The organism is Marinobacter halodurans (assembly GCF_004327985.1).
In the GTDB taxonomy this organism is placed as follows: Bacteria; Pseudomonadota; Gammaproteobacteria; order Pseudomonadales; family Oleiphilaceae; genus Marinobacter_A; species Marinobacter_A halodurans.
Window position 1 is genome coordinate 1 of the sequence record NZ_SJDL01000013.1, and the last position, 57,671, is coordinate 57,671.

A 57,671-nucleotide genomic window follows, 5' to 3' on the forward strand; every position below is an offset into this window, starting at 1 on the left:
CGGCTAGTAGTTCCCCTTACCGGGCCCACAGGGGACTTGCACCCCCAAGTCATCCGGCCAGCACCACCTGTACCAGAACAGCGCCCGTCAAGGCGCTACGCGCCATGCCTGGCGCACCAAAAAAAAACCGGCCCTAAAGGCCAGTCGAAGTGGAGACAAGCTATGAATTGAAAAGAAACTTAACGCTGGGCGCCCTGCTGAAGAAACGACGCCATCCAATGGGCCACCTGCAGTGAGTCGGTGTGGGCGGACTCGTCATTCAGCCCCACCAGCGCCTCGTCAGCCGCAGTCGGCGGGATCGGGTCGTCGCGACGCGACAACAGCAACTGGGTTTCAAACTCGACGTTGAATTCCGGATGCGCCTGCAACGTCAGGATGCGGTTGTCGTACTGCAGCGCCGCAAATGGGCAGAAGGACGAATAGGCGATCACCTCGGCTTGTTTCGGCTTGCTGAGCACCTGGTCCTGATGCACGGCACTCAATGTGAATTGCCCGCCAAGACCGTCCAGCTCCGGCACGTCTTTTTCGAGCTGATAGGTGTGCAGACCGACTCCCCAACCGTCCGGATACGGGTTCACGTCGGCGCCAAACGCTTCCGCCACAATCTGATGACCGAAGCAGATGCCGACCATCGGACGGCCGGTATCGTAAATCTCGAGGATCAGGTCTTTCAGGCGCATCATCCACGGTGTTTTTTCGTACACGTTGGATTTGGAACCGGTAATGATCCAGGCGTCGTGCGCATCCGCGGCGCCCGGGAAAATGTCGTCCCGGACATCGTAGGTGGTGAAGGTAAAATCGTAGCCGGCCTGACCGAACAGTTTTACGAACATGTCGGCGTAGGAGCCGTGCTTTTCGAGCAGGTCATCCGGGGTGATGCCCGTGGCTAGGATGCCGATTCTCAGACTCATTGGGTACTCCTGGCGTGCGGATCAGGCGCACGCGGTGTCTGGATAAAAAATTCAGAGCAGGCCCAGGTAGGCCTCGTACTCCACATCGGAAATGCGTTCGTTCAAGCGACGACGCTCCTGGCGCTTGGCTTCCGCGTAAACGCGGACAAATTCCTCGCCGAGGTATTCCCGCAGGATCTCGCTCTGGTCGAAACGATTGGTCGCGTCCTGCCATTCACAGGGCAGCGGGTATTCCGGGTTCTCTTCGGCGTAGGCGTCGCCTTCGACCGGTGCGTTAGGCTCGAGCTTATTGTCCATGCCGTAAAGTGCGCCTGCCAGCACGGAGGCCAGCACCAGATACGGGTTGGCATCGGCACCCGACACGCGGTGTTCGATCCGCCGCGCGACGTTGGGGCTTTCCGGTACACGTATCGCGACGGTCCGGTTCTCGTAGCCCCAACTGGCATGGGTCGGGGCATAGGCGCCGGGCATGAAGCGGCGATAGGAATTCAGGTGTGGCGCAAATACCAGCATGCTTTCAGGCATCAGTTGCATGAGGCCGGCGACAGCGTGGCGCAGCAGTTCGCTGCCCGCGTCCGTGCCGTTGTCGAAGACGTTGTTGCCGTCCTCGTCCAGCAGGCTGAAATGCACGTGGAAACCGTTGCCGCTTTCCTCGGCATAGGGCTTCGCCATGAAGGTGGCGGAATAGCCATGGCGACGGGACACACCGCGCACCAGGCGCTTGAACAGGATCGCCTGATCGCCGGCGTTCAACGGATCGGCCACGTGGTTGAGGTTCACCTCGAACTGGCCGGGGCCCATTTCGGCAATGATGGTGTCCGCGCCAATGCCCTGTGCCTGGCAGGCTGCCCGGACATCAGCGAAGAACGCCTCAAACCCGTCCATCTCCTCAACGGCGTAGCCCTCGGTATTGGCCAGACGCCGGCCTTTGCCATCCGCCAGGGCCGGTGGGATCGGGCGTTGGGTGCTTTCGGACTCCGCGTCCATCAGATAGAACTCGAGTTCGGTGGCCATGACCGGGGTCAGCCCTTTTTCCGCAAAGCGATCCACCATGCGCTTGAGCACCTGACGGGGATCGGCCTCGAACGGTGAGCCGTCCGGGTTGAACATCATCGCCAGCATCTGGTCGCGCGGCGCTTCCGACCAGGGCACCGGGATCGGGTCTTCGGTGACCGGCATGCAGACGCCATCGCTGTCACCGGTTTCAAACACCAGACCATTTTCCAGGACATCGGCCCCCCAGAAATCAAAGCCCACCACCGACCGCGGCAGTTTCAGACCTTCCTTGCGGGCCTTTTTCAGGCCACTGGCGGGCATGCGCTTGCCGCGCAGATTCCCGTTCAGATCCGTGATGAAGAGGTCCAGATCGCGGTTCCTGTCCTGATTCTTGTTTGTCGTCATACGCATCACTCTTGAATGCTTCTCTAAAGTCAGGATTCCACGATATCCCATCCCCAGTGGCGTGTATCTATCACCCGGGGGGTATCTTGGGCCCGTCATGGCCGTTCCCGACCCGGATCGAACATATACCCGCAGGGGTATATCTCCCCGCCGTCGACATTCCCTATGGTTAACCTGGAACCCGACCCCGCTGCGTCCAGACCGGCGCAGCTGGCCCCATAACCCTCAGGAGGCTGTGATGCCCGACACAACAACAACGCCCACTCCCGGAAACGCCATACGCGACATGGACGCCCGCCACCACCTGCATCCTTTTAGCGATACCCGGGCCCTGAACCAGAGAGGAGCCCGGGTGATTGCGCGCGCGGAAGGTGTCTATGTCTGGGATGCGGACGACAACCAACTGATTGATGGCATGGCCGGTCTCTGGTGCGTCAACATCGGCTATGGGCGCCAGGAACTGATCGACGCCGCCGTAGGGCAGATGCAGACGCTGCCCTACTACAACACCTTCTTCCAGAGCACCCACGCCCCGGTCACCCGACTGGCGAAGGCCATCGCCGGGATCACGCCCGGCGACCTGGACCGGGTGTTCTTCGCCAATTCCGGGTCGGAGGCCATCGATACGGTGATCCGGATGGTTCGCCACTACTGGACGCTGAAGGGCAAGCCCTACCGCAAGCTGCTGATTGCCCGCGAGAACGCCTATCACGGCAGCACGCTGGCCGGCGCCAGTCTGGGAGGGATGGGACACATGCACCGCCAGTGCGATCCCATGCTGCCGGGCATCCATCGCATTGGTCAGCCCTACTGGTATGGTGAGGCCGACGGCCTGTCCGAGGAGGAATTCGGTCTGCAACGGGCCCGGGAACTGGAAGAGAAGATCCTGGAAGTGGGGCCGGATAACGTTGCGGCGTTTATCGGCGAGCCCATACAGGGTGCCGGCGGGGTGATCGTGCCGCCACGGACCTACTGGCCGGAGATCCAGCGCATCTGCCGCAAGTACGATGTGTTACTGGTGGCCGACGAAGTGATCTGCGGGTTTGGGCGTACCGGGCAATGGTTCGGATGTCAGACGTTCGATTTCCAGCCGGACATCCTCTCCATGGCCAAGGGGTTGTCGTCCGGCTACCTGCCCATCTCGGCAGTTGCCGTGGGCGACCGAATTGCGGACACCCTGACCGAGCACTGTGGCGACTTCAACCACGGTTTCACCTATTCCGGCCACCCGGCCGCCGCGGCGGTGGCGCTGGAGAACATCCGGCTGCTGCGGGACGAGGGCGTGATCGAGTCCGTCGCCACGGACACCGGCCCCTACCTGCAGTCACGCCTGCGGGGGGTCATTGGTGAGCATCCGCTTTGCGGTCATATCGAAGGTATCGGCCTGATCGCGGGCCTTGCGCTGGTGAAGGACCGCCAGAGTCGCACTTTCTTCGATGGAGATGTGGGCACCGTCTGCCGAGACGAATGCACCGCCGCCGGCCTGATCGCCCGGGCCTGCGGCAACCGCATTGTCCTGTCCCCCCCGTTGGTCATCAGCCGGGAGGAGATTGATGCCATGGTTGATCGCCTGCGCATCGCGCTGGACCGGACCTACGCCCGGGTCAGCGGACTGTCCGACGCATGACCCGGGAGGCGGACCGGACTGGTGCCGGTTCGCCAACTGGCTTAGCCTTAAGGGACCGGCTGATGCGCCCCAACCATGATTCGTGGCCGCCGTGAGCCCCATTTGAGCGGGCCATGCCGGCGCTTTCAATAGAATAACAAGGGCTGTGATGAGAGATCGCGTCAATCAGATACAGGCCAATGAGAGCTGGCAGAAAAACCTGGCGGTTCTCATCGAGCATCAACGCCTGCGCAGCTTCCCGCCGATGCTGGAGGCCTTCCTGTCGACCCTGTGTTTCTTCGACACGATCCTGCTCCTGACCTACAAGAAATCGCTACGGCCGATCCTGGTCCATCCTTCCGACCCGGAGGAACAGAGCGACACCCTGCGCCAGTACATCAACCATGCCTACGTGCTCGATCCCCTGTTCCATGCCATCAAGAACGGCGCGGCGCCGGGCATCGTGCGACTGGCCGAGATCATGCCGGATTCCTTCAAGAGCACGGAGTATTACCAGACCTGCTACCAGAATTTTGGATTGGTGGATGAGATCAATCTGCTGATCCGGTTGGATGACAAGGTGACCTGTGCGATCACCCTGGGGCGTAAGGCGTCGCTGGAGAGCATTTCCCGCACCGAACTGAATGCCCTGCATGAGTTCTATCCCATTATCAGCGCCCTGGTGCGTCAGTTCTGGCAGGCACAGTCCGGGGAATTCCTGCAGTACGGCCGCTCCGACGGGCCCATGAAACGGGCCCTGCGCACCTTTGCCAGCGGTGTCCTGACCCAGCGGGAACGGGAGATTACAGACCTGATCCTGCGGGGCTTTTCATCCCAGGCCATAGCCGATCGCCTGACCATCAGCGTCGGCACCGTGAAGGTGCATCGCAAGAACATCCATGCGCGATTGAACACCTCCACCCAGGCGGAAATCTTCACGCAGTTCATCAATCACCTGAGCCACCTCGAAGAAAACCCATAGACGCTACCGGTCCACCGCAACCGGCCGTCCGGATCAAAGGTTGATCCAGACGGTCTTGATATCGGTGTACTTCTCGAGGGAATGCAGGGACTTGTCCCGACCGTAGCCGGATGCTTTCATGCCGCCAAACGGCATAGTGCTGTCGCCACCGCCCCAGCCATTGACCCAGATCATGCCGCTCTGGATTTTCCGGCTCACACGGTGAGCCCGCGACAGGTTGCCGGTCCAGACCGAAGCGCCCAGCCCATAGCGGTTATCGTTGGCCAGGCGGATCGCCTCGGCCTCGTCGCTGAATTCACCGACGGCCAGCACCGGGCCGAAGATTTCCTCCTGGACGAAGCGCATACTGTTGCGGGCATCGCCAATGATGGTGGGTTCAACGAAATACCCCTGCCCGGCCACCGCCTCCGGGACGCCACCAGCCAACACCCGGCCGCCCTCATCGATGGCGGACTGGATGTAACGGGCCACGGTCTCCAGTTGGGTTTTATCGACCAGGGCGCCCATCCGGGTTTCCGGGTCAAGCGGATCCTGCGGCTGGTAGGTTTTGGCGGCTTCCAGCAGGGCCCCGGTGAAGCGCTCGCGGATGGACGACTGGACATAGAGCCGGGAACAGGCAATGCAGACTTCGCCCTGGTTGGAAAAGATAGCCGCCGCGGCGGTCGACGCCGCCTTTTCGATGTCCTCGCAGTCCTCGAAAACCAGCATCGGCGATTTACCGCCGGCTTCGATCCACACCCGCTTGAGGTTGGACTGCCCGGCGTATTCCATCAGCAGCCCGCCCACCCGGCTGGAGCCGGTAAACGCCAGGACACTCACCTCATTGTGCAGCGCCAACGCCTTGCCGGCGGTATGACCAAAGCCCGGCAGCACGTTAAAGACGCCATCGGGGATTCCCGCCTCTTTGGCCAGTCCTGCCAGTCGGAGAGCGCTCAGGGCACTTTTCTCGGACGGTTTGAGAACGACCGAGTTGCCCGCGGCCAGGGCGGGCGCGATTTTCCAGGTGGCCATCATCAGCGGGTAGTTCCAGGGCGTAATGGCGGCGACCACACCGACCGGTTCATGACGGATCAACCCCAGGGTGTCATGTCCGGTGGGCGCGATCTCGCCATACAGCTTGTCGATGGACTCCGCGGTCCAGCGCAGGCAGTCGATAGAGTCCGGCACATCGATGCTGACCATCTCGGCAATCGGCTTGCCCATATCCAGGCTGTCCAGCACGGCCAGCTCGTCAGCGTGCCTTTCAACCAGATCCGCCAGCCGCAGCAGCGCCCGTTTGCGATCGCCCGGCGACAGGTCCGACCATACGCCCGAGGCAAAGGCCTCCCGGGCGGCCTCAACGGCAAGATCCACGTCGGCCGCGTCACAGCTGGCGATATCCGCCAGTTTGGCTGCCGTGGCCGGATTGATCGCTGGAAAGGTCTCGCCGGATACGGCATCCTGGAATTGGCCCTTGATAAAGGCCTGCCCCTGCAAGGCTACCGACTCACTCAGGGCCTTCCATTCCGCACTGGTTTTCATGGTCTTCTCCCGACGTTGATTGACTTTGACTCAAGCCTAACCGGCCGGGCTGTCGGGGCTCTATATCCCCCAGTGGGTATACGGATCAGAGCCAGCCTTTCTTCTTGAAATACAGGTATGGGGCAATGCCCGCCATCACCATGAGGCCCAGCGCCCAGGGGTAGCCTCCAATCCAGTGCAGTTCAGGCATGACGTCGAAGTTCATGCCATAGATACTGGCCACCAGCGTCGGTGGCAGGAACACCACCGCGGCGATGGAGAAGATCTTGATGATCTGGTTCTGTTCAATGTTGATAAAGCCCTGGGTGGAGTCCATCAGGAAGTTGATCTTGTCGAACAGGAAGGTGGTGTGGGACATCAGGGTTTCGATGTCGCGCATGATCTCCCGCAGGGTGTCGGCGTGCTCCGAGGCGCTGCGCAGGTGGCGCAGCAGGAAAGAGATATCCCGCTGGGAATCCATCAGGCATAGGCGGATCTTGCCGTTGCTGTCTTCCAGGCGTGCCAGCTTGCCAATGGCCTCGTCCAGTTCCGCCTCCTCGTCCTCGAGCACCATATAGGACACGTCTTCCAATTGCCGGTGAAGATCTTCCAGGCTGTCGGCGTGGTTCTCCATTTTCTGTTCGAACAGCGTGACCAGCAGCTCGGCGGGCGAATTCGCCTCCACCTGACCGCGACGGGCCCGCATCCGGATGAGCCGGAAGTCGGCAACATCGTCCTCCCGGATCGTGATCAGCCGCCGGCTCTGGAGAATACAGGCCACTGAGATCGTGTCGTGGCGACCTTCGGTCTGGGTCAGGAACAGGGAATGCACATGGATGCCGGCCTGATCCACAAAACAGCGGGCGGAAGCCTCGATTTCCTCGACTTCGTCGAACTCGGGCACATCGGTGTGAAGGAGCTCCTGCAACAGCAGGCGCTCATCCTCATCCGGTGTATGCACGTCGATCCAGTCCGCATTTTCCAGCGCTGAATCCGTATCGGACGATTCCACGTCCATCTCCCGGATCAACCCGTTATCAATCCTGAAAAACCTCAGCATTCGACAGCTACCTCTCTGATGTTCCATTGGCGTCGAATTGAACGCGCCCGCATTTTCCCTGTCCGGTATCTTAGGACAAATCGCTAATAACCCAAGCACGGGATGCCGTGTAGGATGACTTTCAAAGGCTCGAAACAATGTATTAGCAAAGCCCCGGGAACCCATCACACATGACTTACGCTCGTATCACTGGCACCGGATCCTATCTGCCGGACAATGTTGTTACCAACAAAGACCTGGAACAGAAGGTCGACACCAGTGACCAGTGGATTCGTGAACGGACCGGCATCGAGCAGCGTCATATCGCGCCGGACCACCAGACCACGGTGGACCTGGCAGAGCAGGCATCGCTGCGTGCGATCGAAGCGGCGGCTATCGATCCCCAGGACATTGACCTGATCGTTTTTGCCACTTCCACCCCGGACAAGATCTTCCCCAGCAGCGCCTGTATCCTGCAGGCCCGCCTCGGCATCCAGGGCTGCCCGGCCTTCGATATCCAGGCGGTATGCAGCGGTTTCGTCTATGCCCTGGCCACCGCGGACAAGTTCATCAAAACCGGCGCCAGCAAGAAGGCACTGGTCATCGGTGCCGAAATCTTCTCCCGTATTATCGACTGGGATGATCGGGCCACCTGCGTGCTTTTCGGTGACGGTGCCGGTGCCGTGGTGCTCGAAGCAAGCGAAGAGACGGGCATTCTTTCCACGCACATCCATGCCGACGGCCGTTACGAGGAACTGCTGCACGTGCCCTGCGGCATTGCCTCCGACTTCGAACGGGTCAAGGCCGGCCGCGCCTTCGTCGAGATGAAGGGCAACGAAGTCTTCAAGATGGCAGTCAACACTCTCGGCAAGATCGTCGATGAGACGCTGGAAGCCAACCAGATGGAAAAATCGGACATTGACTGGCTGGTCCCCCATCAGGCCAACCTGCGAATCATCGCCGCCACCGCCAAGAAGCTGAACATGTCCATGGATCAGGTCGTGGTGACCGTCAATGAACATGGCAATACCTCCGCCGCGTCGATTCCGCTGGCGCTGGATGTGGCTGTCCGCGATGGCCGGATCAAGAAGAACGAAGTGGTTCTGCTGGAAGCCTTCGGCGGCGGATTTACCTGGGGCGCGGCACTCCTCCGGTTCTGACGATCACGTCACCCACACCGTTCTCCCCGGCTGGCAACACCTTCCGGACACAGAAAAGGGGCGCAACGATCGCGCCCCTTTATTGTCAGCGTCGCGGCCCGGAATGCATTCCGGCAACGTCGCCAACCGCAACGGGCGTCCCTGCCCGACCTCCAAGGCGAGGTTTAATGGGAATGGGACGGCACCTTGGCGCCGCGCCGCCCGACAAGAAAATCAAAGTCACAGCCTTCGTCCGCCTGCAGGACGTGGTCGATGTAGAGCTGCAGGTAGCCACCGTCGCTGGCCAGGACCCTGGATGTGCCGGGCCGGATGTCTTTCATGCGCTCCGCCAGCTCAGTTTCGCTGACATCCAGATGCAGGCGCCCTGATTCGCAATCCAGCTCGATCCAGTCACCCTCGCGTACGGCGGCCAACGGCCCGCCGTCAGCGGCTTCCGGCGCCACATGCAGTACCACCGTGCCATAGGCGGTACCGCTCATGCGCGCATCGGAGATACGCACCATGTCGGTGATGCCCTGCTCCAGCAGCTTGGCGGGCAGCCCCATGTTGCCAACCTCCGCCATGCCCGGATATCCCTTGGGGCCGCAGTTGCGCATCACCAGCACGCTGTTGGCATCCACCTCCAGCTCCGGATCGTTGATCCGCGCTTTGTAGTGATCGAAGTTGTCGAACACCACCGCCCGGCCCCGATGTTTCATCAACTCCGGCGTCGCCGCCGAGGGTTTCAGGACCGCCCCGCGGGGCGCCAGGTTTCCGCGCAGGACGCAGATACCCCCGTCCTCGCATAGCGGGCTATCCAGCGGGCGAATCACCTCATCGTTGTACAGGGGGGCGTCCTGGACGTTCTCCCACAGCGTTTTACCATTGGCCGTCAGTGCGTTCGGGTGCGGCAGGCGGTTGGCCTCGCCGAGTCGGCGCAGCACCGCCGGCAGGCCTCCGGCGTAATAGAACTCTTCCATCAGGAAACGTCCGGAGGGCTGCAAATCCACGATGGTCGGGGTGCCCCGGCCGATCCGGGTCCAGTCCTCCATCGAGAGATCGACGCCGATCCGGCCGGCAATGGCCTTGAGGTGCACCACCGCGTTGGTAGAGCCGCCAATGGCCGCCGTTACGCGGATGGCATTCTCGAAGGCTTCGCGGGTCAGGATCTTCGACAGCCGCAGGTCCTCGTTGACCATGTCCACGATCCGGTTTCCGGAGAGCTGGGCCAGGACATAGCGCCGGGAATCCACCGCTGGAATCGCCGCGTTGTGAGGCAACGAGGTGCCCAGGGACTCGGCGATGCTGGCCATGGTGGAGGCCGTCCCCATGGTGTTGCAGGTGCCGGCGGACCGGGACATGTCCGCCTCGGCCGACATGAAATCGTGGATCGAGATCCGGCCGGCCTTGACCTGCTCGGACAATTGCCAGACGGCGGTTCCGGACCCGATGTCCCGGCCCTTGTGTTTACCATTCAGCATCGGGCCGCCGCTGACGACGATGGTCGGCAGATCACAGCTGGCTGCCCCCATCAGCAGGGCCGGGGTCGTCTTGTCACAGCCCACCAGCAGCACCACGCCGTCTACCGGGTTGCCGCGCAGGGATTCTTCCACATCCATGCTGGCCAGGTTCCGGGTCAGCATGGCCGTCGGCCGCAGGTTGGACTCGCCGTTGGAGAACACCGGGAACTCCACCGGAAAGCCTCCGGCCTCCAGGATGCCCTGGCGCACCTTGTCGGCGATGCGACGGAAATGGGCATTGCAGGGGGTCAGTTCGGACCAGGTGTTGCAGATGCCGATCACCGGTCGGCCATCGAACATGTGCCCGGGAAAACCCTGGTTCTTCATCCAGCTTCGATACATGAAGCCGTTCTTGTCGGCCGTGCCGAACCACGCTTCCGAGCGGAGCGGGCGTTTCTTGTCGGACATCGGATAGTGCTCCTGAGTACAGATTCGGACCCCGTTAAGGACGTCAGTTTCGGATCAGACCCGGCTGCGGCGGGTCTGTTTCCAACGGTCGAACAGCACGGCCAGCAGCAGGATCGCGCCGCGGACCAGATATTGGTAGAACGTGGGTACGTTGAGCAGCCCCATGGCATTCTGCACGCTGCCCATGATCAGGACGCCAACCAGCACACCGGTAATGGATGCCACGCCGCCGGACAGGGACACACCACCCAATACACAGGCCGAGATCACCGCCAGCTCCAGTCCGATGGAGGTATTGGGATCGCCCAGTCCCATACGCGAGGTCAGCAGGACACCGGCGACGCCGGCCACCACGCCCTGCAGGGCGAACACGGTGATTTTCAGGCGGCGCACGTTAACGCCGGCCAGGTTGGCCGCCTCGGCGTTGCCGCCGGTGGCCAGCACGTTGCGGCCGAATGCGGTCATGTTCAGCAGCACGCCAAAGATGATGAAGCAGAAGATCATGGTCCAGACCGGCACCGTCAGCCCCAGGAACGAGGCACTGCCCAGGTCGAAGAAGGACGGGACGGTGATCATCACCGCGTCGCCGCCGGAAGTGATGTAGGCCAGGCCCCGTACGAACTCCATCGCCGCCAGGGTGGCAATCAGGGAGTTGACGCCGAACTGGGCCACCACGAAACCGTTGAAGGCGCCAACGGCGGCACCGGCCGCAACACCGGACATCACCCCGATAAAGACGCTACCGGAGGTGGAGGTCATGACCGCCGCCACCACGCCGGTAAACGCCACGATGGAGGCCACGGACAGGTCCACTTCGCCCAGTGCCAGTACCATCATCATGGTGGTTGCGATCGTGCCGATCAGGGTGACCGACAGCAGCAGGCCGACGATGTTCCGGCCGGTGAGAAAATCGGGCACCATAATGGACAGCCCGATAAAGAGCAGGATAAAGACGGCAATCAGTCCTGACGTGTCGAGCAGGTTGCGCACGATCCGGGACAGCCCGCCGCGGCTGGCCGAAAAGTCCGGAGCGGACTGTGCCTGAGCCAGTTTTTCCGTAGACATGGTTATTCTCTCTTCACTGTTGGGAATCAGGCTGGCAAAGCCAGGCCGAGCAAACGTTCAGGCGTGGCCTGATCGCGATGCACCACGTCGATCACGCGGCCATCCCGCATCACACCGATGCGATCGCAGATCGAACTGACCTCAGCCAGGTCACTGGAGATCACCACCACGCTCTTGCCCTGCTCGGCCAGGTCATACAGCAGCGAATAGATATCCCGCCGCGCCCCCACGTCGATGCCGCGGGTGGGTTCGTCCATGACGAACACATCGATGTCTTCCGCCAGCCAGCGGGCCAGGATGGTCTTCTGCTGGTTACCGCCGGACAGCGTTCCGATGCGGGTTTCCGGCCCGGGGGTCTTGATGCGCAGGCGCCGGATGTAATCCCGGGCATTACGGGTTTCCCGGGCGGTGTTGCGGAACAGCTTCCAGCGGGAGAAGAAGCGCCGGCAACTGATGTTGATGTTGTCGCCAACGCTGGCGATGGCAAAGATCCCCTGCGTCTTCCGGTCTTCCGGGCACATCGCAATGCCGGACTGGATCGCCTCCCGGGGGCTTGTAAAGAGGCCGTCACGCCCCTTGAAGCGCACCGAGCCGGCCTCGGCCTTCTCAGCACCGCACACCAGGCGCAGCAGTTCGCTGCGACCGGCCCCGACCAGCCCGAACAGGCCGAAGACCTCGCCCTGGCGCACGTCAAAACTGGCGGGTTCGGCAATCCCCGGTCCTTTCAGACCTTTCACTTCCAGTTGGACGGGACCATGCTGGCGCTCGCGATAGCCGTAGACATCCTCGATTTCGCGACCGACCATCTCGCTGACCAGCACATCGTGGTCGATATGCTCCAGCGTGGGATGGGTGCTGATGTGCTGGCCGTCCCGGAAGACGGTAATGGCGTCGCACATTTCAAAGACCTCATCCATCCGGTGGGTCACATAGAGCACCACCTTGCCCTCGTCCCGCAGGCGTTTAACGATGCGCTTGAGATTGCGAATCTCCTGGACAGACAGACTGCTGGTCGGCTCGTCGAAGGCAATGATCCGGGCATTGCGCAGCAGCGCGCGGCCAATCTCAATCATCTGCTGCTGGCCGATGGACAGGTCCCGCACCCGCGTGGCCGGGTCGATGCCCTCCTCACCCAGATCGCGCAATACACCGAGCGCGGTCTCCCTGAGGGCCCGGCGGTCGACAAACCCTTTGCGGACGGGAAGCTGGCCGAGCAGCAGGTTTTCCGCCACCGACAGGTTGGGCGACAGTGTCAGTTCCTGGTAGATGATGGCGATGCCCTGGTCCAGCGCTTCCCGTTCGTTGGCAAAGACATGGCGCTCGCCATCGATCCAGAGTGCGCCGGAGGTGACCCGGTTGACGCCGCTGAGTACCTTGAGCAGGGTCGATTTACCCGCCCCGTTCTCCCCCATCAACGCGTGGACCTCGCCGGCGTTGGCGCCGAAGGACACATGGTCGAGCGCCCGTACGCCGGGAAATTCCACGGAAATGTCGTCGAACCGGAGGTATGGATCAGACATGATTGAACTCCCGAAAGCCCTGAACGGCCGGGTGCCCCGATTGCATCGGACACCCGGCGCCCCTACCTACAGACCGAGCTCGTCGCGGACCTGTTGCCAGTTGTCCCGCGTCATCAGCTTGCCCGTCGTCTGGGTATCCGCCGGCGGCTTCTCGCCTTCGGTGACCCAGTTGTAGAGGTTCAGGGCACTCTGTCGGCCATGCATGGTGGAACTGACCGCGATGGTGCCGTAGAAGCCCGTCGGCTTTTCCCGTGAGAATTCGGCGAATGCGGCGCCGGAGCCGTTGATGCCCACGCCAATCACGTCATCGGCGGTCAGGCCATACTGCTCGCTGGCGCGAACCCCACCCAGCACGCTCTCCTCGTTCAGCGCGTAGATGACCCAGTGCTTGAACTTGCTTTGCTTGGAAAACACCGGCGAAGCGGCGGCGAAAGCGCTGCTGGTGTCCGTGTTCTGCTGGGGTGCGTCGAAGATGTTGTCCTTGTTGAAACCGGCTTTGACCAGGGCATCCGTCGCGCCATCCGTGCGCTCCTTGGCGGTGGGCAGCTCATAGTTGCTGATGCGCAACGCCGCCACGTCGTCCATGTCCCACCCGCGGGCCTTGATCTGTTCGGCTATGGTGTTGCCGACCTGCTGGCCGATCTTGTAGCCGGACATACCCAGGTGGGGAACGCCCTTCATCGGATCGCCGTCCGAATTGACGAAGCGGTCATCGACGGTGACCACCTTCATGTCGTACTGGTCCGCGCGACGCTTGATCACCGGCCCCAGGCGCACATCCGGCGGACAGATGACGAAGCCCTGGGCGCCCTGGGAGTGGAGGTTATCGATGGCGGAAAGGACTTCCTGGCCGTCGACACCCGACAGCTTCACCACTTCGAATCCGTCTTTCTTGCCGAGCTCGGTGGCCGCACGCTGTTCATTGATGAACCAGGCCTGTTCCGGCTTCTTGACGATAAATCCCAGGGTGATGTCCTCTTTCGCCGCGTGGGCGGACATCAGCGGGAGGCAGGCGACACTGGCACCAATAACCAGTGTCCGGAGCTTACTAAGAGATAGCATGAACGTCTCCTGAGTGCCTCTTGGGCACGGTTTGTTGTTGTTACGCACACGTCCTGTGTCCTGAAGACAGTCCCACCTTAGGGCGGCCAGGGATATCCTACAAATCCCAATTTTAGCCATTCTTGATATGCTTTTTGATATCAATACTTGCTTGACCGAAGTCGTTCTCAAGCCAGCGCCAACAGAGGCCGCATACAAAAAGGCCACCGACGGCCTGGTGCCGACGATGGCCTGAAACGGGTCTCGACGATCAACGCGCGGAGAAGGTATACACCGTGCGTGAGTGATAGGTATCGCCCGGTTCAAGGATGGTGGAAGGGAAGCCGTCCTGATTCGGCGAGTCCGGGAAGTGCTGGGTCTCCAATGCGAAACCGGTGCGATGCCCGTAAGCCCGGCCGGATTTTCCGGTCAGCGTGCCGTCCAGGAAATTCCCCGAATAGAACTGGATGCCCGGTTCTGTCGTGGCGATTTCCAGGATCCGGCCACTGTCCGGTTCGGTCACCCTTGCCGCCTGGACCAGTTCGCCTTTACTCCCGTCCGGGCGATTCAACACGAAATTGTGATCGTAGCCCGGACCGTATTCCAACTGGGTATTGTCCTCGTCAATCCGCTTACCAATCGCGGTGGCTTGACGAAAATCAAACGGCGTTCCCTCCACCGAACGGATTTCGCCGGTTGGGATCAAGGTGTCGTCCACCGGCGTGAACGCATCCGCATTGATCATCAGTCGATGGTCGAGGATGCTGCCGCTGCCCTCGCCTTCCAGGTTGAAATAGGAGTGTTGTGTGAGGTTAACCGGCGTTGCCTTCGTGGTCGTCGCGTTATACTCGACGGACAGCGTGTCCTGGTCACCCAACGTGTAGGTCACGGTGACATCCAGCTTGCCAGGGTAACCTTCCTCTCCGTCCGCACTGACGTACTTCAGGATAACCCCCGCCCCTTTATCGTTGGAGAAAGGCTTCGCGTTCCATAACACCTGGTTGAACCCCTTGTTCCCCCCGTGGAGGTGGTTGGGGCCGTTGTTCTTCGCGAGATTGTAGGTCTGGCCGTCGAGGGTGAACTGGCCGCCGGCAATCCGGTTGCCGTAGCGGCCGATCAGCGCGCCGAAATACGGATTCGATTTCCGGTAGGCATCGGACAGGTAGCCCTCCAGGGAGTCGAAGCCCAGCACAATGTCATCGACATCGCCGCTGCTGTCCGGCGTGCGTAGCGAGACGATGATACCGCCGTAATCGGTCACGGCCATCTCGATACCGTGCGCGTTGGAGAATCGATACAGCCTGGCCTGGCGGCCATCCGGCAGCGTCCCGAAGACTGACGTTGTGACGGCGCCTGTCGATGCCTTGGCGTTATCGGCGGCTGCGGCCTGGCCACTGACGGCGAGGGCCAGGACCAGGGGTGCGGACAGGGTTATCCATTTCATGGTTGTGCTCCTGCTTTTGGGTTTGTTGTTGTTTGAAGAAGTGGACGCGATGGCCCGATGTCACGTTAGACTAGGGTTTGATACACGACTAATACCGTTTTTCAGGAAAACCAATAACAAAATCAATATCCCCAAATACAGGACACGCCTATGGCCGCACTCGCCAGCGATTGGTTCCTCCGTGCACGACTGAAACTGCGCCACCTACAACTGTTCCTGGCGCTGGACGAACACCGCAACCTGCACCGGGCGGCGGAAAGCCTGTCCATGAACCAGCCCGCCGCATCGAAACTTCTCAATGACCTGGAAGAACAGCTCGGAGTGGTGTTGTTCGACCGGCATCCCCGCGGGATGACCCCCAACTGGTACGGCGAGATCATGATCCGCCACGCCCGCAGCATCGTCTCCCAGCTCACCCATACCGGCGAGGAAATCAACGCCATGCGGGAAGGCAACGCGGGTATGGTCGCCGTCGGCGCCGTCATGGCTCCGGCGGTCACCATCCTGACCAGTGCGGTGGAGCGGGTTCACCGGGCACTGCCCGGCCTCAAGGTCAGAATCGATGTGGATGTCAGCAAACGGCTGGTGCCACGGCTGATCGAAGGCGAATTCGATTTCGTCGTCAGCCGCATACCGGAAGGTTTCACGGCGGAACACTTCATCTTCGAGGAAATCGGGGAGGAGGATATCTGCATCGTCTGCCGCGAAGGGCACCCGGCAATGGGTGAGGCACCGGTTTCGCTGGAGGCGTTGACCGACTACCCCTGGTCCCTGCAACCACCGGGCGCCCTGCTCCGCCAGCGGGTCGACAACCTGTTCCTGCACTACGGCGTGCAACCCCCGAAATACATTGTCGACTCGCCGGACTTCCTGGTGTCCCTGGCCCTGGTGGACAAGTCCGATACGCTGACCGTAACCACCCGCCAAGTGGCTGAGATGCTGTGCGCTCCCCAGCGGTTCAGCATCCTGCCCTTTGGCGAGCCCATACGGGTCCAGCCCTACGGCCTAGTCAGCCTGCGGGACAAACGCCTGTCACCGGGGGCGTCGGCCCTGATGAAGACACTGCGTGACATCATTCGCGAGAAAGCCTGAGTCCCCTGTGGCTGGCCGAGTCAGTCCCGTTGCCAGTGAAACGGATCTACGATGACACGACGCCCCAGGAGGAAGGCATCGGCCACGTGCCGGAGGGGGCTGGCATCCACGTCATGCTCACCACGGCCGATCAGTTCGGCAAAGCGCTGGTAAAGCCCCGGATATTCCTGCTCCGGCGCCTCCAACTGGAGTTCACCGTCGACAAGGAGCTGGCTGCCCCCCTTGGACAGGGTCAGCTTCCCGCCATCCGTTTCGATATGGATATCCCAGATCTGGGGCCCTTGCTGGCGGAAGTCGAAAGCCGCGTTGACCGGGTAGCCGGCGGCACTGGCAAAGCCCAGGTCGGCGGCGATTGGCGCCTGCCGGTTATCCGGCACGGCCAGGACGCCCTCGCGGAAGAAAAACGGCTCGTCCAGAATTGCCGTGGCGATCGACAGCGCGTTGATCCCGGGGTCAAACACGCCCATCCCACCCGGTTCCCAGATCCAGTCCTGGCCGGGATGCCAGACGCAGACATCCTCTTTCCATTCGATATCGACGCCGATAATACGGCGCGACTTAAGCCACTCCCTTGCCGGCGCTACGGCCGGGGCATGACGGGAATGCCACGAGGCAAACAGCGTCCGGTCCGCAACGCGAGCCTGCCGCTCAAGCTCACCGACCTCTGCCAGGGTCGCCCCGGGCGGTTTTTCCAGCAGGACATGACAGCCCCGCGCCAGCGCCTCGCTGGCCAGTCCATAGCGCACCGCCGGCGGCACGCAGAGGGCCACGGCGTCCATCTCCGGCACCGCATCCAGCATGGCCGTCATGGAAGTATAGTGTGGCAGGGAGTCCGGCACCCTGGAGGGGCTGGCCACCGCCACCAACTCGTAGGCCGGGTTGTCATTGAGAGCGGGCAGGTGCTGATCGCGCGCAATCTTGCCGAAGCCCACGATTCCAATCCTGATAGCGGACATAGTGTTCTCATCTGATCGTTGAAAGACTGATGCCCTCACCTTAACGGGACTGACGAATATCTTCTAATAGCGATTCCCACCGGTTTCGATATGCATTCTGGTATAGCGGCCATCCTCAGCCCACAGGCTGCTTGAAGTATGGCAGCAGCCTTTTCTTCCAGAGGCGCTGCGGGACCTGGATCCAGCGCGGCTTCTGCTGGTAGAGGCGTCGAATAAGAAAGTCAGGATCAGACTACGCTGGCCGTAGGATTCAAGGACGTCTGGCGCTCACTCCGTAGCCGTTTTCTAGTCAGGAAAAACCGAGGTTATTCGCCTGTGTAATTCAGTTAACTGTTGTCATGCGGCTGCAACAGGTATCCTAGGGCACTTTAAAGCCGGCAACGCCCCAGGCCGGCAAACCAAATTCCTTACGATCCGGTAACTGCCTGACTGTACTGCTCCATGCCGAAATCATCTTTCCTTACCAGACGCTCCCGCCACGTCCTGCTGGCCATCGCGGTCATCTGCATTACGATCGGCCTGCTGTGGCAGTCCGAGCCTTCCAGCGCGGTTTCGATCCCCATCAAGCAGGTGGATCTGCCTGCCGGCAAGACCTCCGCTGCGCCGGAACCGGATGCGGCGGAAGAAGCCAAAGCCGCTGCCCAGGCGTCGACACAGGAGCCGGACGGCCCGTTGAGCGCTGCGACCGAACCCCAGCCAGTGGTTTACGAGATCCAACCGGGGGACACCCTGAGCGAAATCTTCGACGCTCACGGTATTTCCGCCAATACCCTGCACAAGCTGCTGGAAGCGGATGCCGAGTTCCTGTCGCTGGAGACCATCCAGCCCGGCACCACACTGACCTTCACGCTGGATGGAAAGAACCAGCCACAGAAGGTTGATTTACAACTGGATGTTGCCCGGACCGTCTCCTATTCCCGTACCGAAGACGGCGGCTTCGAACATCAGGAAATCACCAAGCCGCTCCACTGGGACCGCCAGCAGGTCAGCGGCGAAATCCACGGCAGCTTCTATGCCTCGGGGCTCAAGGCCGGACTGGACAAGGCACAGGTGGCCAAGGTGGGCCAACTGCTCAAGAGCAAGCTCAACTTCCGCCGGGACCTGCGTGCAGGCGATACCTTCTCGGTCATCGTCGGTCACGAGCACACCGATACCCAGGCCACGGGCAACACACGGATCGATGCAATCGAACTGCACCGGGGCTCCAAGACCTACTACGCCTTTCTCTATTCTGACGGCAACTACTACGACGAGACCGGCGACAGCGTGACACCCGCTTTCCTGCGCTGGCCCACCAAGCAGCACTATCGAATCACTTCGCCGTTCGACCCGAACCGCCTGCACCCGATCACAGGCCGTCGTGCCCCACACAATGGCGTGGATCTGGGCTCTCCGTCGGGCACTCCGGTCATGAGTACCGGTGACGGCATCGTTTCGCGGATCGGCAACCACCCATACGCCGGCAAATACGTTGAAATCGAACACAGCGGCACGTACAAGACCCGCTACCTCCACCTGAGCAAGATCCTGGTGCACCGGGGCGAGACCGTAAAGCGAGGCGAGAAAATTGCTCTATCAGGCGCCACCGGCCGTGTCACGGGTCCACACCTGCACTTCGAGCTGCATGTGAATCATCACCCGGTCAACCCGCTGACCGCCAAGATACCGACCTCCGCCCACGTACCGGCGGACCGGATCGCAGCGTTCCGCAAGCACATTCGCCCCTTGATGGCCCGCCTTAACGTGCCGAGCTATCTACCGGCCCGACAGGCGCGTGATAAGACCGGCGCCGAGAAGATACCCACCCAGGCCAGCAACAGCGACTGGACGCAGCAATGCCTGCGGCCCGGACAGTGCCGCTTCAATTGAATGGCCGGCAGACACAGAAATGAAAAGGGGCGTGAATTCACGCCCCTTTTTTGGTTCTAGCCGCCGTGTTTTGAGAGTGTGGTGTAGAGTGAATCCTTGAGCTGCGCCCGCTCCAGCTTCAGTTGATTGAAATGGGCGTCGTCCGTGGGAACCTCCCGGTATTCAAGCCCGCGTATGGACTTGTCCAACTTGTCGTAGTGGTCGCTCATTTCCTTGAACTTGACGTCTGACTTTCGTAATTCCCGGATCAATTCCCGAAATTCCGGGAAATCCTCGTGCAAAGCGTGATCACTAATCGACATGTTGACCCTCCTCTTCGAAGTGTGGGCGTGGTCCATACGACCGGAGAAAGCTCAAGCCGCCTGGCGTTTGAACCTGATCGGGTGGAGGAACGCCTTCCGGCTTGCGTATTCCGGGCTGATAACGGTTTCGTGAGGTATCGGCATCATCATCTATGCGGCCCATGATGCGGCAACGTTCCGTGCCGCCTGGGACAAATATAGCATTCCTCCTGAACAGCCGTCGCGTTGCCGTCACACGGGTTTTGACGATGGTATCGGCGTCGGAGTTCCTTGCACGCATGACTTGCAAAATACGGATTTTACGGCACGCTGAAAGACAGGGGGGCCTGCAAAGCATCCCCCGGGCGTTCCGGACGATTCGGCAGTCCACGGAGCGCCGCCCAACCACCACAAGGGAAGATCCGGCCTGATGCCCTGGTTCGAATACCTCCTGCCCTACGATTTCTCGCCGTTGACAGTGGCCGCCTACCTCGGCGCACTCGTGCTCTACGGCCGGGCCCTGCCGCGCCTGCCGAAAACCGAGCGCCCGGACGCCTGGCGTATCTCCGCCTTCGTGCTGGGGCTCGTTGCCTGTTACACGGTGATGCAGACCCGGTTCGACTACTACGCCCAGTACACGTTCTTCATTCACCGGGGCCAGCACCTGATCCTGCATCACATCGGCCCCTTCCTGATCGCCCTGTCCAATCCGCTGCCGGTCCTGCGTTACTGGCTCCAGCGCCTGCCACGGACCGCTCGGCGCCTCGGTGCGCCCCTGGGATGGATCTATCGGCTGCTCCAGCAACCCGCCGTGGCAGCGGTGCTGTTCGTGGGGCTGATCTACTTCTGGCTATGGCCGCCGGTCCACTTCGACGCGATGCTCAATCGCCAACTGTACTGGACCATGAACTGGAGCATGCTGCTCGACGGGCTGCTGTTCTGGTGGCTGATGCTGGATCCGCGGCCGCCGGTCCGGGGCCAGACCCTGGGCCACGGTCAACGCATCCTGATCCTGGCGCTGGTGGCGTTACCGCAACTGGTGTTGGGAGCGGTTATCGTCTTTGCCCATGAGTCGCTCTACGACATCTACGATGTCTGCGGTCGCGCCTGGCCGATTGCACCACGCACCGACCAGTTGCTGGGCGGTTTGCTGACCTGGATTCCACCAGCCATGATGAGCATTGTCGGCATCCTGCTGATGCTCCGGCGGATCATGAACGATGGCCGCCAGTACAGGCAGGCCAACGGGGGTATCGCATCATGAGCACCTATCGACGCACCACCACGGCCCTCCTGCTGGCCAGCAGTGTCCTCGCCTTGCTCATGGGCTGTTCTGACGGCAAGCGCCATTGGAACGGCAAGGACATCAGCGGCGTCATGCCGGATCTGGCCTTTACGCTGCGCGACGTCGATGGCCAGACGGTTCAACCGGACGACACGGCCGGCCAGGTCCGGGTGCTGTTCTTCGGCTATACGTCCTGCCCGGATGTCTGCCCGACCACCCTGGCCTATCTGCACAAGGTCATCGAAAAGATGCCCGCGGACACACGTGACGACATCACCGCCCTGTTCGTCAGCGTCGACCCCAGGCGCGACACGCCTGAACGGCTGGGGCGCTACGTGGCCCATTTCGACAGCCACATCGTCGGACTCACCGGTCCGGAAGACGCGTTGCGGGAACTGGCCAAGCGTTACCGCACCACCTTCGGATACGGCGATCCCGACAGTGACGGAAACTATGCCGTCTCACACAGCAGCGCCATCTACGTGTTCGACGGCAAAGGGAGGATTCGCCTGCTGCTGAAACAGGACATGCCCCAGCAGCAGGCAGCGGACGATCTGGCGCAACTGGTGCGTCAGGATCTCTCCTGAGCACACATGGACCGCAGGGCGTCGGCGGCAATGGCGAACGATTTCACCCGCGCGGCATGATCGTAGATCTGTCCGGTGACGATGACTTCGTCGACACCGGTGCGGGCGACAAACGCCTCAAGTCCTGCCGCAACGGTGGCAGGCGACCCGGCGGCCGACTCGGCCAGCGCATTCGCGACCTGCCTGCGCTCAAAAACACTGCCAACCTGTTCCGGATCGTCCACGGGCGGCTTCAGCGGCCCCGGCGTTCCTCGACGCAGGGCTATGAACTGCTGCTCCATCGACGTCATCAGGCGGCGCCCATCATCGTCGGTGTCGCCGGCAAACACGTTGAAACCCGCAGCCGCGTACGGCGCATCCAGGTATTGCGATGGCTCGAACCGTTCCCGGTAGACCCGCAGTGCATCTCCCAGCATGTCCGGCGCAAAGTGGGACGCGAATGCAAACGGCAGCCCCAATGCGGCGGCCAGCTGTGCACTGTAGAGACTGGACCCCAATAGCCAGACCGGCACATCCAGGCCCATTCCGGGAACCGCCCTGACCTTCTGTCCCGGCTGCTCCGGCTGGAAGTAGTGCAACAGTTCCTGAACGTCCCTCGGGAACTGGTTGGCGCCGTCGACCTGGTCACGCCGCAGCGCCATCATGGTGGCGCCATCCGTGCCGGGCGCCCGACCCAGCCCGAGATCCACCCGGTCAGGATACAACGATGCCAATGTGCCAAATTGCTCGGCGACGACCAACGGAGCATGGTTGGGCAGCATGACGCCGCCTGCCGCAATACGGATCGTTGACGTGCCCTCGGCCACGAACCCCAGTGCCACCGCCGTCGCCGCACTGGCAATGCCGGTCATGTTGTGGTGCTCGGCCATCCAGAAACGCCGGTAACCCTGGCGCTCGGCCTGCCGGGCGAGATCGCGGGAGTTGCGCAAGGCACGGCCCGCATCGCTGCCGACGGTGATGGGCGATAGATCGAGGACGGAGAATGCTCGCATGAACGCTCCTATGGGTCGAAAAACCAGGAGGGGAAACAGGCCGGGCCGATGTTCCCGGCCAGACCCAGAGACTAACGCGGCGCGCTGGCAGGCCGGTTGCCCGATCCTGCCAGCTTCTTGCATTGAAGCACGTCGTCGGTAACGGGAGGTGACCAGTCCCTCAGGAGCCCAGGATGTGGCTGAAGATACTGGTCAGGATAATCAGCCCTGCAATCCAGCCTATGGCGGCCGGCCAGAAACTGATCATCGGCTGCCGCTTTTCCCGACCATCCGCGTTCTCCGCCTGACTGGCACCAGGGCCCCGGTGCAGCGGGTCGTCAAACGGGTCATTCGTCGACCGCTCCTCGGTCAGTTCGGCCTCGTCCAGCTCCGGCCAGCCAAACCACTGGGAGAGAAAGGCGAGGACCGGCTGCGGCAGGGAGCCGTCATCGATGTAGGGCTTGAGGCGCGGATAGAGCGCATCACTGGCGGCTTCCCGCACGACATCCCGGTCACCCGGCGGTTCGGTGAGGATGGCGCGCCAGATGTTGGGGTCAGAGCGTCGATGGCTGTCGTTCAGCATGGCGTCGACCTGGAGGACGATCTCACGCACCACCTGCTGATCCCGGGCGTCCAATGCCGGCGTGGGGCCGGAGGCCGGCGCCTCCGACACCGCCGGCGTTTCCGGCTCCGGGGACGGCTCGGATACGGCAAAACCGCCTTCCCGAAGTGCCTGGCGATAGGCGTCATCCAGTTCTGACAGGGCCTCGCCGGTGGCAAACTTGCGCTGCGACGCATAGGCCTTTTCAATACGCTCGCGATTGTTGGTCGGTGAAATTCCAAGGACTTCCCAACAGGTCATAGATTCAAACTCCGGCAAAATGTCGTCGAAGTCGAGAGACAGTCGCCGTCGACTTCACTATCATGAAATACATGTAATCCAAAACAGAAGAAAAGCTGCGGACACCTTCCGCAGATTCAAAAAAGCGCTCGGCAAAGTACGACTAAAAAATGACGACAACTCCCTTACCCAGATGGAATAAGGGCCTTGTGGCCCTGTTGGCCAGTGTGGCCATCAATACCTACGCACAGGATAACACGACCTATCCCACCATCCCTTCCGGATCTACAGACCCGTCCATGTCGGAAGGGTTCGAAGAGGGCTATGATTTTGTCCTCGAACAACCCATCCCCGAAGTCCTGTCGACCACCAAACTGCGCCAGCCCAAATCCCGGGTTCCCGGCACAACGACGGTGATCCAGGGTGAGCTGATCCGGGATCTGGGCATTCTCAACATCTGGGAAGTCTTCCGGCTGGTTCCCGGGATGACCGTGGGATTTGTGCAGAGCAACCGGCCGGTGGTCAGTTACCATGGCACCGTCGCCGATGATCAACGCCGCCTGCAGGTGCAGATCGATGGGCGTACGGCCTACCAGCCCAGCCTTGCCGACGTGGACTGGCACGCCATGCCCGTGCCCCTGGAAAACATCGAGCGGATCGAGGTCACCCGCGGGCCGAACGCCGCCGCCTATGGCATCAATGCGTTCCTGGCCACGATCAACATCATCACCAGGTCGCCCCAGGACACCCATGGCGTGAACATGCGCGTTCGCGCCGGCGACCACGGTTACAAGCAGGCCTATGGGTCGGTGGGCGACCAGGTCGGCAATTATGACTGGCGCCTCTCCTACAGCCGCCGCGAATCCGAAGGTTTCGACTACCGTTTCTATAACCCGGACGGCCCATCGGTCCGGGACGGCCAGCGCAAAACCTTTGACGACAGCTTTCGCTTCAACACCATCAACTACGATTCGATCCTGAATGTCGACCCGGACAACGCCCTCGACGTTCGCCTGGGATACAGCGACGTCTACGACGAGGAAGACGCCCAGCAATACGGCGAGGAATTCGGCATCCAGGGTATCCCCGCCGAGACAGGCGATGACTACTACCTGCAGACCAAGTGGACCCATACCCTCAGCCAGCGCCACTTCTTCCACATCCAGGTCAGCTACCAGGACTACAATCGCCGCCAGCGCTGGCGCAGCTGTATCCCCGCAGGCACCAACGTCGGCGGGACCGTGCTGCCGCTGGAGCTCTGTGCCGATACCAACCAGGATATCGATGAAAACCGTCTGGAGTTCGAAGTGCAGGACACCTTTGCCTTCAGTAACGACCTGCGCTTCGTCAACGGCGGCGGATACCGGGAAGACCGGTTCAACTCGGACACCTATTTCAATGGCAGGGGCAGCAACTACCAGACGCTGCTGTTCTCCAACGCGGAATACACCCCTATCCACTGGTTTACCCTGAACGCAGGGGCAAGCTGGGAAAAGACGACGTCGCTGGACGACGATTTTATCTCCCCCCGCGTCGCCACCAACTTCCAGCTCACCGAAAACCAGACCCTACGTTTCGTGTTTTCGAAGGCTGTGCGTACACCGGACGCCTTCGAGCAGGGTGCTGACTGGGGCTACCGCGCCACCAATGTGGAACCGGCGTTTGCCTACGGCTTCCTCGAAGGCCAACGGCTGCTCGATTTCCAGGCACCGGGCGACCTTCATGAAGAAACCATTATCTCCCGTGAAATCAGTTACTTCATCCAGCAGCGAATGGGCATGGGCCTGTTCTCGACAGAAGTGAAATTCTTCCATGACAGCCTGCGGGACATCATCAGCGGTGTGATTTCGGTCAGTGGTCGTTGGGATCTGTGCAATTGTGTCGCCATTGACCAACAGGGCATCGAAATCGAGAGCTCCCTGGAATACCAGCAAAGCCAGTTCCGGCTGACCTACGCCTACATGGATCAGGACTCGGAGTATCGCGGGCCACCCCCTCCCCTCGGAGAAAACCAGAAAAAGCGCTACATTCGCCTGCAGAATCGCCTGACCGCGCGGAACTCGGGCAGTTTTGCCTGGATCCAGCGGTTCCCTCGATCCATCACCACATCCGCGGCCTACTACATTGCCGCCGACCTGGGCGAGTATCTCTATGACCGGATCGATGCGCGGGTTGCCAAATCCTTCTACTTGCCACGCTCGACAGTCGAGTTAGCGGCCATCATGCACTATTATCCCCATGACGACCCGATCATGTTTCCCGACAACCAGTACGAAAACCAGACACAATTCTTTTTCGAGGCGTCGGTCAAGTTCTGACGCCGTGTAGTCCAGGTAGATGCCCATGGCACCAGGGATGGATGCCGCCCGCGGAGGCGGCAGATAATCGGATGTTTTTCAGACGAAGCCTGACCATCGTGCGGCGCATCCGGCAATCGGCCCGGCGGGCATTATGCCCGCTGTTGGCGCTGCTCTGGCTTTCCCCCGTCTGGGCCCAGGGCACGCTCCACGCAGCCGATGACGGCCGCTCTCATGTGGTGTTCCTGGCAGGCTCCGAAAACATCTCCTTCAACCTGGTTTTCAGGAAGCGGCTGGAAGAGGCCCTGCCGGAGGGAATCCGGATTGCCCGCTACGCCACTGACGCCGCGAAAAAGAGCCCCGACTCGCTGATCTTGACCCTGGGCGCCTCCCGTCTCAACGATGTGGTCCAGCAGAACCCGGACTCGCCGGTGTTGGCCCTGATGGTGACGGAGGACCAATTTTCCCAGTACCAGGAACTCGACAACCCGTCCGTCACCGCCGTTTACCTGAATCCCCCTCTCAAACGCCAAGCCCTGCTGGGCCGGCAGATTCTCCCCCAGGCGACCCGTGTGGCCCTGTTGGCCCGGGCCGGAAAAGAACAGCAATACAGTGAGCTCGCCGATAGTCTGGCCGAGTACGGGCTTGAGCTACGCGTCTTTACGGTCGAGGACCGGCAGAGCCTGGTATCGACGCTCAGCCGGGCCCTGAACTACGGCGATTTCCTGCTGGGCACGCCCGACCCGGAGATCTATAACCGGCAGACCATCAAACACATCCTGCTGACCGCCTACCGTCACAACCGCATCCTGATCGGCCCGGAGCGGGCCTTCGTGCAGGCCGGTGCCCTGGCATCGACCTACACCTCGACGAATACCATTGTCAGTGACGCGGCGAAGACTATTTCCGACTACGTGCGTTCAGGGCAGTTGCCCCGGCCCCATTACCCGACCCGCTTTTCGGTGCTCTTCAACGAGCAGGTGGCGCGCTCCCTGAACATTCCCCTTCCCGACCGCGAATCGGTCCTGCAGGCGCTTCAGCGTCTCGAGTCATCATCGACAGGAGTGGGTAATGAGTAACCGGCAACGCCCGCTGAATCGCCAACTACTGTTGCTGGGTACCGTACCAGCAATACTCATGTTCCTCGTGCTGCTGATATTCTTTACTTCGGTACGCCTGGAAGACGTGCGTCGTGACCTGTTCCGCTCCACCCAGGTGGTCGCGGACAACCTGGCCCCGGCGGTGGAGTATGCCGTGGTCTCTGGCAATCACAAGGCGCTGCAGCAGATTCTCGAGCGCACCCTGCGCCGCAGCGACGTCTCCTGGATTCGCGTACGCGATGTAGGGGGTACCGTGGTCGGCCTGGAGACCGGCAAAGGGGTATTCCCGGACAGCGGTGACTTTTTCGTTTTCGATGCCGATATCCTGCAGCAGCCCCTGGAAATGGACAGCGACAGTGACAGCGAACTGGACTGGTTCGGCCCCGGCTTTTCCAACAGTTCCGGTGCCATGCGCATCGGTTCGGTATCGGTGGCGGTTTCCGGGTCACGACTGACGGCCCAGCGGCAGGAGATCATCTTCACCTCGTTTGCGGTGGCGGTATCGGTGCTGATCGTGACGCTGTTGATCATCAACCAGATCGCCCATCGCATTTCCCGCCCGATCCAGAAGCTCAGCGGTAACGTGAAGAAGTTGATGGAAGGTCGCTATGAGCCCCCGGATCGCTCGTCACATGCGGCGCGGGAGATTCAGGACCTGGAGAGGAACCTGAGCGCCCTGACCTATCACCTGGAGCACCTGCGCTCCTCCAGGGAGAAGACACTGGAAGCCTCGGAACAGGCCCGTGAGCGGGCGGAATCGGCAAGCCGTGCCAAGTCCGAATTCCTGGCGATGATGAGTCATGAACTGCGCACCCCGCTCAACGGGGTGCTGGGCATGCTCGAACTGGTGGCCGAAGACCCCATGACGCCCCGGCAGAAGGACTACATGCAAACCGCGCGACGGGCGACCGAAGACCTGCTGACCGTGATCAGCGACATCCTCGACTATTCCCGGGTGGAGCGCGGTACGCTGGTACTCGAGCACCGGAGTTTCAACCTGCGCCAGTTGATCGAGAATTGCGTTGCCACCCATCGCCACGAGTGTGAAAGCAAGGGGTTGGAACTGGACCTGCGCTTTATCGGCAACTGGCCCGATCAGCCCAATGTCCGCGGTGACTCGGGCCGGTTCCGCCAGATCCTGGCGGGTCTGCTGGAAAATGCCATCAAGTTCACCGAGCAGGGCCACGTCAGCGTACGCAGCGAATGGCTGGTGATGGAGGGCAACTCCATCTATCTGAGCTGCGAGGTGCGGGACTCAGGCTCGGGTATTCCTTCGGAGCACCTGACCGGTATCTTCAACAGTTTCGAGCAGGTGGACAGCTCCGCGTCCCGCCGTTATGGCGGTACCGGGATGGGGCTGGCGCTGGTGCAGCGCCTGATTGAACTGATGGGGGGGCATATCCGGGTGGATTCCAGCCTGGGATCGGGCTCGGCGTTCTATTTTGAACTGCCTTTCGAGTGCGCCGGCGCCGCCGAGCTGGATAGCGCCGCCGCCCGCCCCACCGGCAAACCGTCCGAACCCGCGGCCCTGTCGGAAACCGCCTCCGAGCCGCTCCGACCCAATCAGGACGCGCCGTTGGCACTGGTGGTGGAAGACAATGAAGTCAACCAGAGGGTGGCTTGCGCCCTGCTCCGACGCTTCGGCTTCGAAACCATCAGTGCGGAAAATGGCGAGGTGGCGGTCAAGCTGGTGACCGAAAGCAAGCACACCTACGACATTGTCCTGATGGATTGCCAGATGCCGGTGATGGACGGGTACGAAGCCGCCCGCTGCATCCGCGCCTGGGAAAGCGCCCAAGACCGCGATCCGCTACCCATCATCGCCCTGACGGCCGACGCGCTGCCAGGCACGGATCGGGCCTGTCATACCGCCGGCATGAATGACTATCTGGCCAAGCCGGTCAGGAAAGACAAGTTGCGCAACGTGATCAACCGCTGGATCCGGTTGCCGGAGACCGGTGCCGACCTGTCCTGACCGGCACCGATCGATAGCGGAATGAAGCTGCAACCTCCTAGCCGACAATCCGCTCCGGCTCGCGCATGGTGACGAACTCTTCCGCCGACGTGGGATGGATGCCCACGGTACTGTCAAACACCGCCTTGGTCGCCCCGGCCTTGATGGCTACCGCCAGCCCCTGCAGCATTTCGCCGGCTTCGGGCCCGACCATGTGGGCCGCCACAACCCTGTCTGAGGCATCGTCAACGATCAGCTTCATCAGGCAACGCTCATCCCGCCCGGACAGGGTGTGCTTCATCGGCCGGAATTCCGTACGGTAGATGCGCAAGCGCCCGTATTGCGCCTTCGCTTCCGCTTCGGTCGGACCCACGGTTCCAATGTTTGGTTGGCAGAAAACCGCCGTCGGAATCGCGGAATAATCCATCTCCCCCTCACCATCACCGAACAGCCGGCGGGACAGCACCATCCCCTGGGCAATCGCAACGGGTGTCAGCTGCGGCGTACCGATCACGTCACCCAGCGCCGTAATGGACGGCACAGCGGTCTGGAAATGCTTGTCCACGGCGATGTGGCCGGATTCGGTCAGCCCCACGCCGACGGCTTCCAGCCCCAGCCCGTCAACCAGCGCACGCCGCCCCGTCGCCGCCATCACCAGCCCCGTGGTCAAACGGGAGCCGTCGTTGAGATCGAGCCTGTAGTGGGCGCCCTGGGCGGTCACGGCGTCGACATTGACGCCGAAACGCACGTCGATGCCTTTCTTGCGCAGTTCGGCAGCGGTAAATTCACGGATGTCGTCGTCGAACCCGCGCAGGAACAGGCTGCCCCGATACAGCAGCGTTGTCTTGATACCCAGACCGGCGAGGATGCCGGCGAACTCGACGGCGATGTAACCGCCGCCCCAGATCACCGCCTCGCCGGGTAATTGCGGCAGGTAGAACATGTCGTTGGACGTCAGGATATTTTCCTTGCCGGGAATATCCGGCACGACCGGCCAGCTACCGGTGGCCACCGTGATGTGTCGGGTGCGTATGCGACGATCACCCACGGAAACGGTGTGCGGATCGTCGATTCGGGCGGTGCCGTTGACGATAGTGACACCGGCGTTCTCCAACAGCCGCTGGTAGATGCCGTTAAGCCGGTGGATTTCCGCGTTCTTGTTCGCGACCAGTGTCGGCCAGTCGAAAGTGACCTGATCCCGGGGAATGGTCCAGCCATAGCCCGCGGCGTCTTCCATGTCCTCGCCGACATGGGAGCCATAGACAAAGAGCTTCTTGGGGACGCAGCCCACGTTGACGCAGGTCCCGCCCAGATAACGGGACTCGACGATGGCGACGCGGGCGCCGCGCTGGGCAGACATTCGGGCCAGGCGGACACCACCCGATCCTGCACCGATGACTACCAGATCAAATTCATAATGCTCCGACACGATGACTCCTCGGCTATGGACATTCAGTGTTCCTGCGGACGGGCGTCCCGGTAGAGGATGTACTCCTTCAGGTCACCCATCCGGATTTCACCCAGGTTACGGAACCCCAGGGACTCGTAGAATGGCAGGTACCGACTGTTGCCGGTATCCAGGACCAGTCCCTGACCGCGCGGATTATCCTTGCACAATCGATCCACGGCCTCCAATAGGAGACGTCCATAACCACGATTCTGGTACTGGGGGTGCACCCCCATCAGGGGCAACTGGTGCACCTGTTCAGCCGGCAGCCGCGCGCGGATCTGCTGGTGGTAGTCAATATAGCGCCGGGTCGAGGCAAACCCCGCCGTCAGCATCATGCGCAGGCGCCAGGACAGCTGGCGGGCCAGGTTGAGGCGCAGCGCCGGGTCGCCCAGGAACGCCACGGCAACCAGCGTATCGTCGGTCATCAGGCCGATAGCGTCCTGGTCCAGCTCGAAGTAAAGATCGATCAGTTCCCGTATCGTCGCCCTGACCCGTCGGTCATAGCCCGGCTTGCGTTCATTGAACAGGTAATGGAATGTGGGTTCGTGTCGATAGGCCTTGTAGAGAATGGAACGCGCTTCATTGACCGCCGTCCGGTCCAGTCGGACGACCGTCGGTTCCGCGGAGGGATCCATATCACTTGCGGTAGCTGTCTGCATCATTCACTTCGCCCCCTGTACGGTGCATCACACCCGGCGGCGACAGTGCCACCCGGGATCAGATCTCGAGTGAAAGCCGGACGCTCACGATGCCCGGTTTGTCCTTGCGGTCGATCGCCGCCTGGTCGATCACGATACCGTGTTCCCGGGTCAATTGTTCGAGCCAGCGAGACACCTGGTTGAACGGCACATTCTCGAGCCAGACCCGCATGCCATCCTCGCCACTGGGCTCAAAACGTTGCAGGGAGAGCCCGGCCTTGCCGGCACTGGCGGTGACGGTGGACATGAGCGAGCGGACATCCGTGATCTGCGATGCCCCCGCCGGTCGTTCACCGGCCGCGGCCATATCCCGGACCTCGGCCTCGTTCTGCTGCATCCAGGCCAGCAGGTCCGCCGCGGACTGCCGCTCACCCAGCGCGTCATCGTGGTAGGCCGCCGCCGGCCGCCAGATAAGGAAATAGATCAGAAACAGCGCAATCGCAACCATCATGATCTGCAGCGCCAGCTGATCCCGCCTGGGCAGGTGGTCATACTGGGTGATCAGTTTCTGGACGGAGGGATTTTTCTTCAGTTGGTTCAGCATGTCAGGACCCTCCACTGACAGTCAGGCGCGCCCGGGCACCATTGCTGTCGTTCACCACCGATCCGATCCGGGCTTCCAGTCCCCGATCGCCAATGGCGCCGCGCAAGGCGCTCAAACGGTCGTAGCTGTCGGCGCGCAGCTCCACGACAAGTTCGCCCCTTTGACGGCTGTAGTTGACGGAATCGAACTGAAGGTTCTGGCCACCGCCCAGCCTGTCGTACTCGGCACCGGCCTGACTCAACAGCGACAGGAAGTCCGCCTGCGGCCCCTGCTGACGCGCGACGCGCAGCCGGCCTTCCAGTACCCGGCGCACATTGGCGGCGGTAGCCCGGGTATCCTGCGGGAAAACGTCGTGATAGAGCGCCATCGCCTGGTCCTCCAAAGCCGCCGCCTGCTGGTGATGGTAGTAGCCCAGACCCAGCTCGACCCCGACCTGTAACGCCAGCCACAGCCCCGCGACGATGGCCGCCGGGCGCCAGACCCGCCAGATACCACTGGCCTTGTCGGCGTGCTCGAAGGGCCCCTGGCACAGGTTGATGGGCTGGCAGAGTTCGTTGTGCTGTGAGTGCGCCAGTAACTCGAGCGGTGTCATCTGCAACACTTCCCGGCTCACCCGCAGTCGCTCTTCGGTTTCGATGGGCCGGACGTTTTCGGCGTAATGTTCCAGATCCTGTTCGCTGCCGTAGAGGGTCACCGGGATCTCGGCGGCGACCTCGTCCTTGCCAGGCTGTGCCAGCGTATAGGCTAAGATGCCCAGGTTCTCGGTTCGCATGCGGAACCATTCGCCCCGGGAACCGGCCACCAGGGCGTTCTCTCCGGCAATACAGATGCACCACCGGGATTCGCTGACCGGCAGCAGCGCGGCATCCGGGTACAAGGCTTCCAGATCCGCCCCCTGGAAAGCATCGAACAGTTCGTGCCAGACGGCCATGCGCTGCCGGTCAATGGCCGCAACGCGGAACCCCTCCTCGCTGCGTTTACCGAGAGCCAGGTGAACGGAATCGATATCCTGGGCAATCTGCTCTTCGACGGCGAACGGCAACGCCTGGCGGACATAGCGCGCCTGCCTGGCCGGGATCTCCGCAAAGCAGAACAGCACGTCGTCCCCCGGCAGCAGCCCCACCAGCAACACGTGTTCAAGGTCATTCCGGGTCAGGGTCTGCTCGATCGTCGCCCGGTCGTCTTCCTGACCGCTGGCCTGGAACACGCCGCTGGCATCGATCAGCGCCCAGTCAAAGCGCTGGCCGTCCATATCGCCATGCAGCGCACTGTAGGGCGCAGCCGGTTGAACATAGAGTCGGTATGACATGAATCCGTAATTCCTTGTTGTTTTCAGGGTGCGCCGTCTTCGTCCACCGAATCAGTCGGAAATACCCAACGCCTCGGCGGCATCCGAGGCGTCCTGACTGTTCCCGGATACCTGGAAACGCTCCTTGGTAATCAACTGGGTCTGGCTCTCATCCCGGCGGACCGTGAACATTTCACCCTGCGGGTTCCGGTAGATTGTCGTTACCAGACGGAATACCCGATCATTAAACGTGATGCGCGAGGCGACATCGAAGAAATTCGTGTTGACCCCCAACCCATTGCTGTTCAGGCCCAGGCCTGCAAACGCCGGGAGTGCCAGGAAATCCTGCACGGTCTCAAAAGGATCATCCTGGCGCTGCTCGATGACCGTCTCCACCTGCGCCGCTGTCAGGTTCTCGTTCAGCGCCTGCAATACCGGTGCTGGCGCCATATTAACATTGATCGCCGTCCCGGCTACCGGCAGCGCCGCCACGTAGGGCAACAGCTTACGATAGGCCTCCTCGGTCATACCGTTGACCAGTCGTAATTCCGAGACGCTGGCAAACGGCTGGTTGGCCGCCCGGTACGGCGGATCCATCCCCAGGTACACCCCATCCTCGGCTCCGTAGGCGTTGACCGTTTCATCATTATCGTCGATCCAGTCGATCAGGGCCTCCACTCGCACCGAAGAAATGTCGAGGACCAGCAGCAGCCGGGCCAGCCGGTCCCGGGCCAGTTGGTTGACGGCGCCGGTGGCATCCACCAGGTTATTCAGGTTGATGCGCCCACCCAGGTCGTTGATCTGCACCTCGACCACTCCGTTTTCCTCGTACGGCAGCACAGCGGAATACTTGGCCCAGACTTCATCGGGGCTGTCGATGTGGGCGCCATCCTCCTCGTCGTCCTTGAAATCCTTGGACAGGATCTGCTCGGCAAAGGCTTCCGCCCCGAAGGCAATGCTCTTGCCCTGACTCTGGGCCAGGTAATGGCTGGCCTTGTAGATGCGCAGTTGCTGCAACTGGGTCATGCCGGCGACCAGCGTCACCACCAGTGCCATGGCCAGCAACACCATGATCAGGGCTACCCCCTGCTGCCTTGCCCGCATCCGTGCCGCCATCATGAACCCGTCTCTCCCGATGGTCCCGGTGTCGACTCCGTCTGACCGCCCGGTTCTTCCTCACCGGTGCCGGACCCATTGGCCGGGCTCACTGACTCGGTGATCGCCCCCTGCGCGGATTTCGGATCGAAATCGGGCAGCACGAAGACGCGCTGCAACTCGCCATAATCGGTATGTTTGATGACGATCGCGACGCCCCGGGGCAAAGGTACCGATGCCAGCGCCGATGGCGAATCGCTGGTCTGCGCGGCGGCCTGATCCGTCGTCGGCCACTCGTCCTGCCAGGTGCCCTGGTCATCCAGGAAACGCACCTCGACGTCCTCGACGTGGGAAAGCAGCAGTTGATCGCGGCCCTTGGCGTCTTCCGCCAGATCCAGTGTGCCCCAGTAACGGCGGTGCAATTCGTCACCGGTGAACTCATAGCTCACCCGTTGCAGGTCGCTGCGCCGGGCACCGGTGGGATTGCGCCAGCCCTGGCGGGTCAACGCCAGCTCGACGCCCTCCTCCCGGCTGGTCATGGCATATCGGGCATCACCGTAGATGTCGCGGACGGGCCGGTTCACCACCTGGTCCAGGTCGCGCTCAATCACCAGCATGGCCCGCTGGATCTGCTCAAATTCCTCGGCGGCCGCGTTAACCCGGTCCCGGGCCTGGATCACGCCGCTGATCATCTGCCAGACCCCCACCCCGATCAAGGCCGTAATGCCGACCGCAATCAGCACCTCCAGCAGAGTGAATCCGCCTTGCTTCGGCCGGGCCGATGCGCACTCAATAGTCACCGATGAACCCCGTCATGCTGGACAGTTGACGCTTTTCGCTGTCCTCCGGCGCGAGGAATACCGTGACTTCGATGCGACGAACATTCTCATCCTGAGTGCCGCTGACCACGGTCTCGACCTGCCAGTGACGGTTGGCGTAGTCCAGGTCATCGGTTTCCTCGGACACTTGCGGAAGATCGGATTGCAAACGCAGTTGGGCCACTTCGTTCTCGGCGATCCAGGTGGCCATGGTGCGGTCGCGGACCCGTTCAAAGGTACCGATGTAGTTGCTGGCCACTTCCGAGGCCGCAGTGGCGATCAGGCCGAAGACCAGCACGGCGACCAGGACCTCGATCAGGGTAAATCCCCGTTGCCGGAGCGGTGGGCGATGCACGGTCACAGTGGCTTCTCCTCTCCAGGCGGGTGCCACTTGAGGCCGTTCAGGCCATCGGTATCGATGCGATAGACCGGCTCTTCCTCGTCGCCGACGGCCAGTTCCATATCGAACGGCGTGGTTTCGCCCGACGAGTAGAAAACGATATCCGGGCGCGGCGATTCTTCGTCGTCCTCGGTACCGGGCAACTTGGGCAGGTTGTCTTCGGTATGGTAGACCACGGCCATCCACTCCGGGAGCTGCCGTGGCGCGAACAAACGCTCTTTCTGGCGCCCCCAGGTCTGCTTGGCATCGTCATACATCAGGAATCGATAGCCGTTGTCGTCGATCAGCAGTCCCAGTTCCTGATTGTTGAGTACCGCCTGCTCGGATGCCGTCTGCATCAGCAGGAAAAGCTCGCGGGCGCGATTCTCAAGCTCCCGCTGCTGGGCGCCGCCGCCCAGGTTCACCACGGCAATCACGGCAAGCAGGCCCACCAGGACCAGCACCACCATGATTTCGATCAGGGTAAACCCGCGCGAGCGGCTCATAGAACCACCCGGTTACTTGTCAGGATTGTCCCGAACGCTGATGTCCGCGGCGTCGCCTTCGCCCCCTTCACGCCCGTCGGAACCGTAGGAAAACAGGTCGTACGGCCCATTCACGCCCGGGCTGATGTACTGGTACTCGTTCCCCCAGGGATCCTCCGGCACGCTCTTCAGGTAGCCGTCCGGGTTCCAGTTTTTCGGCTCCGGGCTGCCACTGGGTTTGGTAACCAGGGCCTGGAGACCCTGCTGGGTCGATGGATAGCTGCCGTTATCCAGCCGGTACAGATCCAGCGCATTGGCGATGTTGCTCATCTGGGTCTGGGCCACAGTGACCCGGGCCTGATCGCTCCGGCCCAGGATGTTGGGCGCCACGATGGCGACCAGCAGCCCCAGAATGACCATCACTACCATGATCTCGATCAGTGTAAAACCGGCATTCCTGTTCAGTTGTTTCATCGTCATCCGTCTCGTTTGCATCGTCGTCGGTTATCCCCAGGGACGTCCCTGTTTCTGGCTTATGGGGCGGGCTGCCGGCTTCTTGGGGCCGTCTTTCTAACCCACCAGGTTACTCATATTGAGGATGGGCAGCATGATCGCCATCACAATGATCAGCACCACACCGCCCATCACCAGCAGCATCAGCGGTTCGAACAGACCCACCAGCGTCTGGATCTTGGCCTGCAGGGTGTTCTCCTGCATGGAGGCGGTGCGTTCAAGCATGCTGTCCAGTTCGCCACTGGCCTCGCCGCTGGCAATCATATGCAACATCATCGGGGGAAAATAGCCCGTGGCATCCAGCGACTTGTGCAGGCTGGCCCCCTCACTCACCGATTGCGCCGCTTCCCTGAGACGCTGACGCAGGTAGTCGTTGGAGAGTACCTCGCCGGCGATGCGCATCGCCTCCACCAGCGGCACGCCACTGGTGGTCAGTATCGACAGCGTACTGGCATAGCGTGCGGTATTCACGCCTCGCGTCATACCGGAAATGCCCGGCATATGCAGGAGGTAACGATGGAAGCGCAGCCGGTTGGCCTCCTTGCGCAAAGCCATCCGGAACCCAAAAAACAGGGCGGCGAGGATAATGGCCAGGAAGATGCCGTATTGCATCAGGAAATCGGACATCACCAGCAGTCCGCGGGTCAGCACCGGCAATTCCTGACCCTGCTTGACGAAGACCGCGATGATATCGGGCACCACGTAAGTCAACAGGAAGACCACGATGGACAGCGCCACCACGGTCAGGATGATCGGATAGATGGCCGCCAGCTGGATCTTCTGACGGGATTCCTGGCGGCTCTCGGTATAGTCCGCCAGCCGGTTCAACACCAGGTCCAGATGCCCGGCGTGCTCACCGGCGGCTACCGTGGAGCGGAACAGCCTTGGAAACGCCCGCGGAAACTCGCCCAGGCTGTCCGCCAGCGAGTGCCCTTCCATGACCTTGGAGCGGATGGCGATCATCATGCTCTTGATGCGCGGCTTCTCGGATTGCTGGGCCGCAGCGCCCAGCGCCTGTTCCACCGGGATGCCCGACTGGATCAGGGTCGCAATCTGACGCGTGACCAGCGCCAGGTCCGACGCGCTCAGGCCCCGCCCCTTGCGACTCGAACCGCCACCCTTGGCCTCGCGCTCCGAAGCCGTTTCCACCGACAGGGGCGTGAGTTTGCGCTCGCGAAGCTGCTGCCGGACCGCCCTCGCACTGTCCGCCTCGAGAACGCCCTGTTTCTGTTTTCCCCGCGCGTCCAGCGCCTTGTAATTGAAAGCCGGCATACGCCCCTTAGCTCCGGTGCGTCACGCGCAGGACTTCTTCAACCGTCGTCTTGCCGGCCAGCACCTTGGCCACGCCATCGGCATGGATGCTGGGACCGTGCTGGCGAGCCACTTTCTCCAGCTCCAGTTCGCCGGCCTGACGATGGATCAGGGTACTCAGGTCCTCGTCGACGCGAACCACTTCGTAGATCCCCATTCGGCCGCGGTAGCCCAACTGGTTGCACTCGTTGCAGCCCACGGCACGATAGATTTCCGTTGGATTTTCCGGATCCAGTTGCAGGAATTCGCAATGCTCGACCGATGGTGAGTAGGATTCCTTGCAATGCGGGCACAGGACCCGAACCAGTCGCTGGGCAACGATCCCAATCAGGCTGGAGGAAATCAGGAACGGCTCGATCCCCATATCGATCAGTCGGGCAATGGCGCCCACGGCTGTATTGGTGTGCAGGGTGGACAGCACCAGGTGGCCGGTCAAACTCGCCTGGACGGCGATCTCCGCCGTTTCCAGGTCCCGGATCTCACCGATCATCACCACGTCCGGATCCTGGCGCAGGATGGCCCGAAGGCCGCGGGCGAAGGTCATGTCGACTTTCGGGTTGACCTGGGTCTGACCGATACCGGACAGGTTGTACTCAATCGGGTCTTCGACGGTCAGGATATTGCGGCTGCGATCGTTGATTTCCTGCAAAGCGCCATAAAGCGTGGTGGACTTACCGGAACCAGTCGGACCGGTAACCAGGATGATGCCGTAGGGCCGGAAGATCAGCTCACGCAGCACCTTGAAATCACGATCCGCCATACCAAGCGAGCCCAGGCGCAACCGACCCGCCTGCTTGTCCAGCAGACGCAGCACGATGCGTTCGCCATTGGAGGACGGCATGGTGGACACCCGCAGATCCACTTCGCGGCCGGCAACCCGCAGGGAGATCCGGCCGTCCTGGGGCACCCGTTTCTCGGCGATATCCAGCCTGGACATGACCTTGATGCGCGACACCAGCAGCGGCGCCAGCGCCCGCTTGGGCTCGACCACCTCCCGCAGGATGCCGTCAACCCGGAAACGCACCACCAGCCGCTTCTCGTAGGTCTCGATGTGCACGTCCGAGGCATTGGCGTTGACCGCCTCGGTCAGGATGGCGTTGATCAGGCGGATAATCGGCGCGTCGTCTTCCTGCTCCAGCAGGTCTTCAGTCTCCGGTACGGAGTCCGCCAGACTGGCCAGGTCCATATCGTCGCCGATGCCCTCGACCATCTGCATGGCCTCGGTGGAATCGTTCTGGTAGGCGGCATTGAGGGCGTCGTCAAAATCTTCCGGCGCGATCGGCTCGAACTTCGCCCGGCCGCCGCTGACACGGTTAGCCTCCGCCAGCGCCATGGGTGATGCCCCGGGCCGTACCAGGACCTTCACTGCGCCGCTGTCGCCCCGGGTCAGGATGACGCCGTGGCGTTTGGCGAAGGTAAAAGGCAGGCGCCCGATCGGGGCGTCCTGAGCCTGCATGTCGAGGTCTTGTTCCACGCTGGTTTTCACCTGTTCCTGTCACCGAAGAAGGCAAAGGCTATCATAGCTCGCCCGGGAGTATGTGGTCTCTGACGAGTTATCGGGAAATTTGGGACATCCGTCAAGCACGTCACGGTTCTAATATCTTATTTTTGCATAATTTTCAGTCGAATATGACAATTCCGGCGCCTATAATCCACTGGCACCAACTCGCGCTGAGTATTTACCGGCTGTTTGTCTAAACTGTTACAGTGCAGTCGGCCACCGCAGCATCCTTGCGGAAACCGGGCCCGTCGCCAACCCCGGATTGGCCGGGAGTATCCGGGATTGGACCGTATCCAGGGACGGTAATTCCGCTACGCTATCATTCAGGAGATCAGGGCTACCCATGACCGGCATCTATTCCCGACTACCCCAGATTACCGCCCTGTTACTGGTGGTGGCCATGATTGCCTCGCTGGGCTGGCAGGGGTGGCGATTCTACCAGGCCGAGCAGGCGCGACAGGCCGGGAGCAGTGCCGTCGTGGCCCGGCAGGCACCGGCAGACAACGCCGGGAAGCCGGATGTCGACCTGTCGGCCATCGATCTCTTTGGGAAAGCCGGCGCCCAGGCCGCACAGCAGCCGCAATCAACCGAGAACCTGCCGGAAACCAACCTGCGCCTCTATCTCCGCGGGGTGATGGCCGGCGATGAAAACAGCGGTGCCAGCGCCCTGATCGAGGATGCCAACAACGATACCGAGGCCTATCTGATCGGCGACGACCTGCCTGGCAACGCGACGCTGCGCTCGGTCTACCCCAACCGGGTCATTATCGAGCGCAGCGGCAAGCTGGAGAACCTTTATTTCCCCGAAACCGCAGACAGCGGTATCGACCTGAGTAACGGCAGCGAAGGCCAGACACCGGAAAGCACCCCGGCGGACGTCCGGCCCCAGCCGCGTGCCGTACAGCCTCCCGGTTCTGCGCCGGCGGTAACCAGCGACAGACGGGAAGAGATTCGTCGCCGACTGGAGGCTCTCCGGGAGCGATTGCGTCAGAACAGCAACTGAGGCCATGGATGAGTCCGACGCGCATCAGGCAGGGATTCCGAATCTGTGCCCTGGCCCTGTCATTGACGGTCACCGTCGTCATTGGCATCGAGCTGAGCTCGCGTCTGCTTGACTATGTACAGAGCGAATTCGGCGACGCCGCCCGGCAACGCCTCGTGCAGTGGCAGGAACTGCAGAAGCTGGCCAGCCACGCCCCCGTCCGCCGCCAGCTCCGGCTGGTCAACTCGTTCTTCAACCAGGTCCATTTCGTTAACGACCTCGAGCACTGGGGAGAGGAGGACTACTGGGCCACCCCGGTCGAACTGCTCGCCACGGACGGCGGCGACTGTGAGGATTTCTCCATCGCCAAGTACCTCACCCTGCGCGCGCTGGGCGTCCCCGACGACCAGTTGCGCATCACCTACGTCAAAGCGCTGGAACTCAACCAGGCCCACATGGTGCTGGCCTGGTACAAGACGCCGGACGCCGACCCACTGATCCTCGACAACCTGATCAACGAAATCCGCCCCGCCTCCGAGCGCGATGACCTGGAACCGGTCTACAGTTTCAACGGCGAGGGGTTGTGGCTCCAGAAAAAAGGCGGCGGTGTGGACTCCAAACGCATCGGCAATGCCGACAAGCTGAAGAACTGGACCGACCTGAACAATCGCCTGATCGATTCGCTCCGATAGCCGACGGGCACCAGGACCGTCATCGGGAGTTGACAGCTTATAGCGACGGAATTACCTTTACGTTAACGTCAACGTGAGCAAGTCAATATGAGCGACCTGAACGTCAAGCAAACCCACACCATCAGCGACCTGGCCCGGGAATTCGGCATCACCACCCGGACCATCCGCTTCTATGAGGAGGCCGGCATGATTACGCCGGAACGCGACGGCCAGACACGAATCTATACTGATCAGGACCGGGTGAAACTGAAGCTTATCCTGCGTGGCAAGCGCCTTGGATTCAGCCTGGCGGAGAGCCGTGAACTGATCGAGATGTACGATCCCTCATCCGACAATACTCATCAGCTCAATGCGTTACAACGGAAAATTAATGAGCGACGTGAAGCCCTTAAGCAGCAGCTTGCGGACATCGAGATCATGCAGAAAGAACTCGACGACGCCGAGGCCCGGTGCCAGGCCGCCATGGCGGCGCTGAACCGTTAGCCTGTTCGCGTCCCGGGTCGGACACACCACAACAAAGACAAGATTTCAGGTGGGTTATGACGATGCAGAAGAGCTATGTCAGCGGGGTCAGTGAAACGCCCCTGCTGGGTATGACCATCGGTGAGAAGTTTGACGAAACGGCCGGCCGTTTTCCGGATACGGATGCCCTGGTTGTTCATCATCAGGACCGCCGCTACACCTATCGTGAACTACAGGCCGTCGTCAACGAATGCGCCCGCGCCCTGATGGCCCTGGGTGTCCAGAAGGGTGATCGCGTTGGCATCTGGTCCCCCAACAACGCCGAATGGTGCATCACACAGTTTGCCACCGCCCAGATCGGCGCCATCCTGGTGAACATCAATCCCAGTTACCGCGTGCATGAAGTTCAATATGCACTCAAGCATTCCGGCACGTCTGTACTCATCCTGCAGGGTCAGTTCAAGACGTCGGATTACGTGAGCATGATGACCGAACTGGTGCCTGCCCTGAACGACGCCCGCCAGGAACGCATCCGGAGCGAGACACTGCCCGACCTGAAACAGGTCATCTGTCTCGACGCCAGCCACAGGGCACCGGGCATGTGGCACTGGGACGACGTGATTGCCCTGGCACCGCAGACCCCGGACGCGGACTACCGGGCACGCCAGGCCCAACTCCAGTTCGACGACCCGATCAACATCCAGTACACCTCCGGCACCACCGGTGCGCCCAAGGGCGCCACCCTCTCCCATCACAACATTCTCAACAACGGGCTGTTCGTTGCCCGGCGAATGAACTTCACCGAGAACGACCGGCTGGTGATCCCGGTCCCGCTCTATCACTGCTTTGGTATGGTCATGGGCAACCTCGGCTGCATCACCCACGGCGCCACCATGATCTATCCCAGCGAGGGCTTCGAACCGGCGGCGGCCTTGCGCGCGGTCCAGAGAGAGAGGGCCACCGCGCTGTACGGCGTACCGACCATGTTCATCGCCGAACTGGAGCATCCCGAATTCGACAGCTTCGACCTCTCCACCCTGCGCACCGGCATCATGGCCGGCTCCAACTGCCCGGCGGAGATCATGCGCAAGGTGATCGAGCAGATGCACATGACGGATGTCACCATCTGCTACGGCATGACCGAAACCAGCCCGGTGAGCCTGCAGACCGAGCCCGACGCACCGCTGGACAAGCGGGTGACCACCGTGGGCACAATCCACCCGCACCTGGAAATCAAGATTGTCGATCCGGCCACCGGCGACCTGGTCCCACGCGGCGAGAAAGGCGAACTCTGCACCCGCGGCTACAGCGTCATGCTGGGCTACTGGAACAACGAGGAAGCCACCCGCAAGTCCATCGACGTCACCCGCTGGATGCACACCGGCGACCTGGCCACCATGGATGAAGACGGCTATGTCGCGATCACCGGCCGCATCAAGGACCTGATCATCCGCGGCGGCGAGAACATCTACCCGCGCGAGATCGAGGAATTCCTCTACACCCACGACGCCATTTCCGACGCCCAGGTGATCGGTATCCCCGACGGGAAGTTCGGCGAGGAAGTCATGGCGTGGATCAAGCTGGCCGAGGGCAAGCAGGCGACAGAAGACGAGATCCGCGAATTCTGCAAGGGCAAGATCGCCCACTACAAGGTGCCCAAATACATCAAGCTGGTGGACGAGTTCCCCATGACCGTCACCGGCAAGATCCAGAAGTTCCGGATGCGGGAAATCAGCATCGATGAATTGAACCTCGGCGGCTGAACCGGGGCGGTCGTCGAGATCGTCCTCGCCCCGAAGTTGACGTTAACGTAAACGATAGATTATTACCGGCAGGAGTCAGAACCCTCATGAAAAGCCAGTACACCTCCCTCAACTTTGGCCTCGGCGAGACCGTCGACATGCTCCGGGACCAGGTCAACCAGTTCGCCAGCGACCGCATCGCCCCCCGGGCGGCCGATGTGGACCGGGACAACCTGTTCCCCAACGAACTCTGGCCGCAGCTCGGCGAGATGGGCCTGCTCGGCATGACCGTCAGCGAGGAGTATGGCGGCAGCGGCATGGGCTACCTCGCCCACACCGTGGCCATGGAAGAAATCAGCCGCGCCTCGGCCAGCATCGGCCTGAGCTACGGCGCCCACTCCAACCTGTGTGTAAACCAGATCTTCCGCAACGGTAACGACGAGCAGAAAGCCAGGTACCTGCCCAAACTGGTCAGCGGTGAGCACATCGGTGCCCTCGCCATGAGCGAACCCAACGCCGGCTCCGACGTGGTGAGCATGAAACTGCGCGCCGACAAGAAGGGCGACCGCTACATCCTCAACGGCAGCAAGATGTGGATCACCAACGGGCCGGATGCGAACACCTACGTGATCTACGCCAAGACCGACACCGCCAAGGGCCCCCACGGCATCACCGCGTTCATAGTCGAACGCGACTGGAAAGGCTTCTCCCGCGGCCAGAAACTGGACAAGCTGGGTATGCGCGGCTCCAACACCTGCGAGCTGATCTTCGAGGACGTGGAAGTCCCGGAGGAAAACATCCTCGGCCAGGAGAACGGCGGCGTGCGCGTGCTGATGTCCGGCCTCGACTACGAGCGCGTGGTGCTGTCCGGCGGTCCCATCGGCATCATGCAGGCCTGCCTGGACAACGTGGTGCCCTACGTCCACGAGCGTAAGCAGTTTGACCAGCCGATCGGCGAGTTCCAACTGATCCAGGGCAAACTGGCGGACATGTACACTGAACTGGCCGCGTGCCGCGCGTATCTCTACGCCGTCGCCCAAGCCTGCGACCGGGGCGAGACCACCCGCAAGGATGCCGCCGGCGTCATCCTCTACACGTCGGAGCGAGCCACCAAGATGGCGCTGGAAGCCATCCAGATCCTCGGCGGCAACGGCTACATCAACGAATTCCCCACCGGCCGCCTGCTGCGGGACGCCAAGCTCTACGAGATCGGTGCCGGCACCCAGGAAATCCGCCGCATGCTGATTGGTCGCGAACTGTTCAACGAGTCACGGTAAGGTTCCCATGGCTATCCTTCATTCCAAGATCCAGACCGAATCGCCGGAGTTCGGTGAGCGTCAGGCCGCGATGCAGGCGCTCTGCGACGAACGCCGCGAGCGCCACGACACCATTGCCAAGGGCGGCGGCGAACAGGCCCAGAAGCGGCACACCGACCGCGGCAAGATGCTGCCCCGCGAGCGCATCCATCGGCTGCTGGACCCCGGCTCCCCGTTCCTCGAAATCGGTGCCTTCGCCGCGGACGACGTCTACGGCGAGGACGTTCCTGCTGCGGGCGTGATCGCCGGGATCGGCCAGGTCCACGGCATCGAGTGCATGATCGTCGCCAACGACTCCACCGTGAAAGGCGGCACCTACTACCCGCTGACGGTCAAGAAGCACATCCGCGCACAGACCATCGCCGAGGAGAACCACCTGCCCTGCATCTACCTGGTGGATTCCGGCGGCGCCAACCTGCCCCGGCAGGATGAGGTGTTCCCGGACCAGGAAGACTTCGGCCACATCTTCTACCGCCAGGCCAACATGTCCGCCAAGGGCATCGCGCAGATTGCCGTGGTGATGGGCCTGTGCACCGCCGGCGGCGCCTATGTGCCGGCCATGGCGGATGAGAGCATCATGGTGCGCGAACAGAGTTCGATCTTCCTCGCGGGCCCGCCGCTGGTCAAAGCCGCTACGGGCGAGACCGTCAGCGCTGAGGAACTCGGTGGCGCGGATGTGCACACCGGCATTTCCGGCGTGGCGGATCACTACGCCAACACCGAGGCGGAAGCGCTCGAGCGCGCCCGCCAGTGCATTGCCAACCTCAACTTCCGCCGACCGGAAACCGTCCGCCTGCGCGAGCCGGCGGAGCCGCTGTATTCACCGGAAGAGCTCTATGGCGTGGTCCCCAGCGACCTGAAAACGCCCTACGACGTCCACGAAGTCATCGCCCGTCTGGTGGACGGCTCCGAGTTCGACGAATTCAAGGCCCGCTACGGCAGCACGCTGGTGTGCGGCTTCGCCCACCTCTACGGCATGCCGGTGGGCATCATCGCCAACAACGGCATCCTGTTCTCCGAGTCCGCCCAGAAAGGCGCGCACTTCGTGGAACTCTGCTGCCAGCGCGGTATTCCCTTGATATTCCTGCAGAACATCACCGGCTTCATGGTGGGCAAGCAGGCTGAACATGACGGCATCGCCAAGCACGGCGCCAAGCTGGTCACCGCGGTGGCTTGTGCCCGGGTGCCCAAACTGACCGTCATCATCGGTGGCAGCTTCGGCGCCGGTAACTACGGCATGTGCGGACGGGCCTACAAGCCCCGCTTCCTGTGGATGTGGCCTAACGCCCGCATCGCGGTCATGGGCGGTGAACAGGCCGCCGGCGTGCTGGCCGACGTCAAGCGGGCCGGCAAGGAACGGCGTGGCGAGAGCTGGAGCGAGGACGAGGAGAAGGCGTTCAAGCAGCCGATCATCGACCAGTTCGAACACCAGTCGAGCCCCTACTACGCCAGCGCGCGCCTATGGGACGACGGCGTGATCGATCCGGCCGATACCCGCCGGGTGCTGGGCCTGAGCCTGTCCGCGGCCCTCAATGCGCCGCCCGAAGACACCCGCTTCGGCCTCTTCCGGATGTAACCAGGAGATCACCATGACTGAACAGGCTGTACGCACTGAAACCGACGGTCGCGGGGTCACCCGGATTACCCTGGCGCGGCCGAACAAACGCAATGCCTTCAACGACAGCGTGATGCGCGACCTGCGGGCTGCGCTGATCGCAGCCGGCGACGATCCTTCATGCCGGGTGGTGGTCCTGCAGGGTGACGGCAAGCATTTCTCCGCCGGCGCCGACCTGAACTACATGCAGCAGACCGCCGAGCTGAGCCATGAGGCCAACGTCGACGACGCGCTGGCCCTGGCCGGCCTGATGCAGACCCTCGACCGGCTTCCCAAGCCGACCATCGCCCGTGTCCAGGGCGCGGCCTTCGGTGGCGCACTGGGGCTGATCTGCGCCTGCGACATCGCCATTGCCACCGACAACGCCCGCTTCTGCCTGAGCGAGGCGCGTCTGGGGCTTGCTCCGGCGGCGATCGGCCCCTACGTGGTCCGCGCCATCGGCCCGCGTCAGGCGCGTCGCTACTTCCTCACCACCGAGGAAATCCCCGCGGACGACGCCAAGCAACTGGGCATCGTCCATGAAGTGGTCGCTGCCGACGACATCGATGAAACCATCAACACGCTGGCCGAACGGCTTCTGCGCAACGGGCCCGTTGCCCTCGACGCCTGCAAGTCCCTGGTGGCCCGTACCCAGATGGACGGGCCGGACGATGCGCTGATCCGCTACACCGCCGAACTGATTGCCGGCCTGCGCACCGGTGACGAGGGGCAGGAAGGCCTGCGCGCTTTCCTGGAAAAACGCCAACCCGCCTGGATCCGGGAGTAATCCGATGACTGAACACGCCATTCGTACCCTCCTGGTCGCCAACCGCGGCGAGATCGCCCTGCGCGTGATGCGCACAGCGCAGTCCATGGGGATTCGCTGCATCGCCGTCTACTCCGAAGCCGACCGGACGGCGCCGTTCGTGCGCCAGGCTGATGCGGCTGTCGCCATTGGTCCCGCCGCGGCGGCGGAAAGCTACCTGAAGGTCGACCGCATCCTGGCCGCCGCCCGCGAGCACGGTGCCGACGCCATCCACCCGGGCTACGGTTTCCTGTCGGAAAACACCGCCCTGGCCGAACAGTGCCAGGCGGAAGGCATCCGTTTTATCGGACCTCCCGCCTCGGCCATTGCGGCCATGGGCTCCAAGAGCGCCGCCAAGGCACTGATCGCCGAAGCCGGCGTGCCGCTGGTGCCGGGCTATCACGGCGACGACCAGAGCCTCGCCCGCTTCCGCGACGAAGCCGAGAACACCGGCTTCCCCATGCTCATCAAGGCCAGCGCCGGGGGCGGTGGCAAAGGCATGCGGGTCGTTCGCGGGATGGATGAACTGGAAGAAGCCATCGCCGCCGCCCAGCGGGAGGCCAGTGCCAGCTTCGGCGACGATCACTTGTTGATGGAACGCTACCTGGAAAATCCCCGCCACGTGGAAGTCCAGGTGATGTTCGACAGCCACGGCAAGGGTCTGTACCTGTTTGACCGGGACTGCTCGGTCCAGCGCCGGCACCAGAAAATCATCGAGGAAGCCCCGGCGCCCGGCATTCCCGAGGCCATCCGCAAGTCCATGGGCGAAGCCGCCGTGCGCTGTGGCGAGGCCATCGGCTATATCGGTGCCGGCACCGTGGAGTTTCTCTACGAACCTGGCGGCTATTTCTACTTCATGGAAATGAACACCCGCCTGCAGGTCGAGCATCCGGTCACCGAACTGATCACCGGGCTGGACCTGGTGGAGTGGCAGATCCGTATCGCCAATGGCGAGGCTTTGCCCTGGGCCCAGGACCGGTTGGCCTGCCGTGGCCACGCCATGGAAGCCCGGGTCTATGCCGAGGATCCGGACAACGACTTCCTGCCCGTGACCGGCCGTCTGCACCACCTGCGCGAGCCGATGGACCTGCCGCACGTGCGGATCGATTCCGGCGTCGCGGAAGGCCAGGACATCACCCCCTGGTACGATCCCATGCTGGCCAAGGTGATCACCTGGGGTGAGGACCGGGATACGGCGCGCCAGCGCCTGATCGACGCCCTCGCCCGCTACGAGGTCATGGGCGTCACCCTCAACACCGATTTCGTCGCCCGCGTCCTGCGCGAACCCGATTTCGCCAACGGCGAATTGACCACCCACTTCATCGAGACCCACGCTGAGGCGTTACGGACGCCGGAGTTTGCGCCGGAGGAACAGCAGGCCCTGAGCTGGCTGGCCTGGCAGCAGGCCGCACGCTCCGAAGGGGTACCCGGCCCCTGGTCGATGCAGGACAGCTTCCGCCTCGGCGGTCCCCGTCAGCAACGCTGTGAGTTGCGAATCGGCGATCAGGACAGCACGCTGGGTTATGAGATGATCAACGCTCGGCGGGCACGACTGCAGGCGGATGGCGATTCGCCGGCACTGACATTGTCCTGGCAGCCGGCAGACCATGGCGCCCTGACCGTCCAACTGAACGGACGCCGCGTGCGCCTGGCCTGGGCCAGTCACGGCGAGAAGCTTGGTCTCTTTGCCGGGAACACATCCTGGACGGCGCTGGTGAACCATCCCGAGGAGCAGGTGCAGGACGCCGACAGCGATGCCCACCTGACCGCGCCGATGCATGGCCGGGTCATTGCCGTGAACTGTGCCGAGGGCGACACGGTCGAACCCGGTAAGAGCCTGGTGGTCATGGAAGCCATGAAGATGGAGCACAGCCTGAAGGCCCCGGCCAAAGGCCGCGTCGTCGCGCTGCATTGCGCCGAAGGCGACAGCGTGGGTGCCGGCCAGGTCCTGGTGGACTTCGAAGCGGAGGAAGACGCATGACGGGCGAGAAAGTAACGCTGGTGGAAGTGGGTTTGCGGGACGGCCTGCAGAACGAGGCGACGGCGGTTTCCCACGAGGACCGTGCCCGCTGGTTCAACGCGCTGGCCGATACCGGCCTCACGCGGATCGAGGCCGGCAGCTTCGTTTCCCCCAAATGGGTCCCGCAGATGGCCAATACCGATGCGGTCATGCAGGCCATCCGCCGGCGGGACCATGTCTCGGCGGAAGTCCTGGTGCCCAACAGCAAGGGCCTGGAAGCGGCCCTCGCCGCCGACGCCGACGTGATTGCCGTGTTCACCGCAGCATCGGAAAGCTTCAACCGCAAGAACATCAACTGCTCCATCGAGGAGAGCATCGCGCGCTTCGAGCCGGTGGTCAGCGGCGCCAAATCCGCGGGCAAGCGGGTTCGGGCCTATGTTTCCTGTGTGGTGGGCTGTCCGTATGAAGGCCCGATCGCACCGGGCCAGGTGGCCGACGTCGTCCAGAAGCTCCTGGAACTGGGCGCCGACGAGGTCTCCCTGGGCGACACCATCGGCGTGGCCCGCCCGCGCGAGATCCATGCGTTGCTGGATGCAACCCTGTCGCTGATGCCCACGGAAAACCTGGCCCTGCACTGCCACGACACCCGTGGCCAGGCCATTGCCAATATCTACGCCGGGCTGGAGCGCGGCATCCGGATCTTCGACAGCGCCGTTGCCGGCCTGGGCGGCTGCCCCTACGCCAAGGGGGCAACCGGCAATGTGGCCACCGAAGATGTGCTTTACTTGCTACAGGGCGAGGGTTTCGAGACCGGCGTCGACCTGCACGCCGTGGCCCGGGTCGGCCGGGAAATCTGCGAACTGTTGGGCCGCTCCAACCCGTCGCGCACCGGTAAAGCCCTCACCGCGCATTTAACCGAAGACGATTTGATGACGGGACAGGATCAGGATTCATGAGCAAATCGCCACTCTGGCAACCCAGTGCCGACCGTATCGCCAACACCCGCCTGACGCAGTTCGGCACCCGACTGCGCCAGCAGTACCCGGACATCCCACCCGGCTACGAAGGCCTGCATGCCTGGAGCGTGGAGTACGCCGATCGCTTCTGGGAAAACCTGGTGGATGAATTCGGCATCCTCGCCGATTGGGAGGGTCCGGTATCGGACGACGGCTTCCCGGTCGTCGGGCGGCGCTTTTTCCCGCAGAGCCGGATCAATTTCGCCGAAAACCTGCTGGCCCGTGGCAACCCGGACGCTGCCGCCATCATCGAACACCGCGAGGACGGCCGGCGGCGGGTCGTCACGTTCAATGAGCTGCGTCATAAATCCCAGTCATTGGCCGGCACCCTGCAGTCCCTGGGCGTGACCGGGGGTGATCGGGTCGCCGGGTTCGTTCCCAACGGCATAGAGGCCGTCGTGGGCATGCTTGCGGCCAGCCAGCTGGGCGCCGTGTGGTCGTCCTGCTCGCCGGATTTTGGTCTCAATGGCGTGATCGACCGTTTCGGCCAGATCGAGCCCAAAGTGCTGATCGCCATTAACGGATACCGTTACAACGGCAAGGTGATCGACACCCGCGACCGGGTCCGGGATATTGTCGATTCACTGCCTTCCCTGGCGCGGCTGATCCGCATCGACAACTGCGACGACTGTCCCTGGCCGGACGATATCGTCGGCATGACCTGGGACGAGGCTCTTCGAGCCGACCGGGAATGTCACTACACCCGCCTGCCGTTCAATGCACCGCTCTATATTCTCTATTCGTCCGGCACCACCGGCGTTCCCAAGTGCATCGTTCACGGCATTGGCGGCACCCTGCTCCAGCACGTCAAGGAACACGCTCTGCACACCGACGTCCACGCCGGCGACCGGGTGTTCTACTACACCACCTGCGGCTGGATGATGTGGAACTGGCTGGTCAGCAGCCTGAGCCTGGGAGCCACCCTGGTGCTGTTTGACGGCTCCCCGTTCTCGCCCGCGCCGGAAGTGCTCTGGAACATCGCCGAGAAGGAACAGATCCGCGTGTTCGGCGCCAGCGCCAAATACTACGCCGCCTGTGAAAAAGCCGGCCTGAAACCGCGGGAAAGCCACAACCTGGAAGCGCTGGACGCCCTGCTCTCCACCGGTAGCCCGCTTTCTCACGAAAGTTTCGATTACCTTTACCGGGACGTGAAACCGGACGTCTGCGTCTCCAGTATTTCCGGTGGCACCGACATTGTCGCCTGCTTCGCATTGGGCAACCCGAACCTGCCGGTCTATCGCGGCGAGCTGCAATGCATCAGTCTGGGCATGGACGTGGCGTTCGTTGACGACGACGGCAATCCATTGGCCGAGGGCAAAGGCGAGCTGATCTGCCGCAACGCCTTCCCGTCCATGCCGGTCGGCTTCTGGAACGATCCAGAGAACGCCCGCTTCGAGGACGCGTACTTCAGCCGCTTCCCGGGCGTCTGGGCCCACGGCGACTACGGGGAGCTGAGCGTTCATCCGGCGACCGCCACCACCCCCGCGCAAACCGGCGTGCTGATTCATGGCCGGTCCGACGCCACGCTCAATCCCGGCGGCGTGCGCATCGGCACGGCTGAAATCTACCGGCAGGTAGAAAAAGTCGATGCCGTTCTGGAAGCGCTCGCCATCGGCCAGCAGTGGGACGACGATATCCGTGTGGTGCTGTTCGTCCGGCTGCGCGACGGTGTGACACTGGATGACGATCTGGCCCAGACGATTCGACAAACCATTCGCGCCAACACCACACCCCGGCACGTTCCCGCACGGATCGTGCAGGTTGCCGACATACCCCGCACCATCAGCGGCAAGATCGTCGAATTGGCGGTCCGCAACGTGGTCCACGGCGAGCCGGTGAAAAACAAGGATGCACTGGCGAATCCCGAAGCGCTCCGGTATTTTGAGAATCTTCCCGAACTCAAACAATAATACCGGCTAACGGCCGTCCGTCCCCGGGCGGCCGACAGGGACCGTTATGACACGCGCATCCGGATTCACCCTGGAGGATCTTTCAGACCTCTCTGAGAGCCCCCTGCTCACGCTTCTCGACCACATCTGCGAAGGCAGCCTGATCGTTGACGACCACGCCCACGTGCTCTGGATCAGCGACAAGTATCGCGACGTCCTCGGCATCGACCGGGATCTCGCCGTCCGCGGACAGCCCGTCGAAGAGCTGATCCCCAACAGTATGATGCGCCAGGTGGTGCGCAGTGGTCAGCCCATCCTGCTGGACCTGCTGCGCAGCCGGGAAACCTGGATGGTGGTCACACGCATCCCCATCCGCGATCAGGCCGACCGGGTGATCGGCGGCATTGGCTTCGTGTTCTACAAGGACATGGACTACCTGAAGGCGTTCGTTGAGAAATACGGCCGCCTGCGCGGTGTCCCCAGCACCGCTGAACGCCAACTCGCCAATATGCGGGACACCAAGTACACCTTTGCCGATTTCATCGGCCAGAGCGCACCGGTAGAGCAGCTGCTGCAACGAGCCCGGCGGGCGGCCGAGCTGGACACCACCGTCCTCCTGCTTGGGGAAACGGGTACCGGCAAGGAGGTCCTGGCCCATGCCATCCATCACGCCTCCGTAAGGGCCGAACGGCCGTTCGTCAGCATCAACATGGCGGCGGTGCCGGACAACCTGATGGAGGCGGAATTCTTCGGGGTGGCGCCCGGCGCCTATACCGGCGCCGACCGTAAGGGACGCAAAGGCAAGATCCAGTTGGCCGACAAGGGTACGCTGTTCCTGGATGAGGTGGGCGACCTGCCCCAAAGCCTGCAGAGCAAGCTGCTGCGGGTCCTGCAGGAGCAGGAGTTCGAACCGCTGGGTTCCAACGAGGTGATCCGGGTCGACGTCCGCATCATCGCCGCCACCAGCAAGGATCTCAAAGCCATGGTGGATGCCGGTGATTTCCGGGCGGATCTCTACTATCGGCTCAATGTCCTGCCCATCGAAGTGCCCCCGTTGCGCGACCGGATGGAAGACATCGAACTGCTCGCCAACACCATGATCGATCGCATTGCCCACAATCTGGGCATGTCCCCCAAGTGGCTCAGCGCCGCAGCCCTGGACTACCTGCGCGATCATGCCTGGCCCGGCAACGTTCGCGAACTGCAGAACACCCTGGAGCGCACCTTCATCTTCGCCCAGAGCCCGATCCTCCAGGCCGAAGACTTCCTGCCACCGGCGCCGGACCGCCTGCACGAGTCCGCCGGCGCCGCCGGTATCGAGACCCTGCAGCAGACGGTCGCCCGGGCCGAGCGTGACGGCATTCGCAAGGCGCTGGACGCCACCGGGAACAACCGGTCCCGGGCCGCACGCATCCTCGGCATCTCCCGCGCCAGTCTCTACGAGAAGATGGCTCGATACGGGCTTTGATCCGACGAGGTCGCCCGAATCGCGGCCGTTCGAACAGGGCGTCCATATTTTCAGACAGTGTCTGAGATGTCAGACACACCCTTCAGGCCCTCGAATCACCGAGTCCGTAACGTCACCCCTATTTTGTGTCCGGATTTCCAGACACTTCGGCTTTTACGTAGCTGAAACCCCTTACCAAAAACCGAACATGTCATTGTTTTTAATGATCTTTCTATCGTTGGCACAAGGATTGTTATAGGCCCCTACGGCAGATAACTCCCTGCACACAACAACAATAGAAGGAAGTCACAATGATAAAGACGAGCAAATCCCTCGCGTTCCTGTCCGCCTGCGGCCTCGCCGCCGCCGTAGCAACCACCCCGGCACTGGGGGCAGACAAGATCCGCTGGAAGATGCAGGCCGCCTACGGCAGCAACCTCCCGGCCCTGGGCGATACCATTCCCGGCGTTCTCGATGATCTCCGCGAAGCCACCGACAACCGCATCATCATCAAGCATTTCGAGCCCAACAAGCTCGTCCCGACCCTAAACATCACCGATGCGGTACGCACCGGCAAACTCGAGGCCGGCTATACCTGGATCGGCTACGACCAGGGCAAGATCCCCTCATCCACCCTGTTCTCTGCCGTCCCATTCGGCATGGAGCCCTGGGAATACATGGCCTGGTGGTACGATGGTGACGGCCAGAAGCTGGCCGAGGAAATCTACGAGAAGAACAACGTCCATCCCGTCCTCTGTGGCCTGACCGGTCCGGAGACCGGCGGCTGGTTCAACAAGGAGATCAAGAGCCTCGATGACATCGACGGCCTCAAGATCCGCTACGCCGGTATCGGTGGTCGCATCCTGCAGGAGTTGGGCGCCTCGGTGACCGTCCTTCCCGGCGGTGAAATCTTCCAGGCGCTGGAAAAGGGTGCGATCGACGCCTCCGAGTTCTCCCTGCCCACCGTCGACCAGAAGCTCGGCTTCTACGAAGTGGCCAAGTACAACTACTTCCCGGGCTGGCACCAGCCTTTCGCGGCCTTCCACCTGATCGTCAACAAGGACAAATGGGATGCCATCAGCGACGCCGACAAGACGATGATCAACCTAGCCTGCCAGGCCAGCGTCACCCGCAACCTGGCCAGTGCCGAGGCTTACCAGGGCAAGGCCATTGAGTTCATGAAGAGCAAGGGCGCCGAAACCCGGGAATTGCCCGAACCGGTGCTGCGTGAACTGCAGGAAGTCACCAAAAAGGTACTGAAGAAAGAAGCGGATCAGGACGAAGACTTCGCCCGTGTCCTGAAGAGCCAGCAGGCATTCCAGGCACAGTATCAGGAATGGCAGGACCTCGGTTACCTGCCGCGGGATTTCTGATCCCGCACCAGCCTGAATGACACGACAGCCCGTCGTGTAAAGGAACGATGGCCACCCCGGGTGGCCTGGTCGCCGTCCGGCTCAGTCCGGACGCTGCCATACAGACTTCCCGGGTGGCCCTGACACTCTTCCGGAGATTCACATGAACGCTTCCTTCGAGGCTACTGCGCCCGAACTTGAACCGGCGCAGCAGGGGCTGTCCCGAGAGGTATTGCCCCACACCCCGGTGTCCCGGATCATCGACGGCCTTATCCAGCGCATCGGTGAGTTCAGCGCCTGGCTATGGCCCCTATTGATGCTGGTGATCATCGTCAACGTGGTGTCTCGCTACGTCTTCTCCCAGGGCTTCATCGAGCTTGAGGAACTGCAGTGGCACATCTATTCCGCCGGTTTCCTCATTGCCCTCTCCTATGCGCTGCTCAGGGACAGCCATGTGCGCGTGGACCTGTTCCGGGAGCGCTTCAGCTTTCGCACCCAGGCGTGGGTGGAGCTTGGCGGCATGCTACTGCTGCTGGGACCGTTCATCGGCCTGCTGCTGTACTACTCGATCCCCTACGTCATCGACTCCTGGGATATGAATGAGGCCTCCAGCGCTCCGGGTGGGCTGAGCCATCGCTGGATCATCAAGAGCGCTCTTCCCCTCGGCCTGGGACTGCTGCTGTTGGCGGCCTTGTCCCGCCTGACCCGGCTGCTGGCGTTCCTGTTCGCTTCGGAGGTGCGCCATGCCGATCAATGAAATGCTCGCCATCGGGATGTTCGCCGCGTTCATCCTGCTGATCTTTACCGGTTTCCCGATTGCCTGGGCCCTGGGTGGCGTCGCGATCGCCTTTACCGGCCTTGCCATGCTGTCGGATAACTATCTCGATACCTTTATCGCCATCGACTGGAGCTACACCTCCCTGGCCATCGACCGCATCTGGGGCACGATGAGCAGTTGGGTGCTGGTGGCCATCCCCATGTTCGTGTTCATGGGCCAGATGCTCGACCGCTCCGGCATGGCCGAGAAGCTGATGTTGAACGTGTCGCGGCTGTTCGGTCGCCTCAATGGCGGCACGGCCATCGCCGTGGTGATCATCGGGCTGCTGCTGGCGGCATCGACCGGCATCGTGGGCGCCTCCGTTGCCCTGCTCACCCTGCTGGCCGTACCGGTCATGCTCAAGCGCGAGTACCAGCCCGAACTGGCGGTGGGCACGGTCTGCGCAGTGGGCACCCTGGGCATCCTCATGCCGCCGTCGATCATGCTGGTGATGATGGCCGACCAGTTGGCGATGTCCGTGGGGGACCTGTTCATGGGCGCGGTTTTCCCCAGCGCCCTGTTGGGCGTGGTGTTTGTGCTCTACATCGTGGTTCGGGGCTGGATGCGTCCGGACATCGCGCCGGCCGGCGACGACGCCGAGCCGGTTAGCCTGGGCATCATCCTGGACGCCCTCAAATCGATCCTGCCGCCGGCGTTCCTGATCCTGGCCGTGCTGGGCAGTATCTTCGCCGGCATCGCCACTCCCACCGAGGCCTCCGGCGTCGGTGCCTTCGGTGCCACCCTGCTGGCGCTGGCCAACAAGCGGCTGAACCTGCAGGTCATGCGTGAGGTGTGCCGGGAAACCAGCCTGACCACCGCCTTTATCTTTGCGTTGCTGATCGGCGCCACCGCCTTCTCGCTGGTCCTGCGCGGCCTCGGGGGTGACGAAATGATCGCGGATGCGCTGCACGGACTGCCGTTCGGCCCCCATGGCGTGGTGATCTGTATCCTGCTGCTGACGTTCCTGCTCGGTTTCGTGCTGGACTGGATCGAGATCACCCTGATCATCCTGCCGCTGGTAGCGCCGGTGATCCACGCGCTGGGCTTCGACATCGTCTGGTTTACGGTCCTGTTTGCGGTCTGTCTGCAGACATCGTTCCTGACGCCCCCTGTCGGGTTCTCGCTGTTCTACTGCAAGGGCGTGGCTCCGCCTTCGATTGGCGTGAAGACGCTCTACAAAGGCGTGGCGCCGTTCATCCTGCTGCAGGCCACGGTCCTGGCGATCATCTTCCTGTGGCCCGATCTGGTGACCTGGCTGCCGGCCCAGGCCTACAGCGGACAGTAGGAGGTTTCGATGTCACATCCCAAACTGATATCCGCCGAGCAGGCGGCCGCCCTGGTCCCCGAGGGCGCGACACTGGCGACCGGAGGCTTTGTGGGCATTGGCTTCCCGGAAGCCCTGGCCCGGGCACTGGAGCAGCGTTTCGTGGCGGACAGGGCGCCCCACGGGCTGACACTGGTCTATGCCGCCGGCCAGGGCGATGGCGGCAACCGCGGCCTCAACCATCTGGCCCACGAAGGCCTGGTCAAGCGGGTGATCGGCGGCCATTGGGGACTGGTACCCAAGCTGGGCGCACTGGCCTGCAACAACCGTATCGAGGCATACAACCTGCCCCAGGGCGTGATCGCGCAGCTCTACCGGGACATCGCGGCCGGCAAGCCCGGCATGCTGACCCACGTCGGCCTGCACTCGTTCGTCGACCCCCGTCATGGCGGGGGCCGGATGAACGAGTGCACCCGGGAAAACCTGGTGGAAGTGATGAACCTCCGGGGCCGCGAGTACCTGTTCTATCCCACCTTCCCGATCAATGTGGCGTTCCTTCGCGGAACGACCGCGGACGCACGAGGCAACATCACCACCGAAAAGGAAGCCCTGCCCCTGGAGAGCCTGGCCATCGCCCAGGCGGTCCACAACTCCGGCGGCAAGGTCTTTGTCCAGGTGGAGCGCCTGACCGAGCGCCACCAGCTCCATCCCGAACGCGTGCAGATTCCCGGCATCCTGGTGGATCACATTATCCTGGCGGAGCCGGAGGAGCACCTGCAGACCTTTGCCGAGCCCTACAACCCGGCGTACACCAGCGAGATCCGCTTACCGGCGCTGGAGGGAGGCGATCCCCTGAGCGTCCGCAAGCTGATCGGGCGACGCGCAGCCGAGCACCTTGAACCGGGCACGATCGTCAACCTGGGGATCGGCATGCCGGAACAGGTGGCGGAAGTCGCTGCGGAAAAAGGCCTGCTGGACCAAATCACTCTGACCATAGAACCCGGTGCCATTGGCGGGCGGCCTGCCGGTGGCCTGAGTTTCGGGGCCGCAGCAAACGCCGAGGCGGTGATCGACCAGCCCGCCCAGTTCGACTTCTACGACGGTGGCGGCCTGGACCAGGCGTATCTGGGTATGGCGCAGGTGGACCAGCACGGTAACGTCAATGTCAGCCGCTTCGGTTCGCGGCTGTCCGGAGCAGGTGGGTTCATCAATATCAGCCAGAATGCCCGGCAGGTCTTTTTCATGGGGACTTTTGAGGCCGGCAAACAGTCGATTGCGATCGACGAGGAGGGACTGACCATTGAGCATGGCGGATCCGGGCGCAAGTTCGTCTCCCAGGTCGAGCACCTGACGTTCAATGGCCGCTATGCGCTGGAGCGGGGCCAACGGGTGTTCTACATCACTGAGCGATGCGTCTTCCAGTTGACGGAAAACGGGCTGGA

General features: G+C 62.2%; 49 protein-coding genes (1 of these 49 running past the window's edge). 25 read left to right on the top strand and 24 right to left on the bottom strand.

Features of this window, described 5'->3' with window-relative positions:
- Nucleotides 1-179: 179 nt before the first annotated feature.
- Entirely contained in the window at nt 180-911 is a 732-nt protein-coding gene (locus tag EZI54_RS10065) for a glutamine amidotransferase-related protein (protein WP_131481564.1), read from the bottom strand.
- Nucleotides 912-962: 51 nt separating this feature from the next.
- Entirely contained in the window at nt 963-2,312 is a 1,350-nt protein-coding gene (locus EZI54_RS10070; RefSeq protein WP_131481566.1) for a glutamine synthetase family protein, read from the bottom strand.
- A 238-nt stretch (nt 2,313-2,550) separates the two neighbouring features.
- Between EZI54_RS10070 and EZI54_RS10075 the strand changes: the two genes are divergently transcribed.
- Complete coding sequence (locus EZI54_RS10075) at nt 2,551-3,939, top strand: aspartate aminotransferase family protein (protein WP_131481568.1); 1,389 nt, start codon at nt 2,551-2,553, stop codon at nt 3,937-3,939.
- 148 nt (nt 3,940-4,087) lie between these two features.
- Nucleotides 4,088-4,900 carry a response regulator transcription factor gene (locus EZI54_RS10080; RefSeq protein ID WP_131481570.1) on the top strand — a complete coding sequence of 271 codons (813 nt, stop codon included), beginning with the start codon at nt 4,088-4,090 and terminating at the stop codon, nt 4,898-4,900.
- A 33-nt stretch (nt 4,901-4,933) separates the two neighbouring features.
- Here EZI54_RS10080 and EZI54_RS10085 read toward each other — a convergent pair whose 3' ends face one another.
- Both EZI54_RS10085 and corA read right to left on the bottom strand, forming a co-directional pair.
- Complete coding sequence (locus EZI54_RS10085; RefSeq protein ID WP_131481572.1) at nt 4,934-6,421, bottom strand: aldehyde dehydrogenase; 1,488 nt, start codon at nt 6,419-6,421, stop codon at nt 4,934-4,936.
- A gap of 85 nt (nt 6,422-6,506) precedes the next feature.
- Nucleotides 6,507-7,460 carry a magnesium/cobalt transporter CorA gene (gene corA / locus EZI54_RS10090; RefSeq protein WP_131481574.1) on the bottom strand — a complete coding sequence of 318 codons (954 nt, stop codon included), beginning with the start codon at nt 7,458-7,460 and terminating at the stop codon, nt 6,507-6,509.
- Between the two features lie 170 nt (nt 7,461-7,630).
- On the opposite strand from corA, the gene EZI54_RS10095 reads away from it, so the two are divergent.
- Complete coding sequence (locus EZI54_RS10095) at nt 7,631-8,599, top strand: beta-ketoacyl-ACP synthase III (RefSeq protein WP_131481576.1); 969 nt, start codon at nt 7,631-7,633, stop codon at nt 8,597-8,599.
- Between the two features lie 164 nt (nt 8,600-8,763).
- Here EZI54_RS10095 and EZI54_RS10100 read toward each other — a convergent pair whose 3' ends face one another.
- The 5 genes from EZI54_RS10100 to EZI54_RS10120 all read right to left on the bottom strand — a co-directional run bounded on the left by EZI54_RS10100 (nt 8,764) and on the right by EZI54_RS10120 (nt 15,576).
- Complete coding sequence (locus tag EZI54_RS10100) at nt 8,764-10,506, bottom strand: IlvD/Edd family dehydratase (RefSeq protein ID WP_131481578.1); 1,743 nt, start codon at nt 10,504-10,506, stop codon at nt 8,764-8,766.
- A gap of 54 nt (nt 10,507-10,560) precedes the next feature.
- Nucleotides 10,561-11,571: an L-arabinose ABC transporter permease AraH gene (gene araH, locus EZI54_RS10105; RefSeq protein WP_131481580.1), complete on the bottom strand. Its 1,011-nt coding sequence runs from the start codon at nt 11,569-11,571 to the stop codon at nt 10,561-10,563.
- Nucleotides 11,572-11,597: 26 nt separating this feature from the next.
- Entirely contained in the window at nt 11,598-13,091 is a 1,494-nt protein-coding gene (gene araG / locus EZI54_RS10110; RefSeq protein ID WP_131481582.1) for an L-arabinose ABC transporter ATP-binding protein AraG, read from the bottom strand.
- A 66-nt stretch (nt 13,092-13,157) separates the two neighbouring features.
- Nucleotides 13,158-14,153 carry an arabinose ABC transporter substrate-binding protein gene (locus EZI54_RS10115; RefSeq protein ID WP_131481584.1) on the bottom strand — a complete coding sequence of 332 codons (996 nt, stop codon included), beginning with the start codon at nt 14,151-14,153 and terminating at the stop codon, nt 13,158-13,160.
- Between the two features lie 250 nt (nt 14,154-14,403).
- Nucleotides 14,404-15,576 carry an aldose epimerase family protein gene (locus EZI54_RS10120; RefSeq protein ID WP_131481586.1) on the bottom strand — a complete coding sequence of 391 codons (1,173 nt, stop codon included), beginning with the start codon at nt 15,574-15,576 and terminating at the stop codon, nt 14,404-14,406.
- Nucleotides 15,577-15,726: 150 nt separating this feature from the next.
- Between EZI54_RS10120 and EZI54_RS10125 the strand changes: the two genes are divergently transcribed.
- Nucleotides 15,727-16,668 (top strand): LysR family transcriptional regulator, encoded by a 942-nt coding sequence (locus EZI54_RS10125; RefSeq protein WP_131481588.1) that lies wholly within the window; start codon nt 15,727-15,729, stop codon nt 16,666-16,668.
- A 20-nt stretch (nt 16,669-16,688) separates the two neighbouring features.
- On the opposite strand, the gene EZI54_RS10130 is transcribed toward EZI54_RS10125, so the two are convergent.
- The gene (locus EZI54_RS10130) at nt 16,689-17,624 is read right to left on the bottom strand and encodes a Gfo/Idh/MocA family protein (RefSeq protein WP_131481590.1); all 936 of its coding nucleotides are present in this window, start codon (nt 17,622-17,624) and stop codon (nt 16,689-16,691) included.
- 441 nt (nt 17,625-18,065) lie between these two features.
- Between EZI54_RS10130 and EZI54_RS10135 the strand changes: the two genes are divergently transcribed.
- A complete protein-coding gene (locus EZI54_RS10135; protein WP_131481592.1) occupies nt 18,066-19,493 on the top strand; it encodes a peptidoglycan DD-metalloendopeptidase family protein in 1,428 nt (475 codons plus the stop codon).
- 56 nt (nt 19,494-19,549) lie between these two features.
- On the opposite strand, the gene EZI54_RS10140 is transcribed toward EZI54_RS10135, so the two are convergent.
- Entirely contained in the window at nt 19,550-19,795 is a 246-nt protein-coding gene (locus EZI54_RS10140; protein WP_131481594.1) for an HP1242/YdcH family protein, read from the bottom strand.
- Between the two features lie 409 nt (nt 19,796-20,204).
- On the opposite strand from EZI54_RS10140, the gene EZI54_RS10145 reads away from it, so the two are divergent.
- Together EZI54_RS10145 and EZI54_RS10150 are read left to right on the top strand one after the other, a co-directional pair.
- Complete coding sequence (locus tag EZI54_RS10145; protein WP_131481596.1) at nt 20,205-21,038, top strand: cytochrome c oxidase assembly protein; 834 nt, start codon at nt 20,205-20,207, stop codon at nt 21,036-21,038.
- Nucleotides 21,035-21,646, top strand: a complete 612-nt coding sequence (locus tag EZI54_RS10150; protein ID WP_131481598.1) for an SCO family protein — start codon at nt 21,035-21,037, stop codon at nt 21,644-21,646. The genes EZI54_RS10145 and EZI54_RS10150 overlap by 4 nt, the downstream gene beginning before the upstream one ends.
- Here EZI54_RS10150 and EZI54_RS10155 read toward each other — a convergent pair.
- Nucleotides 21,631-22,638 carry an LLM class flavin-dependent oxidoreductase gene (locus EZI54_RS10155; RefSeq protein ID WP_131481600.1) on the bottom strand — a complete coding sequence of 336 codons (1,008 nt, stop codon included), beginning with the start codon at nt 22,636-22,638 and terminating at the stop codon, nt 21,631-21,633. The two genes, EZI54_RS10150 and EZI54_RS10155, sit on opposite strands and share 16 nt — an antisense overlap.
- A gap of 160 nt (nt 22,639-22,798) precedes the next feature.
- Nucleotides 22,799-23,479 (bottom strand): J domain-containing protein, encoded by a 681-nt coding sequence (locus EZI54_RS10160; RefSeq protein WP_131481602.1) that lies wholly within the window; start codon nt 23,477-23,479, stop codon nt 22,799-22,801.
- A gap of 149 nt (nt 23,480-23,628) precedes the next feature.
- Here EZI54_RS10160 and EZI54_RS10165 point away from each other — a divergent pair, with 149 nt between their 5' ends.
- The 3 genes from EZI54_RS10165 to EZI54_RS10175 all read left to right on the top strand — a co-directional run bounded on the left by EZI54_RS10165 (nt 23,629) and on the right by EZI54_RS10175 (nt 28,830).
- A complete protein-coding gene (locus EZI54_RS10165; RefSeq protein WP_131481605.1) occupies nt 23,629-25,776 on the top strand; it encodes a TonB-dependent receptor plug domain-containing protein in 2,148 nt (715 codons plus the stop codon).
- Between the two features lie 71 nt (nt 25,777-25,847).
- A complete protein-coding gene (locus EZI54_RS10170) occupies nt 25,848-26,834 on the top strand; it encodes an ABC transporter substrate-binding protein (RefSeq protein WP_131481607.1) in 987 nt (328 codons plus the stop codon).
- Nucleotides 26,827-28,830, top strand: a complete 2,004-nt coding sequence (locus tag EZI54_RS10175) for an ATP-binding protein (protein ID WP_131481609.1) — start codon at nt 26,827-26,829, stop codon at nt 28,828-28,830. The genes EZI54_RS10170 and EZI54_RS10175 overlap by 8 nt, the downstream gene beginning before the upstream one ends.
- A 37-nt stretch (nt 28,831-28,867) precedes the next feature.
- On the opposite strand, the gene gorA is transcribed toward EZI54_RS10175, so the two are convergent.
- The 11 genes from gorA to gspE form a co-directional block, all read right to left on the bottom strand.
- Nucleotides 28,868-30,238 (bottom strand): glutathione-disulfide reductase, encoded by a 1,371-nt coding sequence (gene gorA, locus EZI54_RS10180; RefSeq protein ID WP_131481611.1) that lies wholly within the window; start codon nt 30,236-30,238, stop codon nt 28,868-28,870.
- Nucleotides 30,239-30,261: 23 nt separating this feature from the next.
- Entirely contained in the window at nt 30,262-30,921 is a 660-nt protein-coding gene (locus EZI54_RS10185; RefSeq protein ID WP_423226994.1) for a GNAT family N-acetyltransferase, read from the bottom strand.
- A gap of 55 nt (nt 30,922-30,976) precedes the next feature.
- Nucleotides 30,977-31,501: a type II secretion system protein GspM gene (gene gspM / locus EZI54_RS10190; RefSeq protein WP_131481613.1), complete on the bottom strand. Its 525-nt coding sequence runs from the start codon at nt 31,499-31,501 to the stop codon at nt 30,977-30,979.
- A 1-nt stretch (nt 31,502) separates the two neighbouring features.
- Nucleotides 31,503-32,810 (bottom strand): type II secretion system protein GspL, encoded by a 1,308-nt coding sequence (gene gspL / locus EZI54_RS10195; protein ID WP_131481624.1) that lies wholly within the window; start codon nt 32,808-32,810, stop codon nt 31,503-31,505.
- Nucleotides 32,811-32,861: 51 nt separating this feature from the next.
- Nucleotides 32,862-33,908, bottom strand: a complete 1,047-nt coding sequence (gspK, locus tag EZI54_RS10200; protein WP_242674411.1) for a type II secretion system minor pseudopilin GspK — start codon at nt 33,906-33,908, stop codon at nt 32,862-32,864.
- Nucleotides 33,905-34,684 carry a type II secretion system minor pseudopilin GspJ gene (gspJ, locus tag EZI54_RS10205; RefSeq protein WP_131481626.1) on the bottom strand — a complete coding sequence of 260 codons (780 nt, stop codon included), beginning with the start codon at nt 34,682-34,684 and terminating at the stop codon, nt 33,905-33,907. Before gspJ ends, gspK begins: the two co-directional genes overlap by 4 nt.
- The gene (gene gspI, locus EZI54_RS10210; protein ID WP_242674412.1) at nt 34,674-35,063 is read right to left on the bottom strand and encodes a type II secretion system minor pseudopilin GspI; all 390 of its coding nucleotides are present in this window, start codon (nt 35,061-35,063) and stop codon (nt 34,674-34,676) included. The genes gspJ and gspI overlap by 11 nt, the downstream gene beginning before the upstream one ends.
- On the bottom strand, nt 35,060-35,587 hold the full coding sequence (gene gspH, locus EZI54_RS10215) for a type II secretion system minor pseudopilin GspH (RefSeq protein WP_131481628.1): 528 nt from the start codon (nt 35,585-35,587) through the stop codon (nt 35,060-35,062). The genes gspI and gspH overlap by 4 nt, the downstream gene beginning before the upstream one ends.
- Nucleotides 35,588-35,599: 12 nt before the next feature.
- Nucleotides 35,600-36,046 (bottom strand): type II secretion system major pseudopilin GspG, encoded by a 447-nt coding sequence (gspG, locus tag EZI54_RS10220; protein WP_423226995.1) that lies wholly within the window; start codon nt 36,044-36,046, stop codon nt 35,600-35,602.
- Nucleotides 36,047-36,136: 90 nt separating this feature from the next.
- Nucleotides 36,137-37,351 (bottom strand): type II secretion system inner membrane protein GspF, encoded by a 1,215-nt coding sequence (gene gspF / locus EZI54_RS10225; RefSeq protein WP_131481632.1) that lies wholly within the window; start codon nt 37,349-37,351, stop codon nt 36,137-36,139.
- 7 nt (nt 37,352-37,358) lie between these two features.
- Nucleotides 37,359-38,846 carry a type II secretion system ATPase GspE gene (gene gspE, locus EZI54_RS10230; protein WP_207389194.1) on the bottom strand — a complete coding sequence of 496 codons (1,488 nt, stop codon included), beginning with the start codon at nt 38,844-38,846 and terminating at the stop codon, nt 37,359-37,361.
- Nucleotides 38,847-39,234: 388 nt separating this feature from the next.
- On the opposite strand from gspE, the gene EZI54_RS10235 reads away from it, so the two are divergent.
- The 15 genes from EZI54_RS10235 to EZI54_RS10305 all read left to right on the top strand — a co-directional run.
- The gene (locus EZI54_RS10235; RefSeq protein WP_131481636.1) at nt 39,235-39,894 is read left to right on the top strand and encodes a type II secretion system protein N; all 660 of its coding nucleotides are present in this window, start codon (nt 39,235-39,237) and stop codon (nt 39,892-39,894) included.
- A gap of 8 nt (nt 39,895-39,902) precedes the next feature.
- On the top strand, nt 39,903-40,565 hold the full coding sequence (locus tag EZI54_RS10240; RefSeq protein ID WP_131481638.1) for a transglutaminase-like cysteine peptidase: 663 nt from the start codon (nt 39,903-39,905) through the stop codon (nt 40,563-40,565).
- A gap of 87 nt (nt 40,566-40,652) precedes the next feature.
- Nucleotides 40,653-41,048, top strand: a complete 396-nt coding sequence (locus EZI54_RS10245; protein WP_131481640.1) for a MerR family transcriptional regulator — start codon at nt 40,653-40,655, stop codon at nt 41,046-41,048.
- Nucleotides 41,049-41,104: 56 nt separating this feature from the next.
- Nucleotides 41,105-42,790, top strand: coding sequence for an AMP-binding protein (locus EZI54_RS10250; protein ID WP_131481642.1), 1,686 nt, complete (start codon nt 41,105-41,107; stop codon nt 42,788-42,790).
- An 86-nt stretch (nt 42,791-42,876) separates the two neighbouring features.
- On the top strand, nt 42,877-44,046 hold the full coding sequence (locus EZI54_RS10255; protein ID WP_131481644.1) for an isovaleryl-CoA dehydrogenase: 1,170 nt from the start codon (nt 42,877-42,879) through the stop codon (nt 44,044-44,046).
- A 70-nt stretch (nt 44,047-44,116) separates the two neighbouring features.
- Nucleotides 44,117-45,661: a carboxyl transferase domain-containing protein gene (locus EZI54_RS10260; protein ID WP_242674417.1), complete on the top strand. Its 1,545-nt coding sequence runs from the start codon at nt 44,117-44,119 to the stop codon at nt 45,659-45,661.
- A gap of 13 nt (nt 45,662-45,674) precedes the next feature.
- The gene (locus tag EZI54_RS10265; protein ID WP_131481648.1) at nt 45,675-46,466 is read left to right on the top strand and encodes an enoyl-CoA hydratase-related protein; all 792 of its coding nucleotides are present in this window, start codon (nt 45,675-45,677) and stop codon (nt 46,464-46,466) included.
- Nucleotides 46,467-46,470: 4 nt separating this feature from the next.
- Nucleotides 46,471-48,465, top strand: coding sequence for an acetyl/propionyl/methylcrotonyl-CoA carboxylase subunit alpha (locus EZI54_RS10270; RefSeq protein WP_131481650.1), 1,995 nt, complete (start codon nt 46,471-46,473; stop codon nt 48,463-48,465).
- Nucleotides 48,462-49,400 (top strand): hydroxymethylglutaryl-CoA lyase, encoded by a 939-nt coding sequence (locus tag EZI54_RS10275; protein ID WP_131481652.1) that lies wholly within the window; start codon nt 48,462-48,464, stop codon nt 49,398-49,400. The genes EZI54_RS10270 and EZI54_RS10275 overlap by 4 nt, the downstream gene beginning before the upstream one ends.
- Complete coding sequence (locus tag EZI54_RS10280) at nt 49,397-51,370, top strand: acetoacetate--CoA ligase (protein ID WP_131481654.1); 1,974 nt, start codon at nt 49,397-49,399, stop codon at nt 51,368-51,370. Before EZI54_RS10275 ends, EZI54_RS10280 begins: the two co-directional genes overlap by 4 nt.
- Before the next feature lie 46 nt (nt 51,371-51,416).
- Complete coding sequence (locus EZI54_RS10285; protein WP_131481656.1) at nt 51,417-52,817, top strand: sigma-54 interaction domain-containing protein; 1,401 nt, start codon at nt 51,417-51,419, stop codon at nt 52,815-52,817.
- A 290-nt stretch (nt 52,818-53,107) separates the two neighbouring features.
- Nucleotides 53,108-54,169, top strand: a complete 1,062-nt coding sequence (locus tag EZI54_RS10290; RefSeq protein WP_131481658.1) for a TRAP transporter substrate-binding protein — start codon at nt 53,108-53,110, stop codon at nt 54,167-54,169.
- A 142-nt stretch (nt 54,170-54,311) separates the two neighbouring features.
- On the top strand, nt 54,312-54,905 hold the full coding sequence (locus tag EZI54_RS10295) for a TRAP transporter small permease subunit (RefSeq protein WP_131481660.1): 594 nt from the start codon (nt 54,312-54,314) through the stop codon (nt 54,903-54,905).
- The gene (locus EZI54_RS10300; RefSeq protein WP_131481662.1) at nt 54,892-56,250 is read left to right on the top strand and encodes a TRAP transporter large permease; all 1,359 of its coding nucleotides are present in this window, start codon (nt 54,892-54,894) and stop codon (nt 56,248-56,250) included. The genes EZI54_RS10295 and EZI54_RS10300 overlap by 14 nt, the downstream gene beginning before the upstream one ends.
- A 9-nt stretch (nt 56,251-56,259) precedes the next feature.
- Nucleotides 56,260-57,671 carry the 5' portion of an acyl CoA:acetate/3-ketoacid CoA transferase gene (locus EZI54_RS10305; protein WP_131481671.1) on the top strand. 118 nt of this gene lie beyond the right edge of the window, so only the first 1,412 of its 1,530 coding nucleotides appear in the window; its start codon is at nt 56,260-56,262; its stop codon lies beyond the right edge, outside the window.

What these genes read in the sequence shown, in the direction of transcription:
- EZI54_RS10065 (WP_131481564.1), bottom strand. Translation starts at nt 911, where the DNA reads ATGAGTCTGAGAATCGGCATCCTAGCCACGGGCATCACCCCGGATGAC.
- EZI54_RS10070 (WP_131481566.1), bottom strand. Translation starts at nt 2,312, where the DNA reads ATGACGACAAACAAGAATCAGGACAGGAACCGCGATCTGGACCTCTTC.
- EZI54_RS10075 (WP_131481568.1), top strand. Translation starts at nt 2,551, where the DNA reads ATGCCCGACACAACAACAACGCCCACTCCCGGAAACGCCATACGCGAC.
- EZI54_RS10080 (WP_131481570.1), top strand. Translation starts at nt 4,088, where the DNA reads ATGAGAGATCGCGTCAATCAGATACAGGCCAATGAGAGCTGGCAGAAA.
- EZI54_RS10085 (WP_131481572.1), bottom strand. Translation starts at nt 6,421, where the DNA reads ATGAAAACCAGTGCGGAATGGAAGGCCCTGAGTGAGTCGGTAGCCTTG.
- corA (WP_131481574.1), bottom strand. Translation starts at nt 7,460, where the DNA reads ATGCTGAGGTTTTTCAGGATTGATAACGGGTTGATCCGGGAGATGGAC.
- EZI54_RS10095 (WP_131481576.1), top strand. Translation starts at nt 7,631, where the DNA reads ATGACTTACGCTCGTATCACTGGCACCGGATCCTATCTGCCGGACAAT.
- EZI54_RS10100 (WP_131481578.1), bottom strand. Translation starts at nt 10,506, where the DNA reads ATGTCCGACAAGAAACGCCCGCTCCGCTCGGAAGCGTGGTTCGGCACG.
- araH (WP_131481580.1), bottom strand. Translation starts at nt 11,571, where the DNA reads ATGTCTACGGAAAAACTGGCTCAGGCACAGTCCGCTCCGGACTTTTCG.
- araG (WP_131481582.1), bottom strand. Translation starts at nt 13,091, where the DNA reads ATGTCTGATCCATACCTCCGGTTCGACGACATTTCCGTGGAATTTCCC.
- EZI54_RS10115 (WP_131481584.1), bottom strand. Translation starts at nt 14,153, where the DNA reads ATGCTATCTCTTAGTAAGCTCCGGACACTGGTTATTGGTGCCAGTGTC.
- EZI54_RS10120 (WP_131481586.1), bottom strand. Translation starts at nt 15,576, where the DNA reads ATGAAATGGATAACCCTGTCCGCACCCCTGGTCCTGGCCCTCGCCGTC.
- EZI54_RS10125 (WP_131481588.1), top strand. Translation starts at nt 15,727, where the DNA reads ATGGCCGCACTCGCCAGCGATTGGTTCCTCCGTGCACGACTGAAACTG.
- EZI54_RS10130 (WP_131481590.1), bottom strand. Translation starts at nt 17,624, where the DNA reads ATGTCCGCTATCAGGATTGGAATCGTGGGCTTCGGCAAGATTGCGCGC.
- EZI54_RS10135 (WP_131481592.1), top strand. Translation starts at nt 18,066, where the DNA reads ATGCCGAAATCATCTTTCCTTACCAGACGCTCCCGCCACGTCCTGCTG.
- EZI54_RS10140 (WP_131481594.1), bottom strand. Translation starts at nt 19,795, where the DNA reads ATGTCGATTAGTGATCACGCTTTGCACGAGGATTTCCCGGAATTTCGG.
- EZI54_RS10145 (WP_131481596.1), top strand. Translation starts at nt 20,205, where the DNA reads ATGCCCTGGTTCGAATACCTCCTGCCCTACGATTTCTCGCCGTTGACA.
- EZI54_RS10150 (WP_131481598.1), top strand. Translation starts at nt 21,035, where the DNA reads ATGAGCACCTATCGACGCACCACCACGGCCCTCCTGCTGGCCAGCAGT.
- EZI54_RS10155 (WP_131481600.1), bottom strand. Translation starts at nt 22,638, where the DNA reads ATGCGAGCATTCTCCGTCCTCGATCTATCGCCCATCACCGTCGGCAGC.
- EZI54_RS10160 (WP_131481602.1), bottom strand. Translation starts at nt 23,479, where the DNA reads ATGACCTGTTGGGAAGTCCTTGGAATTTCACCGACCAACAATCGCGAG.
- EZI54_RS10165 (WP_131481605.1), top strand. Translation starts at nt 23,629, where the DNA reads ATGACGACAACTCCCTTACCCAGATGGAATAAGGGCCTTGTGGCCCTG.
- EZI54_RS10170 (WP_131481607.1), top strand. Translation starts at nt 25,848, where the DNA reads ATGTTTTTCAGACGAAGCCTGACCATCGTGCGGCGCATCCGGCAATCG.
- EZI54_RS10175 (WP_131481609.1), top strand. Translation starts at nt 26,827, where the DNA reads ATGAGTAACCGGCAACGCCCGCTGAATCGCCAACTACTGTTGCTGGGT.
- EZI54_RS10185 (WP_423226994.1), bottom strand. Translation starts at nt 30,921, where the DNA reads ATGATGCAGACAGCTACCGCAAGTGATATGGATCCCTCCGCGGAACCG.
- gspM (WP_131481613.1), bottom strand. Translation starts at nt 31,501, where the DNA reads ATGCTGAACCAACTGAAGAAAAATCCCTCCGTCCAGAAACTGATCACC.
- gspL (WP_131481624.1), bottom strand. Translation starts at nt 32,810, where the DNA reads ATGTCATACCGACTCTATGTTCAACCGGCTGCGCCCTACAGTGCGCTG.
- gspK (WP_242674411.1), bottom strand. Translation starts at nt 33,908, where the DNA reads ATGATGGCGGCACGGATGCGGGCAAGGCAGCAGGGGGTAGCCCTGATC.
- gspH (WP_131481628.1), bottom strand. Translation starts at nt 35,587, where the DNA reads ATGAGCCGCTCGCGCGGGTTTACCCTGATCGAAATCATGGTGGTGCTG.
- gspG (WP_423226995.1), bottom strand. Translation starts at nt 36,046, where the DNA reads ATGACGATGAAACAACTGAACAGGAATGCCGGTTTTACACTGATCGAG.
- gspF (WP_131481632.1), bottom strand. Translation starts at nt 37,351, where the DNA reads ATGCCGGCTTTCAATTACAAGGCGCTGGACGCGCGGGGAAAACAGAAA.
- gspE (WP_207389194.1), bottom strand. Translation starts at nt 38,846, where the DNA reads ATGCAGGCTCAGGACGCCCCGATCGGGCGCCTGCCTTTTACCTTCGCC.
- EZI54_RS10235 (WP_131481636.1), top strand. Translation starts at nt 39,235, where the DNA reads ATGACCGGCATCTATTCCCGACTACCCCAGATTACCGCCCTGTTACTG.
- EZI54_RS10240 (WP_131481638.1), top strand. Translation starts at nt 39,903, where the DNA reads ATGAGTCCGACGCGCATCAGGCAGGGATTCCGAATCTGTGCCCTGGCC.
- EZI54_RS10245 (WP_131481640.1), top strand. Translation starts at nt 40,653, where the DNA reads ATGAGCGACCTGAACGTCAAGCAAACCCACACCATCAGCGACCTGGCC.
- EZI54_RS10250 (WP_131481642.1), top strand. Translation starts at nt 41,105, where the DNA reads ATGACGATGCAGAAGAGCTATGTCAGCGGGGTCAGTGAAACGCCCCTG.
- EZI54_RS10255 (WP_131481644.1), top strand. Translation starts at nt 42,877, where the DNA reads ATGAAAAGCCAGTACACCTCCCTCAACTTTGGCCTCGGCGAGACCGTC.
- EZI54_RS10260 (WP_242674417.1), top strand. Translation starts at nt 44,117, where the DNA reads ATGCAGGCGCTCTGCGACGAACGCCGCGAGCGCCACGACACCATTGCC.
- EZI54_RS10265 (WP_131481648.1), top strand. Translation starts at nt 45,675, where the DNA reads ATGACTGAACAGGCTGTACGCACTGAAACCGACGGTCGCGGGGTCACC.
- EZI54_RS10270 (WP_131481650.1), top strand. Translation starts at nt 46,471, where the DNA reads ATGACTGAACACGCCATTCGTACCCTCCTGGTCGCCAACCGCGGCGAG.
- EZI54_RS10275 (WP_131481652.1), top strand. Translation starts at nt 48,462, where the DNA reads ATGACGGGCGAGAAAGTAACGCTGGTGGAAGTGGGTTTGCGGGACGGC.
- EZI54_RS10280 (WP_131481654.1), top strand. Translation starts at nt 49,397, where the DNA reads ATGAGCAAATCGCCACTCTGGCAACCCAGTGCCGACCGTATCGCCAAC.
- EZI54_RS10285 (WP_131481656.1), top strand. Translation starts at nt 51,417, where the DNA reads ATGACACGCGCATCCGGATTCACCCTGGAGGATCTTTCAGACCTCTCT.
- EZI54_RS10290 (WP_131481658.1), top strand. Translation starts at nt 53,108, where the DNA reads ATGATAAAGACGAGCAAATCCCTCGCGTTCCTGTCCGCCTGCGGCCTC.
- EZI54_RS10295 (WP_131481660.1), top strand. Translation starts at nt 54,312, where the DNA reads ATGAACGCTTCCTTCGAGGCTACTGCGCCCGAACTTGAACCGGCGCAG.
- EZI54_RS10300 (WP_131481662.1), top strand. Translation starts at nt 54,892, where the DNA reads ATGCCGATCAATGAAATGCTCGCCATCGGGATGTTCGCCGCGTTCATC.